54 protein-coding genes and 5 tRNA genes (2 of these 59 cut by a window edge) are annotated in these 54,697 nt (G+C 73.2%); 39 read left to right on the forward strand and 20 right to left on the reverse strand.

The window, feature by feature from the left end; translation table 11 throughout:
- From pheT to ACF08W_RS13475, 3 genes are all read left to right on the forward strand, one after another.
- Positions 1-2,234, forward strand: the 3' portion of a protein-coding gene (gene pheT, locus ACF08W_RS13465; protein ID WP_352277540.1) for a phenylalanine--tRNA ligase subunit beta. Its footprint begins 280 nt before the window's first position; only the last 2,234 of its 2,514 coding nucleotides appear in the window; the start codon falls outside the window, past its left edge; its stop codon occupies positions 2,232-2,234.
- A gap of 398 nt (positions 2,235-2,632) precedes the next feature.
- Positions 2,633-3,982: a transcriptional regulator gene (locus ACF08W_RS13470; protein ID WP_352277539.1), complete on the forward strand. Its 1,350-nt coding sequence runs from the start codon at positions 2,633-2,635 to the stop codon at positions 3,980-3,982.
- A gap of 87 nt (positions 3,983-4,069) precedes the next feature.
- Complete coding sequence (locus ACF08W_RS13475) at positions 4,070-4,600, forward strand: NUDIX hydrolase (RefSeq protein ID WP_385210711.1); 531 nt, start codon at positions 4,070-4,072, stop codon at positions 4,598-4,600.
- A gap of 85 nt (positions 4,601-4,685) precedes the next feature.
- Here ACF08W_RS13475 and ACF08W_RS13480 read toward each other — a convergent pair whose 3' ends face one another.
- Entirely contained in the window at positions 4,686-5,546 is an 861-nt protein-coding gene (locus ACF08W_RS13480) for a 3-hydroxybutyryl-CoA dehydrogenase (protein WP_352277535.1), read from the reverse strand.
- 224 nt (positions 5,547-5,770) lie between these two features.
- Here ACF08W_RS13480 and ACF08W_RS13485 point away from each other — a divergent pair, with 224 nt between their 5' ends.
- On the forward strand, positions 5,771-7,036 hold the full coding sequence (locus ACF08W_RS13485) for a glycoside hydrolase family 10 protein (RefSeq protein WP_392279315.1): 1,266 nt from the start codon (positions 5,771-5,773) through the stop codon (positions 7,034-7,036).
- Positions 7,037-7,097: 61 nt separating this feature from the next.
- Here ACF08W_RS13485 and ACF08W_RS13490 read toward each other — a convergent pair whose 3' ends face one another.
- Positions 7,098-7,307 carry a DUF1918 domain-containing protein gene (locus ACF08W_RS13490; RefSeq protein ID WP_352277532.1) on the reverse strand — a complete coding sequence of 70 codons (210 nt, stop codon included), beginning with the start codon at positions 7,305-7,307 and terminating at the stop codon, positions 7,098-7,100.
- A 254-nt stretch (positions 7,308-7,561) separates the two neighbouring features.
- On the opposite strand from ACF08W_RS13490, the gene ACF08W_RS13495 reads away from it, so the two are divergent.
- Positions 7,562-8,137, forward strand: a complete 576-nt coding sequence (locus ACF08W_RS13495; RefSeq protein WP_352277530.1) for a histidine phosphatase family protein — start codon at positions 7,562-7,564, stop codon at positions 8,135-8,137.
- A 150-nt stretch (positions 8,138-8,287) separates the two neighbouring features.
- Here ACF08W_RS13495 and ACF08W_RS13500 read toward each other — a convergent pair whose 3' ends face one another.
- The 3 genes from ACF08W_RS13500 to ACF08W_RS13510 all read right to left on the reverse strand — a co-directional run bounded on the left by ACF08W_RS13500 (position 8,288) and on the right by ACF08W_RS13510 (position 10,210).
- A complete protein-coding gene (locus ACF08W_RS13500; RefSeq protein WP_385210721.1) occupies positions 8,288-9,031 on the reverse strand; it encodes a Clp protease N-terminal domain-containing protein in 744 nt (247 codons plus the stop codon).
- A gap of 67 nt (positions 9,032-9,098) precedes the next feature.
- Positions 9,099-9,602, reverse strand: a complete 504-nt coding sequence (locus tag ACF08W_RS13505; RefSeq protein ID WP_392279316.1) for a hypothetical protein — start codon at positions 9,600-9,602, stop codon at positions 9,099-9,101.
- Between the two features lie 110 nt (positions 9,603-9,712).
- Positions 9,713-10,210 carry a peptidylprolyl isomerase gene (locus tag ACF08W_RS13510; protein ID WP_352277526.1) on the reverse strand — a complete coding sequence of 166 codons (498 nt, stop codon included), beginning with the start codon at positions 10,208-10,210 and terminating at the stop codon, positions 9,713-9,715.
- Between the two features lie 105 nt (positions 10,211-10,315).
- Here ACF08W_RS13510 and ACF08W_RS13515 point away from each other — a divergent pair, with 105 nt between their 5' ends.
- A complete protein-coding gene (locus ACF08W_RS13515; protein WP_352277525.1) occupies positions 10,316-11,272 on the forward strand; it encodes a helix-turn-helix domain-containing protein in 957 nt (318 codons plus the stop codon).
- A gap of 110 nt (positions 11,273-11,382) precedes the next feature.
- Entirely contained in the window at positions 11,383-12,378 is a 996-nt protein-coding gene (gene gap, locus ACF08W_RS13520) for a type I glyceraldehyde-3-phosphate dehydrogenase (protein WP_352277523.1), read from the forward strand.
- A gap of 124 nt (positions 12,379-12,502) precedes the next feature.
- Here the strand turns inward: gap and ACF08W_RS13525 are convergent, their stop codons facing one another.
- Entirely contained in the window at positions 12,503-13,108 is a 606-nt protein-coding gene (locus ACF08W_RS13525; protein ID WP_385210729.1) for a dihydrofolate reductase family protein, read from the reverse strand.
- A gap of 207 nt (positions 13,109-13,315) precedes the next feature.
- On the opposite strand from ACF08W_RS13525, the gene argC reads away from it, so the two are divergent.
- The 5 genes from argC to ACF08W_RS13550 all read left to right on the forward strand — a co-directional run bounded on the left by argC (position 13,316) and on the right by ACF08W_RS13550 (position 18,256).
- Complete coding sequence (argC, locus tag ACF08W_RS13530) at positions 13,316-14,344, forward strand: N-acetyl-gamma-glutamyl-phosphate reductase (protein ID WP_385210732.1); 1,029 nt, start codon at positions 13,316-13,318, stop codon at positions 14,342-14,344.
- An 88-nt stretch (positions 14,345-14,432) separates the two neighbouring features.
- On the forward strand, positions 14,433-15,587 hold the full coding sequence (gene argJ / locus ACF08W_RS13535) for a bifunctional glutamate N-acetyltransferase/amino-acid acetyltransferase ArgJ (RefSeq protein WP_385210735.1): 1,155 nt from the start codon (positions 14,433-14,435) through the stop codon (positions 15,585-15,587).
- Positions 15,584-16,486 (forward strand): acetylglutamate kinase, encoded by a 903-nt coding sequence (argB, locus tag ACF08W_RS13540; RefSeq protein ID WP_352277517.1) that lies wholly within the window; start codon positions 15,584-15,586, stop codon positions 16,484-16,486. The genes argJ and argB overlap by 4 nt, the downstream gene beginning before the upstream one ends.
- Positions 16,483-17,670 carry an acetylornithine transaminase gene (locus ACF08W_RS13545; protein ID WP_392279317.1) on the forward strand — a complete coding sequence of 396 codons (1,188 nt, stop codon included), beginning with the start codon at positions 16,483-16,485 and terminating at the stop codon, positions 17,668-17,670. Before argB ends, ACF08W_RS13545 begins: the two co-directional genes overlap by 4 nt.
- A 49-nt stretch (positions 17,671-17,719) precedes the next feature.
- On the forward strand, positions 17,720-18,256 hold the full coding sequence (locus ACF08W_RS13550; RefSeq protein WP_352277514.1) for an arginine repressor: 537 nt from the start codon (positions 17,720-17,722) through the stop codon (positions 18,254-18,256).
- 21 nt (positions 18,257-18,277) lie between these two features.
- Here ACF08W_RS13550 and ACF08W_RS13555 read toward each other — a convergent pair whose 3' ends face one another.
- Both ACF08W_RS13555 and ACF08W_RS13560 read right to left on the reverse strand, forming a co-directional pair.
- Entirely contained in the window at positions 18,278-18,979 is a 702-nt protein-coding gene (locus ACF08W_RS13555; RefSeq protein ID WP_392279318.1) for a L,D-transpeptidase, read from the reverse strand.
- A gap of 55 nt (positions 18,980-19,034) precedes the next feature.
- Positions 19,035-19,649, reverse strand: coding sequence for a pyridoxamine 5'-phosphate oxidase family protein (locus ACF08W_RS13560; RefSeq protein WP_385210744.1), 615 nt, complete (start codon positions 19,647-19,649; stop codon positions 19,035-19,037).
- Between the two features lie 255 nt (positions 19,650-19,904).
- Here ACF08W_RS13560 and argH point away from each other — a divergent pair, with 255 nt between their 5' ends.
- The 4 genes from argH to ACF08W_RS13580 all read left to right on the forward strand — a co-directional run bounded on the left by argH (position 19,905) and on the right by ACF08W_RS13580 (position 24,670).
- The gene (gene argH / locus ACF08W_RS13565; RefSeq protein ID WP_385210747.1) at positions 19,905-21,338 is read left to right on the forward strand and encodes an argininosuccinate lyase; all 1,434 of its coding nucleotides are present in this window, start codon (positions 19,905-19,907) and stop codon (positions 21,336-21,338) included.
- 127 nt (positions 21,339-21,465) lie between these two features.
- The gene (locus ACF08W_RS13570; RefSeq protein WP_392279319.1) at positions 21,466-22,437 is read left to right on the forward strand and encodes an aldo/keto reductase; all 972 of its coding nucleotides are present in this window, start codon (positions 21,466-21,468) and stop codon (positions 22,435-22,437) included.
- A gap of 143 nt (positions 22,438-22,580) precedes the next feature.
- Positions 22,581-23,132, forward strand: a complete 552-nt coding sequence (locus ACF08W_RS13575; protein ID WP_392279320.1) for a TetR/AcrR family transcriptional regulator — start codon at positions 22,581-22,583, stop codon at positions 23,130-23,132.
- Positions 23,129-24,670 (forward strand): MFS transporter, encoded by a 1,542-nt coding sequence (locus ACF08W_RS13580; RefSeq protein WP_385210755.1) that lies wholly within the window; start codon positions 23,129-23,131, stop codon positions 24,668-24,670. Before ACF08W_RS13575 ends, ACF08W_RS13580 begins: the two co-directional genes overlap by 4 nt.
- Positions 24,671-24,737: 67 nt before the next feature.
- Here the strand turns inward: ACF08W_RS13580 and ACF08W_RS13585 are convergent, their stop codons facing one another.
- Positions 24,738-25,409, reverse strand: a complete 672-nt coding sequence (locus tag ACF08W_RS13585) for a lysophospholipid acyltransferase family protein (protein ID WP_352277505.1) — start codon at positions 25,407-25,409, stop codon at positions 24,738-24,740.
- Positions 25,410-25,643: 234 nt separating this feature from the next.
- Here ACF08W_RS13585 and ACF08W_RS13590 point away from each other — a divergent pair, with 234 nt between their 5' ends.
- The 3 genes from ACF08W_RS13590 (at position 25,644) to ACF08W_RS13600 (ending at position 28,010) form a co-directional block, all read left to right on the forward strand.
- Positions 25,644-26,816: a glycerophosphodiester phosphodiesterase gene (locus tag ACF08W_RS13590; RefSeq protein WP_392279321.1), complete on the forward strand. Its 1,173-nt coding sequence runs from the start codon at positions 25,644-25,646 to the stop codon at positions 26,814-26,816.
- Positions 26,817-26,909: 93 nt separating this feature from the next.
- Positions 26,910-27,470 (forward strand): sigma-70 family RNA polymerase sigma factor, encoded by a 561-nt coding sequence (locus ACF08W_RS13595; protein WP_392279322.1) that lies wholly within the window; start codon positions 26,910-26,912, stop codon positions 27,468-27,470.
- A gap of 36 nt (positions 27,471-27,506) precedes the next feature.
- Positions 27,507-28,010 carry a GNAT family N-acetyltransferase gene (locus ACF08W_RS13600; RefSeq protein WP_352277501.1) on the forward strand — a complete coding sequence of 168 codons (504 nt, stop codon included), beginning with the start codon at positions 27,507-27,509 and terminating at the stop codon, positions 28,008-28,010.
- 159 nt (positions 28,011-28,169) lie between these two features.
- Here ACF08W_RS13600 and ACF08W_RS13605 read toward each other — a convergent pair whose 3' ends face one another.
- Together ACF08W_RS13605 and ACF08W_RS13610 are read right to left on the reverse strand one after the other, a co-directional pair.
- Positions 28,170-28,610: a hypothetical protein gene (locus ACF08W_RS13605; RefSeq protein ID WP_352277499.1), complete on the reverse strand. Its 441-nt coding sequence runs from the start codon at positions 28,608-28,610 to the stop codon at positions 28,170-28,172.
- 2 nt (positions 28,611-28,612) lie between these two features.
- On the reverse strand, positions 28,613-28,972 hold the full coding sequence (locus ACF08W_RS13610; RefSeq protein WP_352277498.1) for a hypothetical protein: 360 nt from the start codon (positions 28,970-28,972) through the stop codon (positions 28,613-28,615).
- Positions 28,973-29,575: 603 nt separating this feature from the next.
- On the opposite strand from ACF08W_RS13610, the gene ACF08W_RS13615 reads away from it, so the two are divergent.
- From ACF08W_RS13615 to ACF08W_RS13655, 9 genes are all read left to right on the forward strand, one after another.
- Positions 29,576-30,637 (forward strand): methionine ABC transporter ATP-binding protein, encoded by a 1,062-nt coding sequence (locus tag ACF08W_RS13615; RefSeq protein WP_385210768.1) that lies wholly within the window; start codon positions 29,576-29,578, stop codon positions 30,635-30,637.
- The gene (locus ACF08W_RS13620) at positions 30,634-31,305 is read left to right on the forward strand and encodes a methionine ABC transporter permease (RefSeq protein WP_385210771.1); all 672 of its coding nucleotides are present in this window, start codon (positions 30,634-30,636) and stop codon (positions 31,303-31,305) included. Before ACF08W_RS13615 ends, ACF08W_RS13620 begins: the two co-directional genes overlap by 4 nt.
- Before the next feature lie 67 nt (positions 31,306-31,372).
- The gene (locus ACF08W_RS13625; protein ID WP_392279323.1) at positions 31,373-32,236 is read left to right on the forward strand and encodes a MetQ/NlpA family ABC transporter substrate-binding protein; all 864 of its coding nucleotides are present in this window, start codon (positions 31,373-31,375) and stop codon (positions 32,234-32,236) included.
- Positions 32,237-32,376: 140 nt separating this feature from the next.
- Positions 32,377-33,024, forward strand: a complete 648-nt coding sequence (locus tag ACF08W_RS13630; protein WP_352277490.1) for a GNAT family N-acetyltransferase — start codon at positions 32,377-32,379, stop codon at positions 33,022-33,024.
- A gap of 106 nt (positions 33,025-33,130) precedes the next feature.
- Positions 33,131-34,360 (forward strand): precorrin-6y C5,15-methyltransferase (decarboxylating) subunit CbiE, encoded by a 1,230-nt coding sequence (gene cbiE / locus ACF08W_RS13635; RefSeq protein ID WP_392279324.1) that lies wholly within the window; start codon positions 33,131-33,133, stop codon positions 34,358-34,360.
- A 333-nt stretch (positions 34,361-34,693) separates the two neighbouring features.
- Complete coding sequence (gene cobT, locus ACF08W_RS13640) at positions 34,694-38,188, forward strand: nicotinate-nucleotide--dimethylbenzimidazole phosphoribosyltransferase (RefSeq protein ID WP_392279325.1); 3,495 nt, start codon at positions 34,694-34,696, stop codon at positions 38,186-38,188.
- A gap of 255 nt (positions 38,189-38,443) precedes the next feature.
- On the forward strand, positions 38,444-39,700 hold the full coding sequence (gene cobA, locus ACF08W_RS13645; protein WP_392279326.1) for a uroporphyrinogen-III C-methyltransferase: 1,257 nt from the start codon (positions 38,444-38,446) through the stop codon (positions 39,698-39,700).
- Positions 39,701-39,787: 87 nt separating this feature from the next.
- On the forward strand, positions 39,788-40,621 hold the full coding sequence (locus tag ACF08W_RS13650; RefSeq protein ID WP_385210786.1) for a TrmH family RNA methyltransferase: 834 nt from the start codon (positions 39,788-39,790) through the stop codon (positions 40,619-40,621).
- Between the two features lie 254 nt (positions 40,622-40,875).
- Complete coding sequence (locus ACF08W_RS13655) at positions 40,876-41,403, forward strand: heme-binding protein (protein ID WP_392279368.1); 528 nt, start codon at positions 40,876-40,878, stop codon at positions 41,401-41,403.
- Between the two features lie 35 nt (positions 41,404-41,438).
- Here the strand turns inward: ACF08W_RS13655 and ACF08W_RS13660 are convergent, their stop codons facing one another.
- A complete protein-coding gene (locus tag ACF08W_RS13660) occupies positions 41,439-42,746 on the reverse strand; it encodes a serine/threonine-protein kinase (RefSeq protein ID WP_392279327.1) in 1,308 nt (435 codons plus the stop codon).
- Between the two features lie 595 nt (positions 42,747-43,341).
- Between ACF08W_RS13660 and ACF08W_RS13665 the strand changes: the two genes are divergently transcribed.
- The 3 genes from ACF08W_RS13665 to ACF08W_RS13675 all read left to right on the forward strand — a co-directional run bounded on the left by ACF08W_RS13665 (position 43,342) and on the right by ACF08W_RS13675 (position 45,134).
- Positions 43,342-43,548, forward strand: coding sequence for a hypothetical protein (locus ACF08W_RS13665; RefSeq protein ID WP_352277480.1), 207 nt, complete (start codon positions 43,342-43,344; stop codon positions 43,546-43,548).
- Positions 43,549-43,807: 259 nt separating this feature from the next.
- A complete protein-coding gene (locus ACF08W_RS13670; protein ID WP_392279328.1) occupies positions 43,808-44,779 on the forward strand; it encodes a phosphotransferase family protein in 972 nt (323 codons plus the stop codon).
- 67 nt (positions 44,780-44,846) lie between these two features.
- The gene (locus tag ACF08W_RS13675; RefSeq protein ID WP_352277477.1) at positions 44,847-45,134 is read left to right on the forward strand and encodes a zf-TFIIB domain-containing protein; all 288 of its coding nucleotides are present in this window, start codon (positions 44,847-44,849) and stop codon (positions 45,132-45,134) included.
- 97 nt (positions 45,135-45,231) lie between these two features.
- On the opposite strand, the gene ACF08W_RS13680 is transcribed toward ACF08W_RS13675, so the two are convergent.
- From ACF08W_RS13680 to ACF08W_RS13695, 4 genes are all read right to left on the reverse strand, one after another.
- A tRNA-Val gene (locus tag ACF08W_RS13680) sits at positions 45,232-45,306 on the reverse strand.
- Between the two features lie 19 nt (positions 45,307-45,325).
- Positions 45,326-45,397, reverse strand: a tRNA-Val gene (locus ACF08W_RS13685).
- A 1-nt stretch (position 45,398) separates the two neighbouring features.
- Positions 45,399-45,472 (reverse strand) — tRNA-Cys (locus tag ACF08W_RS13690).
- Positions 45,473-45,509: 37 nt separating this feature from the next.
- Positions 45,510-45,582 (reverse strand) — tRNA-Gly (locus ACF08W_RS13695).
- A gap of 163 nt (positions 45,583-45,745) precedes the next feature.
- Between ACF08W_RS13695 and ACF08W_RS13700 the strand changes: the two genes are divergently transcribed.
- The 3 genes from ACF08W_RS13700 to ACF08W_RS13710 are packed head-to-tail and all read left to right on the forward strand — an operon-like array spanning position 45,746 to position 48,480.
- A complete protein-coding gene (locus tag ACF08W_RS13700) occupies positions 45,746-46,780 on the forward strand; it encodes a chorismate-binding protein (protein ID WP_352277603.1) in 1,035 nt (344 codons plus the stop codon).
- Entirely contained in the window at positions 46,780-47,601 is an 822-nt protein-coding gene (locus ACF08W_RS13705; RefSeq protein ID WP_385210799.1) for an aminotransferase class IV, read from the forward strand. Before ACF08W_RS13700 ends, ACF08W_RS13705 begins: the two co-directional genes overlap by 1 nt.
- A gap of 42 nt (positions 47,602-47,643) precedes the next feature.
- The gene (locus ACF08W_RS13710; RefSeq protein WP_392279329.1) at positions 47,644-48,480 is read left to right on the forward strand and encodes a GNAT family N-acetyltransferase; all 837 of its coding nucleotides are present in this window, start codon (positions 47,644-47,646) and stop codon (positions 48,478-48,480) included.
- A 3-nt stretch (positions 48,481-48,483) separates the two neighbouring features.
- Here the strand turns inward: ACF08W_RS13710 and ACF08W_RS13715 are convergent, their stop codons facing one another.
- The gene (locus tag ACF08W_RS13715) at positions 48,484-48,999 is read right to left on the reverse strand and encodes a DsbA family protein (RefSeq protein WP_392279330.1); all 516 of its coding nucleotides are present in this window, start codon (positions 48,997-48,999) and stop codon (positions 48,484-48,486) included.
- A 212-nt stretch (positions 49,000-49,211) separates the two neighbouring features.
- On the opposite strand from ACF08W_RS13715, the gene ACF08W_RS13720 reads away from it, so the two are divergent.
- The 3 genes from ACF08W_RS13720 (at position 49,212) to ACF08W_RS13730 (ending at position 51,145) form a co-directional block, all read left to right on the forward strand.
- Positions 49,212-49,658, forward strand: a complete 447-nt coding sequence (locus ACF08W_RS13720; protein WP_352277471.1) for a hypothetical protein — start codon at positions 49,212-49,214, stop codon at positions 49,656-49,658.
- Positions 49,659-49,762: 104 nt separating this feature from the next.
- Positions 49,763-50,782, forward strand: a complete 1,020-nt coding sequence (locus ACF08W_RS13725; protein ID WP_392279331.1) for a LacI family DNA-binding transcriptional regulator — start codon at positions 49,763-49,765, stop codon at positions 50,780-50,782.
- A gap of 207 nt (positions 50,783-50,989) precedes the next feature.
- On the forward strand, positions 50,990-51,145 hold the full coding sequence (locus tag ACF08W_RS13730; protein ID WP_352277468.1) for a hypothetical protein: 156 nt from the start codon (positions 50,990-50,992) through the stop codon (positions 51,143-51,145).
- Between the two features lie 24 nt (positions 51,146-51,169).
- Here ACF08W_RS13730 and ACF08W_RS13735 read toward each other — a convergent pair whose 3' ends face one another.
- Positions 51,170-51,757 carry a CGNR zinc finger domain-containing protein gene (locus ACF08W_RS13735; RefSeq protein ID WP_352277466.1) on the reverse strand — a complete coding sequence of 196 codons (588 nt, stop codon included), beginning with the start codon at positions 51,755-51,757 and terminating at the stop codon, positions 51,170-51,172.
- A 246-nt stretch (positions 51,758-52,003) separates the two neighbouring features.
- A complete protein-coding gene (locus tag ACF08W_RS13740) occupies positions 52,004-52,417 on the reverse strand; it encodes an SsgA family sporulation/cell division regulator (RefSeq protein ID WP_003959770.1) in 414 nt (137 codons plus the stop codon).
- A gap of 189 nt (positions 52,418-52,606) precedes the next feature.
- Between ACF08W_RS13740 and ACF08W_RS13745 the strand changes: the two genes are divergently transcribed.
- Both ACF08W_RS13745 and ACF08W_RS13750 read left to right on the forward strand, forming a co-directional pair.
- The gene (locus tag ACF08W_RS13745) at positions 52,607-53,107 is read left to right on the forward strand and encodes a TIGR02611 family protein (RefSeq protein ID WP_392279332.1); all 501 of its coding nucleotides are present in this window, start codon (positions 52,607-52,609) and stop codon (positions 53,105-53,107) included.
- A 54-nt stretch (positions 53,108-53,161) separates the two neighbouring features.
- Positions 53,162-53,233: transfer RNA gene (locus ACF08W_RS13750), tRNA-Val, on the forward strand.
- Positions 53,234-53,521: 288 nt separating this feature from the next.
- Here the strand turns inward: ACF08W_RS13750 and ACF08W_RS13755 are convergent.
- Positions 53,522-54,697 carry the end of an SCO7613 C-terminal domain-containing membrane protein gene (locus ACF08W_RS13755; RefSeq protein ID WP_392279333.1) on the reverse strand. The gene runs 1,305 nt beyond the window's last position, so the window shows 1,176 of its 2,481 coding nt (coding positions 1,306-2,481); its start codon lies off the right edge, out of view; it ends in the stop codon at positions 53,522-53,524.

A 54,697-nucleotide genomic window follows, 5' to 3' on the forward strand; every position in this document is an offset into this window, starting at 1 on the left:
TCGGCGACAAGGTCGTCGTGGTCCTCCCCGGCGCCGTGCTGCCCGGCGACTTCGCGATCGCCGCCCGCAAGACGTACGGCAAGACCTCGCACGGCATGATCTGCTCCACCGACGAGCTCGGCATGGGCGACGACGGCACGCACGGCATCATCGTGCTGCCGCCGGAGCACGAGGCGGGCACCGACGCGATCGAGCTGCTCCAGCTCGTCGACGAGGTCCTCGACATCGCCGTCACGCCCGACCGGGGCTACTGCCTCTCCCTGCGCGGCGTCGCCCGCGAGACCGCCATCGCGTACGGGCTGCCGCTGCGCGACCCGGCGCTGCTGGACGTGCCCGCGCCGAACGCGTACGGCTACCCGGTCAAGATCGCCGACCCGATCGGCTGCGACCGCTTCACCGCGCGCACCGTCGTCGGCCTCCAGCCCGAGGCCCGTTCCCCGATCTGGCTCCAGCGCCGGCTGCAGAAGGCCGGGATGCGCCCGATCTCGCTGGCCGTCGACGTCACCAACTACGTGATGCTGGAGCTCGGCCAGCCGCTGCACGCCTACGACCGCACCCGCGTGGACGGGCCGATCGGGGTCCGCCGCGCCCAGCAGGGCGAGAAGCTCACCACCCTCGACGGCGCGGTCCGCGTGCTGGACGCCGAGGACCTGGTCATCACCGACAACCGCGGGCCGATCGGCCTCGCGGGCGTCATGGGCGGCGCCAACACCGAGATCGCGGACGTCCAGGAGGGCGAGCACCGCACCACCGAGGTCGTCATCGAGGCCGCGCACTTCGACGCGATCTCGATCGCCCGGACGGCGCGCCGCCACAAGCTGTCCTCCGAGGCGTCCAAGCGCTTCGAGCGCGGCGTCGACCCGCAGGCCGCCGCTGCCGCCGCACAGCGCACCGTCGACCTGCTGGTCCTGCTCGCCGGCGGCACCGCCGAGGCCGGGGTCACCGAGATCAGCGCGCCCTCCGCGCCCCGCACCATCGCGATGCCCGCGGACCACCCCGACCGGGTGGCCGGTGTCGCGTACGGCCGCGAGACCGTCGTACGCCGCCTCCAGGAGGTCGGCTGCGACGTCTACGGGCAGGACGAGCTGATCGTCACCGTGCCGTCCTGGCGCCCCGACCTCTGCGAGCCGAACGACCTCGCCGAGGAGGTCATCCGGCTGGAGGGCTACGAGAACCTCCCGTCCACCCTCCCCACCCCGCCGTCCGGCCGGGGGCTCACCGACCACCAGCGGCTGCACCGCCGCATCGGCCGGGCGCTCGCCGGGGCCGGCTACGTGGAGGCGCTGAACTACCCGTTCATCGGCGAGGCCGTCCTCGACCAGCTCGGGCTCGACAGCGAGGACGACCGCCGCCGCACCGTCCGCCTCGTCAACCCGCTCTCCGACGAGGAGCCCGCGCTGCGCACCACGCTGCTGCCCGGACTGCTCGGCGCGCTGCGGCGCAACGACGGCCGCGGCAGCCACGACCTCGCGCTCTTCGAGACCGGCCTGGTCTTCCGGCCGACCGGCGGCGAGACCAAGGCCGTCCGGCTGCCCGTCGACCACCGTCCCGCCGACGAGCAGATCGCCGCGCTCGACGCCGCGCTGCCGCGTCAGCCGCGCCGGGCCGCGGTGGTCCTCGCGGGCGCCCGCGAGCAGGCCGGCTGGTGGGGCAGGGGCCGTCCGGCCGACTGGGCGGACGCCGTCGAGGCCGCCCGCACCATCGCCCGCGAGGCCGGTGTCGAACTGATCGTCCGCAGCGACCGCCACGCCCCGTGGCACCCGGGCCGCTGCGCCGCGCTGTACGTTCTGGTCGACGGCGAGGAGACCCTCTTCGGCCACGCGGGCGAGCTGCACCCGCGGGTCGTCAAGGACCTCCACCTCCCCGAGCGCAGCTGCGCCATGGAGGTCGAGCTCGACGTACTGGAGAAGGCCGTCGACGGCGCGCTCCAGGCGCCGCGGATCTCCACCTTCCCGGTGGCGACCCAGGACGTCGCACTGATCGTCGCGGAGAACGTCCCGGCCGCCGACGTGGAGCGGGCGCTGCGCGAGGGCGCGGGCGAACTCCTCGAATCGATCCGGCTGTTCGACGTCTTCACCGGCGAGCAGATCGGCGGGGGCCGCAAGTCCCTGGCGTACGCGCTGCGCTTCCGCGCGGCGGACCGCACGCTGACCGTCGACGAGGCGTCGGCGGCGCGCGACGCGGCGGTGGCGCTCGCCACCGAGCGGACGGGCGCGGTGCTGCGCGGCGCGTAGCACCCGCACCCCGCGCGGAACAGCAAGGAGGGGCGCACCCGGCCATCGGGTGCGCCCCTCCCGCGTGCTCGCCGGGCGGTGAGGACCGCGTCCGGGCGATGGCCCGGCTCCACCCTCCGATCGATGGGCAGTGGGTCGTGCGGTCCGGCACCGTCCGTACCGCCGCGGAGTGTCGGGCAGGTCGGCGGGACGGACGGTGCGGGAGCGGGCCGTCGTGCCGTACGAGGGGGAGCAGACGACCCGGCCGCCTCTTGCGAGACGACTGATTCAACCGATCTCCGGGCCGGTGCGACAGGGTGCGCGGCGGGACGGTTCGGGCATTGCGTTCACACCCCGTGTGAATCGTGCTCCACTGGGGTGACACGCCTCGGCGTGCCGAACCACCTAGAGGGGCACACATGGGGGCAACGGAGCCCAACGTTCTGCTGGCTGCCCTGATCGAGGAGGCGGGGGTCTCCCGGGCCGGTCTGGCCGCGCACATCAACCGGGCCGGGCGGGTCCGCGGTCTGCGGCTGCGGTACGAGCACACCGCGGTGGCCCGCTGGCTGAAGGGGCAGCGCCCGCGCGGCGAGGTGCCCGACCTGATCTGCGAGGTGCTCGGCCACCGGCTGAACAGGCCCGTCGCGCTCGACGACATCGGCATGGCGGCCCCGGGCACCGGCGCGGTGGTGCCCGCCTCCCCGCTGGGCGGCTTCGTCGAGCGGGCCACCGCGCTGTGGCGGTCCGACGACTCCCGGAGCCCGCAGGGCCTCGTCCCGGCGGCCGTCACCGGCACCGCGGCGGTGATGCCGGTCTGGGAGTGGGAGAACCCTCCGGAGGACCTCGACGTGTCCCGGGACGGGCCGGCCCGGGTCTCCATGGCCGACATAGTGACGTTGCGCGCGGCCCGTGCCCACTACGAACTGATGTACCGCCGGGCGGGCGGGATCGCGACCCGCTCCCGCGTCGTCGGCTTCCTCAACGCCGGGACCGCACCGCTGCTGCGCGGCGGCTACAGCGACGCGATGGGGCGGCGGCTGCACCGGGCGGCGGGCGGCCTGGTCGCGGTCGCCGGGATCTGCGCCTACGACTCCGACGCGCACGGCCTGGCCCAGCGCTACTTCCACCAGGCGCTCCGGCTGGCGAAGGCGAGCGGCGACCGGGGGTTCGGCGGCTATGTGATCGCCCTGCTGGTCAACCAGTCGCTGCTGCTCGCCGACTACCGGCAGTCGGTGGCCTTCGCCCAGGCGGCGCTGCGGGCGGCCAAGGGGCACATCAGCCCCGCACTCGCCGCCGACCTGTACGCGATGCAGGCCAAGGCGTACGCCCGGCTCGGCGACGCGGCCGGTGCGCGGGAGTGCATCCGGCGGGCCGAGGCGGAGGCCGCCCGGATCACCCCGGGCCTGGAGCCGGACGAGACCGGGTACGTCCAGCCGGGGCTGGTCGATGTGCAGGTGGCCGAGGCGCTGCTGGGGATCGGCGATCTGCCCGGTGCCCGGGAGCACGCCGCCAACGCCGTGCGCGCCCCCGCGCACGACCGGGGCCGGGTGCACCGGCTGGCGATGCTCACCCATGTCGAGCTCCGGCAGGGCGAGGCGGACCGGGCGGCGGCCACGGCGGTGGAGATGGCGGAGCGGGCCCGGGGCATGGAGTCGCGGCGGCTGCGCGACCGGCTGTGCGCCGTGCGCGAGGAGTTGATCGCGAGCGGCTGCGCGGACGCGGGCCGGGCCGCCGAACTGATCGACGGAGCGCTCCGCGTGCCGCTGTGAGCCGTCTTCCGCCTGGACCGGTGCGTTCCGTTCCGGTGCCGCTCCTGCTGCGATATGGCCACCTCTTCGTCGAAAGGCGGCAGAAACGTGCAGTGGGCGAATCTGAACGAACAGACCGTGTATGAGAATCGCTGGTTCCGGGTCAACCTCGCGGATGTGGTCGTCCCCGGGGGCCAGCACCTCGACCACTACCTCATCCGGCTGCGCCCGGTCGCGGCGGCCACCGTCGTCAACGAGGCCGACGAGGTGCTGCTGCTCTGGCGGCACCGGTTCATCACGGACAGCTGGGGCTGGGAGCTGGCCGCCGGGGTCGTGGAGGACGGCGAGGAGCTCGCGTCCGCCGCGGCCCGGGAGATGGAGGAGGAGACCGGCTGGCGCCCCGGCCCGCTCCGTCCGCTGCTGACCGTCGAGCCCTCCAACGGGCTCACCGACGCCCGGCACCACCTCTACTGGTCCGAGGAGGCGGCCTGGACCGGCGAGCCCCGGGACGCCTTCGAGTCCTCGCGCCGGGAGTGGGTGCCGCTCAAGCTGGTGCCGGAGCTGATCGCCCGGGGCGAGGTCCCGGCCGCGGGCATGGCCGCCGGGCTGATGATGCTCCACCACTTACGGCTGGGGTGAGCGCCCCGGGGGCGCCGGGGAACGCGTACGGGGCCGGCCCGGGGATCGCCCGGTCCGGCCCCGCTCGGGGTGACGACTGCGCGGGTCAGGCGTACGGGTAGAAGCCCGAACCGGTCTTGCGGCCGAGCCGGCCCGCGTCCACCATGCGCTGGAGCAGCGGCGGGGCGGCGTACAGCGGCTCCTTGAACTCCGCGTACATCGAGTCGGCGACCGAGGCGACCGTGTCGAGCCCGATCAGGTCGGAGAGCTTGAGCGGGCCCATCGGGTGGGCGCAGCCGAGCTCCATGCCGTTGTCGATGTCCTCGCGGCTGGCGATCCCCGACTCGAACATCCGGATGGCGGAGAGCAGGTACGGGATCAGCAGCGCGTTGACCACGAAACCGGACCGGTCCTGCGCCCGGATCGGGTGCTTGCCCAGCACGTCCTGGACCAGCGCCTCGGCGCGCCGCACCGTCTCGTCGGACGTGGTCAGCGCCGGGATCAGCTCGACGAGCTTCTGCACCGGGGCCGGGTTGAAGAAGTGGATGCCGATGACCTGGTCGGGGCGGGAGGTCGCCACGGCCAGCTTCACCAGCGGGATGGAGGAGGTGTTCGAGGCGAGGATCGCGTCCTGCCGGGTCACCACCTGGTCGAGCACCTGGAAGATCTCGGTCTTGACCTGCTCGTTCTCCACCACGGCCTCGATGACGAGGTCGCGGTCGGCGAACTCTCCCAGGTCGGTGGTGAAGGTCAGCCGGGCCAGCGTCTCGTCGCGCTCCTCGGTCGTGATCTTGCCGCGCGCGGCGGCCTTCGACAGGGAGGTGTGCAGCCGGGTGCGGCCGATCTCCAACGCCTCGCCGGTGGTCTCGGCCACCCGGACGTCGAGGCCGCTGCGGGCGCACACCTCGGCGATGCCCGCGCCCATCTGGCCACAACCCACCACTCCGACCCGTGCAATGTCGGCCATAGAGTCCGTCACCTCGTGCCTTTCGCTGTTCCGGGGGTCGCGGGTTCCCGTCCGATTCCGGTGCCCGCCCCGACCCCCCGACGTTACTCGCGTCCTGCGGGTCGGCGAGGGCCGGGGCGGGCATGCTCTGCGTTACGCCTGATAACTGGCGCGACAGATGTTGACGACGAGCACAGAGAGACGGCAGGTGCAGCGTGATGCGGCAGATGGCCCGAAGAGGCTTTGTGACGGGTGCGGCAGGTGTGGTCGCGGGGGTGATGGGCTCGGCCGTCGCGGCGGGTGACGCGGCGGCCGTCCCGGCCCGGCGGAACGACGTCCCGGGGACCGGCGCGGCGGGGCACCGGGGGCGCGGCCGCGCCGCCCGGCGCGAACTGCGCGGCATGTGGGTGGCGACCGTCGCCAATCTCGACTGGCCCTCGAAGACCGGGCTGTCGGCGTCGGCGCAGAAGGCCGAGCTGATCGCGTACCTGGACAAGGCGGTGGAGCTGCGGCTGAACACCGTCGTCCTCCAGGTCCGGCCGACCGCGGACGCGCTGTGGCCCTCGCCGTACGAGCCGTGGGCCCAGTACCTCACCGGCGTCCAGGGCAAGGACCCCGGCTGGGACCCGCTGGGCACCGCGGTGACCGAGGCCCACCGCCGGGGCCTGGAGCTGCACGCCTGGTTCAACCCGTACCGGGTCGCCAACCACACCGACCCGTCCCGGCTGGCCGCCACCCACCCGGCCAGGCTCCACCCCGACTGGGTCCTGCCGTACGGCGGGAAGCTCTACTACAACCCCGGCCTCCCCGAGGTCCGCCGCTTCGTCCAGGACGCGATGCTCGACGCGGTCCGCCGCTACGACATCGACGCCGTGCACTGGGACGACTACTTCTACCCGTACCCGGTCGCCGGGCAGGTCTTCGACGACGACGCCGCGTACGCCAAGTACGGGGCGGGCTTCCCGGACAAGGCGGCCTGGCGGCGCGACAACACCGACCGGCTGGTGCGGGAGACCGCCGAGCGGATCAAGGAGATCAGGAAGAGCGTCCAGTTCGGCATCAGCCCGTTCGGGGTGTGGCGCAACGCCTCGACCGACCCGCTCGGCTCCGACACCAAGGCGGGGGTGCAGACGTACGACGACCTGCACGCCGACACCCGCGGCTGGATCCGGAAGGGCTGGATCGACTACATCTGCCCGCAGATCTACTGGAACATCGGCTTCGCCGCCGCCGACTACGCCAAGCTGCTGACCTGGTGGAACGAGACCGTACGGGGGACGGGCGTCGACCTGTTCGTGGGGGAGGCGCTGTACAAGGCCGGCGACCCGGCCCAGCCCGCAGCCTGGCAGGACCCGGCCGAACTCTCCCGCCACCTCGACCTCGCCGCCGACCGGGACCAGGTCCGCGGCCATGTCTTCTTCTCCGGGAAGGACGTGGTCACCGACCGGATCGGGGCGATGGCCCGGGTGGTGGGCGACCACTACCGCAACCGGACCCGCCCGCCCCGCTGACGGGTGTCGCGGACGGGCCGGCCGGAGAACCGGACGGCCCGCCCGCGCCCCCGGGCACGGTCTACGCGGCCGGGGGCCGCTTCCGGGCGCCGGTGTGTTCCACGACGCTGTCGGGGCCGGGTGAAATCAGATGTTCGTGTCCGTCGTCGGAGCGGACGCGGTACGGGGGAGTGCCCCCGGCCCCGAGCACTTCGACGATCTCTGCGACCTTGTCGTGCTGGCCCACGGTCCGGCCGTGGGTGACCAGGCGGTCGCCGGTGCGTGCCTCCATCGGGACTGACCTCCTCCTGGGTGGCGGTCCATGTCGACAAGTCTATGTCTCGACCGGGACTTCGCCCGATGAACGGTCCCGGCGGGGGCGCTCGGCCCGCGACGCCGGTCGGAAGCGGCCGCGCCGCCCTTGGGAAGAGGGGAATCAGGCCAATCGGTCCCGGGATCCGTCGCGACAGGCCCGGCCGGGCGGCGGGACGGACGGACCGGTGAAGGCCCTTGACCGACAGGATGTTCGGATCCACGATCGCCGCCATGACTTCCAGAGTCTCGTTGGTCGCGGCGGCACGCAGCTCCGGCCTGCTCGCCGAGCGCTTCGACGACGACCGGCCGCTGGACCACACCGGTCTGTACGAGATACGGCTGGCCGCGCCCGCCCTCGCCCCGCTGGGCGCCGCCGAGCTGCGCTACTGCTCGCCCACCCCGCGCAGCCGTGCGACCGGTGACGCCCTCGGCTTCGCCCCGCTCGTCCAGCCCGCCCTGCGCGACTGCGACATGGGCAGATGGCGGGGGTGCACCCTCGCCGACGTCACGGCGTGCGAGCCGGCCGCGGTCGACGCCTGGCTCGCGGACCCGCGCGCCGCCCCGCACGGCGGTGAGCCGCTGCTCGCGTTCATCACCCGGATCGGCGGCTGGCTGGACACCCGCCCGGTCTGCGACGGCGCCATCGTCGCCGTCGCCGAACCGGCGGTCGTCAGGGCCGCGTTGGTCTACGCGCTCAAGGCCCCGCCCTCGACGTACTGGAACGTGGACGTCGGACCGCTCTCGACGGTCACGCTCACCGGCGGGCCGGGGCGGTGGAGCCTGCGGCTCGAAGCGGGCGCGCGCTGACCGGTGAACGGGCAGGTCGGCACCCGGTTGCCCGGCCGGATCCGCCGCCCCGTCGCTGCCCTGCCCGGTGGACCCCCGCTGGCCGAAACGCAACGCTGCGGGGACCGGCGCCGGTCGTCGTGCCCGGCACCGGTCCCCGCCGTGCGGTGCCTACTCGCTCTGCTCGGTTCCGGTGAGCAGGGCGAGGGCCTCGGCGACGGCCGTCTCGATGGTGGGCTTGTCGAGGCCGAGCCCGGTCAGCGGGCCCGAGCCGTCCTCCTGCTCCAGCAGGGCGAGCAGGATGTGCTCCGTCCCGACGTAGTTGTGGCCCATGCGCAGGGCCTCCCTGGCCGTCAGTTCGAGGGCCTTGCGGGCCCCGGTGTCGAACGGGGTGAGTGCGGGCAGTTCGTCGGCCGTGGCCGGGGGCAGCGCCTCGGTCGCGGCCCGGCGGACGTCCTCCAGGGTGATGCCCTGGGCCCTGATGAGGGCCGCCGCGAGTCCTTCCGGCTCGCTGAGCAGTCCGAGCACCAGGTGCGCGGGGCCGATCTCGTTGTTGTGCGCCGCGTGGGCCTCGTTCATCGAGGCCGTCACGACGTTGCGGGCCCGCGGGGTGAAGCGGCTGAACCCCTGACTGGGGTCGAGGTCGGAGGCCTCGCCGGGGTTCTTGGGCACGAAGCGCTTCTGGGCGGCCTGCCGGGTCACCCCCATGCTCTTGCCGATCTCGGTCCAGGAGGCGCCCGAGCGCCGGGCCTGGTCCACGAAGTGACCGATCAGGTGGTCGGCCACGTCGCCGAGGTGGTCCGCGGCGATCACCGCGTCGGAGAGCTGGTCGAGGGCGTCGGTGTGGGACTTCTTGATGGCCTCGATCAGGTCGTCGAGGCGCACGGGATGGGTCGGCTGGGTCGGATTCACCATGTGTCAACGGTAGGTTGACACCCTCCGACTGTCAACCTCTCGTTGACAGTCGGAGGGGTGGCGGCTTTCATCCGTTGCAGAAGACGCACGAGTCCCAGTACGCGGGTGCGCACAGCACCCGGTGCCGTACGCACGAGGCCATGACGGCCTCCCCCGGGCCGGGGAAGGAGAGGGGGCGCCGCGGCGAGGGCGTCGCGCGGGCGGTGGCGGGATCGAACGCCTCGACCATCTCCCGGTACTGCCGCAGGAACCCCTCCGCGTACGGCGGGTCGTAGTCCAGCTCGTCCCACCGGTGTCTGCGCAGCGCCAGGTCGAGCACCCGCAGGACGAAGTCCTTCGCCGCTCCCCGCTCGCCGGGGGAGTCGCCCCAGTCGATCTCCTCCAGGTCGAACCCGACCACCCCGCGCCCCACGGCGCCCTGGTCCTGGAAGGCCAGCAGGGCGGCGAAGCGGTATTCCCAGACGGTCTCGGCGAGTTCGGTCACCGCCAGCATCAGTACGTCGACGAAGACGTCCGTGCTCCCGTTGGACATGGACAGGGTGCGGCCCCCGCCGTGGAATGTGTTCCCCATCCCGGCACGGTAGCGAGTGGGGCCGGGGCCCTGCGACCGCCGCAACGACGGAGCGCGCCGCCCGGCGTGGAGGCCGGGCGGCGCGCTCGTTCCATGCGTGCGGGAACGGATCAGAGGGTGCCGCAGTCCGCGATGGTGATCTTGGCGGAGGGACGGCCGCTGCCCGAGCCGAGCGCCTCGATCTTCTTGACCAGCGCCATGCCGGCCTCGTCGTCGACCTCGCCGAACACCACGTGCTTGCCGTCCAGCCACGACGTCACGATCGTCGTGATGAAGAACTGCGAGCCGTTGGAGTTCGGGCCGGCGTTGGCCATGGAGAGCAGGCCCGGCTTGGTGTGCGCCAGCTTGAAGTTCTCGTCGGGGAACTTGGCACCGTAGATGCTCTTGCCGCCCGTGCCGTCGCCGCGGGTGAAGTCGCCGCCCTGGAGCATGAAGTCGGGGATGATCCGGTGGAAGGACGACCCCTTGTAACCGAAGCCCTCCTCGCCCGTCGCCAGCTTGCGGAAGTTCTCCGCCGTCTTCGGGACGACGTCGTCGAACAGCTTGAAGGTGATCCGCCCGGCGGGCTCGTCGTTGATGGTGATGTCGAAATAAACCTTGCTCGTCATGGACCCATCCTGACATCGAGGGGTCCGGGCTCGTCGGCCGGGCGGGGATATTCGGCTCCCACCTGCGAGGACCGGGGGCGGTGCGCCCCACGTAACCTCTCTTCCGTGTCCGTCTCCCGCCTGCACCGCGTCGCCGTCCTCGTACTCGAAGGGGCGAAGCCGCTCGACGTCGGCATCCCCGCGCAGGTCTTCTCGACCCGCGCGAGCATGCCGTACGAGGTACGGGTGTGCGGAGCCGCGCCGGGGCTGGTGACCGGCGGCGACGGCCTGTCCTACGGCGTCACCCACGGCCTCGACGCGCTCGGATGGGCCGACATCGTCTTCGTGCCCGGCTACCGATTTCCCGACCGGGAGGATCCTCCTCGGGCCGTCGTCGAGGCGCTGGTCGCCGCCCACGCCCGGGGCGCGCGGCTCGCCGCCATCTCGACGGGCGCCTTCGCGCTCGCCGCCACGGGCCTGCTCGACGGCAGGCGCGCCACGACCCACTGGCACTACACGCGGGCGCTGGCGGCCCGGCACCCGCTCGTCCGGGTCGACGAGAACGTGCTCTTCGTCGACGAGGGCAGCGTGCTGACGTCGGCCGGCGCCGCCTCGGGCATCGACCTCTGCCTGCACATCCTCCGCGGCGACCTCGGCGTGGCCGCGTCCAACCACGCGGCCCGGCGGCTCGTCGCGGCCCCCTACCGCAGCGGTGGCCAGGCGCAGTACGTGCCGCGCAGCGTGCCCGAACCGCTCGGCGAGCGGTTCGCCGCCACCCGCGAGTGGGCGCTCCACCGGCTCGGCCGGCCCCTCACCCTGGAGGCGCTCGCCCGGCACGCCGCGGTGTCGCCGCGCACGTTCTCGCGCCGCTTCGTCGAGGACACCGGGTACACGCCGATGCAGTGGATCATGCGCGCCCGCGTCGACCTGGCCCGTGAGCTGCTGGAACGTTCGGAGCGGAGCGTCGAGCAGATCGCCACCGACGTGGGCCTCGGCACCGGCGCCAACCTGCGGCTGCACTTCCAGCGGATCCTCGGCACCACGCCCAGCGAGTACCGGCGCACGTTCACCAAGGGGGAGTAGCCCGGGGAGGGACACGCGTGGCGAGATCCTTGTGAACCGTGGCGATCGTGCCGCTGTCGCGGGCGGGCGCGGCGCGCGAGATTGGGTGGCGAACCGAAGGGACACCATTCATGACTCGCATCGCCATCAACGGATTCGGCCGCATCGGACGCAACGTGCTCCGCGCCCTGTTGGAGCGCGAGACCGCCCTGGAGGTCGTCGCCGTCAACGACCTCACGGAGCCCACCGCCCTCGCCCGGCTGCTCGCCTACGACTCGACGTCCGGCCGGCTCGGCCGCCCGGTGAGCGTCGAGGGCGACGTCCTCGTCGTGGACGGCCGCCGCATCAAGGTGCTGGCCGAGCGCGAGCCGGCGCAGCTGCCCTGGGCCGAGCTCGGTGTCGACATCGTCCTGGAGGCGACCGGCCGCTTCACCTCGGCGAAGGCCGCCCGCGCCCACCTCGACGCCGGCGCGAAGAAGGTGCTGGTCAGCGCGCCGTCGGACGGCGCGGACGTCACGCTCGCGTACGGGGTCAACACCGACGCCTACGACCCGGACGTGCACACGGTCGTCTCGAACGCCTCCTGCACCACCAACGCGCTGGCGCCCCTGGCCTCGGTGCTCGACGAGCTCGCCGGCATCGAGCACGGCTTCATGACGACGGTGCACGCCTACACGCAGGAGCAGAACCTCCAGGACGGCCCGCACCGCGACCCGCGCCGGGCCCGCGCCGCCGGCGTCAACATCGTGCCGACCACGACCGGCGCCGCCAAGGCGATCGGCCTCGTGCTGCCGAACCTCGACGGCAAGCTGTCGGGCGACTCGATCCGTGTACCGGTCCCGGTCGGCTCCATCGTCGAGCTCAACACGACCGTCGCCCGCGACGTGACGCTCGACGAGGTGCTGGCGGCGTACCGCACCGCGGCGGAGGGCCCGCTCGCCGGGGTGCTGGAGTACTCCGAGGACCCGCTGGTCTCGTCGGACATCACGGGCAACCCGGCCTCGTCGATCTTCGACTCGGCCCTCACCCGCGTCGACGGCCGCCACGTCAAGGTGGTCGCCTGGTACGACAACGAGTGGGGCTTCTCGAACCGTGTGATCGACACGCTCCAGCTCCTCGCGGGCTGAACCGGCCGCCGGGGCGGGACACCGCCCCGGCAGCCGCCTCCCCGCACGCCCCGATCGGCCGCCCGCGCCGACCGGGGCGTGCTGCCGTCACGGCCAGGAAGAGCTCTCCGTGGACGGGGCGTCGTCACGCGGGGGCGCCGAGCGGCGGGTGCTCCAGGACGCGGGGCCGGTACTCGACCAGTTGGATGCGGCCGTCGAAGGTGCGGTGGTCGATCATGTCGAGGGCGACGTCCGGATATCCGTCGTAGACGCGTTCGTCACCCGTGGCCCCGGTGATCACCGGGAACATCACGACCCGGAAGCGGTCGACGAGTCCGGCCCGCAGGAGGGACCGGCAGAGGCCGAGGCTGCCGATCGTGCTGAGGAGCCCCGAGCCGCTCGCCTTCATGGCGCGGACCGCCTCGACGGCGTCGTCGCGGACGAGGGTGGCGTTGGCCCATGCCAGCGGCTCCTCGAGCGAGGAGGAGAAGACCACCTTGGACGCCCGCGTGAGCTCGTCGACGGACGCCTCCTCCTCGGGCCTGAACTTTTCCTGGCCGTCCGGGACCTCGCCCGCGGCGAAACCCGACATCAGGCGGTAAGTGTTCGCCCCCATCAGATGGGTGGCCCCGGGCTGCTCGCCGAGCCACGCGAGGTACTCCGGGCCCTCCAGACCCCAGAACCCGGGCCATCCCTCCCCTGACGCGTAGCCGTCGAGGGAGGTGATGAAATCGACGAGAAGCTCAGACATGGCGGTGTCCTTTCCTGGGGCGTCACGGGCTTGGACCGGTCGGGAGCCGCGAACTCATCGGTCGCCCCGGAGGAAGGGAAGCGGCCGTCGGGCCCGGCCGGGCCAGGGTGACATGCCCGGTCGCGGGACGGCCCGCCCCGAGGCCGGATAGCTTTGCATAAAAGTGCAGTGTTGCGTATAGTCATGCCATCGACGAGGAGGGTTCCGATGGTGGTACGCGCAGCGGTGGCAGGGGCGAGCGGATACGCCGGAGGGGAGCTGCTCCGTCTTCTGCTGGTCCATCCCGGGGTCGAGATCGGGGCGCTCACGGCCAACTCAAACGCGGGGCAGCGGCTCGGCGGGCTCCAGCCGCACCTGCGGCCCCTCGCGGACCGGGTGCTGCAACCGACCACCCCCGAGGTCCTCGCCGGGCACGACGTGGTCTTCCTCGCCCTTCCGCACGGCCAGTCCGCCGCCGTCGCCGAACAGCTGGGCGACGACGTACTGGTCGTGGACATGGGTGCCGACTTCCGGCTCAGGGACGCCGGGGACTGGGAGCGGTTCTACGGCTCCCCGCACGCCGGGACGTGGCCCTACGGCCTGCCCGAGCTGCCCGGCGGCCGCCCGGCGCTCACCGGCACCAGGCGGATCGCGGTGCCCGGCTGCTACCCGACCGCCGTCTCGCTCGCGCTCTTCCCCGCGTACGCGGCCGGGCTGGCCGAGCCCGAGGCCGTGATCGTCGCCGCCTCCGGCACCTCCGGGGCGGGCAAGGCGGCCAAGCCGCACCTGCTCGGCTCCGAGGTGATGGGCAACATGTCCCCGTACGGCGTCGGCGGCGCCCACCGGCACACGCCCGAGATGATCCAGAACCTCAGCGCCGCGGCCGGCGAGCGGGTCACCGTCTCCTTCACGCCGACCCTGGCGCCCATGCCCCGCGGCATCCTCGCCACCTGCAGCGCGAAGGCGAAGCCCGGGGTGAGCGCCGAAACGGTCCGCGAGGTGTACGCGAAGGCGTTCGCCGACGAACCCTTCGTGGACCTGCTCCCCGAGGGCCGGTGGCCCGCCACGGCGGCCGTCCACGGTTCCAACGCCGTACAGGTCCAGGTCGCCCTCGACGCGGCCGCGGGCCGGATCATCGTGGTCAGCGCCATCGACAACCTCACCAAGGGCACCGCCGGCGGCGCCCTGCAGAGCATGAACATCGCCCTCGGACTGCCCGAGGAGACAGGCCTCTCCACCATCGGAGTCGCTCCGTGAGCGACGGCGGCACGACCGCCGGCCTGGGTACGACCACGAATGCCGCGCCACCGCAGTGCGCGGTCGGAGAAGCGAACGAGGAGATGCAGTGAGCGTCACGGCAGCACAGGGGTTCTCCGCGGCGGGTGTCGCCGCGGGGATCAAGGAGAGCGGCAACCCGGACCTGGCCCTGGTGGTCAACCACGGTCCGCGTCGCGCCGCCGCGGGCGTCTTCACCTCCAACCGCGTCAAGGCCGCCCCGGTCCTCTGGTCGGAGCAGGTCCTCAAGGGCGGCGAGGTCACCGCCGTCGTCCTCAACTCCGGGGGCGCCAACGCCTGTACGGGCCCGAAGGGCTTCCAGGACACCCACGCCACCGCCGAGAAGGCCGCCGAGGTCCTCACCGGCCACAACGCCGGTGAGATCGCGGTCGCCTCGACCGGGCTGATCGGCATGCTGCTCCCGATGGACAAGCTGCTGCCCGGCATCGAGAAGGCCGCCGCCGCCCTCAGCGAGCACGGCGGCGAGAAGGCCGCCATCGCGATCAAGACCACCGACACGGTCCACAAGACCGCCGTCGCGGGCGGCGAGGGCTGGACCGTCGGCGGCATGGCCAAGGGCGCGGGCATGCTCGCCCCCGGCCTCGCCACCATGCTGGTCGTCCTCACCACCGACGCCGACGTGGACGCCGCCGGACTCGACTCCGCGCTGCGCGCCGCCACCCGTACCACCTTCGACCGGATCGACTCCGACGGCTGCATGTCGACCAACGACACCGTGCTGCTGCTGGCCTCCGGGGCGAGCGGCACCACCCCGGAGCAGGACGAGTTCGCCGAGGCCGTACGGGCGGTCTGCGCCGATCTCGCCCGGCAGCTCATCGGGGACGCCGAGGGCGCCTCCAAGGACATCCGGATCGAGGTCGTGAACGCCGCGACCGAGGACGACGCCGTCGAGGTGGGCCGCTCCATCGCCCGCAACAACCTCCTCAAGTGCGCCATCCACGGCGAGGACCCCAACTGGGGCCGGGTGCTCTCCGCGATCGGCACGACGAAGGCCGCGTTCGAGCCGGACGAGCTCAACGTCGCGATCAACGGCGTCTGGGTGTGCAGGAACGGCGGCGTCGGCGAGGACCGCGACCTGGTCGACATGCGCTACCGGGAGGTCACCATCACCGCCGACCTCGCCGCGGGCACCGAGTCCGCCGTCATCTGGGCCAACGACCTCACCGCGGACTACGTCCACGAGAACAGCGCGTACAGCTCATGAGCGCCGCGCGGAAGCACACCGCCCTCCCGAAGGCCGAGATCCTCATCGAGGCGCTGCCCTGGCTGACCCGGCACAACGGCAGGACCGTCGTCATCAAGTTCGGCGGCAACGCCATGGTCGACGACGAGCTGAAGGCCGCGTTCGCCCAGGACGTGGTCTTCCTGCGCCAGGCCGGGCTCAAGCCCGTCGTCGTGCACGGCGGCGGACCGCAGATCAGCGCCCAGCTCGACAAGCAGGGCCTGGTCAGCGAGTTCAAGGCCGGGCTGCGGGTCACCACCCCCGAGGCGATGGACGTCGTACGGATGGTGCTGGCCGGACAGGTGCAGCGCGAGCTCGTCGGGCTGCTCAACCGGCACGGACCGCTCGCCGTCGGCATCACCGGTGAGGACGCCCACACGATCACCGCCGTCCGGCACCGGCCGACCATCGACGGCGAAACCGTCGACATCGGCCGGGTCGGGGAGATCACCGCCATCGACACCGGGGCGATCCGCGCCCTGCTGGACGACGGCCGCATCCCGGTCGTCTCCTCCATCGCCCGCTCCGCCGACGACCACCACGTCTACAACGTCAACGCCGACACCGCGGCCGCGGCCCTCGCCGCCGCCCTCGGCGCCGAGACGCTGATGGTCCTCACCGACGTCGAGGGCCTCTACGAGGACTGGCCCAACAGCGACGACGTCATCAGCCGGCTCACCGCGTCCGAGCTGGAGAAGCTGCTGCCGGAGCTCTCCAGCGGCATGGTGCCGAAGATGCAGGGCTGCCTGCACGCCGTACGCAACGGCGTCGAGACCGCCCGGGTGATCGACGGCCGGGTCCAGCACTCGATCCTGCTGGAGATCTTCACCGACGAGGGAATCGGCACGATGGTCGTGCCCGACGCGCAGGGGGAGTCATGACCAACCAGGAACTCGCACAGCGGTGGAACCACGCGCTGATGGACAACTACGGGACGCCGCGGCTGCCCCTGGTCCGCGGCGAGGGCGCCCGGGTCTGGGACGCGGACGGCACCGAGTACCTCGACTTCGTCGGCGGTATCGCGGTCAACGCGCTGGGCCACGCCCACCCCGCCGTCGTCGCGGCGGTCTCCGCGCAGATCGCCTCCCTCGGCCATGTCTCCAACCTCTTCGTCGCCGAACCGCCCGTCGCGCTCGCCGAACGGCTGCTCCAGCTCTTCGGCCGCGAGGGCCGGGTCTACTTCGCCAACTCCGGCGCCGAGGCCAACGAGGCCGCCTTCAAGATCGGGCGGCTGACCGGGCGGACCCACATGGTCGCCACCGACGGCGGCTTCCACGGCCGGACCATGGGCGCGCTCGCCCTCACCGGCCAGCCCGCCAAGCGCGAGCCGTTCGTCCCGCTGCCCGGCGACGTCACGCACGTCCCGTACGGGGACGCCGACGCACTGCGCGCCGCCGTCACCACCGACACCGCGCTGGTGATCATCGAGCCCATCCAGGGCGAGAACGGCGTGGTCGTGCCGCCCGCCGGATACCTGGAGGCCGCCCGCGCGATCACCCGGGCCACCGGAACCCTGCTCGTCCTCGACGAGGTGCAGACCGGCATCGGCCGCTGCGGCCAGTGGTTCGAGCACCAGGCCCACCAGGGCGTCGAGCCCGATGTCGTCACCCTCGCCAAGGGGCTGGGCGGCGGGCTGCCGATCGGCGCGGCGGTGGCCTTCGGCCCGGCGGCCGAGCTGCTGAAGCCGGGCCAGCACGGCACGACCTTCGGCGGCAACCCGGTGGCCTGCGCGGCCGGACTCGCCGTCCTGGACACCCTGGCCGCCGACGGCGCACTGGACCGGGTCAAGCGGATCGGCGAGAAGATCCGCGCCGGTGTGGAGGCCCTCGGGCACCCGCTGGTCTCCCACGTCCGCGGTGCCGGACTGCTGCTGGGTATCGTGCTCACCGAACCGCTCGCGCCCCAGGCGCAGCAGGCTGCCCAGGCGGCCGGGATCCTGGTCAACGCACCCGCCCCCGACGTCCTGCGGCTGATGCCGCCGCTGATTATCGGTGAGGCGGAGGCGGACGCGCTGCTCCGGGCGCTGCCCGGCGTCCTCGACGCGGCGAGCGCGGCGCGGGCGTAAGAGAAGACGGCACGAGGGGACGGACGATCCGGACAATGAGGCGACGACGATGACCGAGGCGCAGGACACCGAGCACGGCGGACCGTCCGTGCCGCAGACCCGCACCGCACGCCACCGCCGGATCGTGGACATCCTGAACCGGCAGCCGGTGCGCTCGCAGAGCCAGCTGGCCAAGCTCCTCGCCGACGACGGGCTGAGCGTCACCCAGGCGACGCTCTCCCGGGACCTGGACGAGCTGGGCGCGGTGAAGATCCGCAACACCGGCGGCGAGCTGATCTACGCGGTGCCCAGCGAGGGCGGATTCCGCACCCCGCAGGCACCGCTGGGCGGCTCGGCGAAGGAGGAGCGGATGAGGCGCCTCTCCGCCGAGCTGCTCATCTCCGCGGAGGCCTCGGCCAACCTGGTGGTGCTGCGCACGCCCCCGGGCGCCGCCCAGTTCCTCGCCTCGGCCATCGACCAGGCCGAACTGCATGACATCCTCGGCACCATCGCGGGCGACGACACCCTGATGCTGATCAGCCGGGACCCGGCAGGCGGCCAGGCGCTCGCCGACCACCTGCTGCGGCTGGCCCAGAACGACCGCTGAGCCGACCGCCGCCCGCACCGGTCAGTAGCGCGTGATCGCCGTCGGGCCGGACCGGGTGCCGATCGCGATGTGCGGGCGGCGGGCCGGATCCGCCCAGCGCAGGATCCGGTCCATCGCCCCCGCCGGCACCGAGACACAGCCGGCGGTCGCCCCGCGCCCGTTCACATGGAGGAAGATCCCGGCGCCCCGCCCCCGTACCGGGCGCCGGTAGTTGAAGCCGACGACGAGCGCCCGGGCGTACTGCGTCCGGTACTCGATCAGGTGCTCCGCCTCGCTCGCCCGGCAGTCCGCGGGCCGGGGCTCCACCCAGCGGTTGTAGGCCCGCGCCGCGTTGTCCTGGCACCACCACGAGTCGTCGCCGATCCGGCGGTACGGGTAGGCGGTGCCGGCCGGTGCGGGGCCGGTGCCGAAGGCGTACGGCAGGTCGTACAGGCCGGTGGGGGTGGTGTCGGTGCTCTGCTTCCGGGTCGCCCCCTCGGCGAGGCCCTTCGCGCCGAAGCGGGCCGGGGCCGAGCCCTCGCGCACCCAGGTGCCCCGGCGCAGGCTCCACCAGGCGACGGTGCCGGTGGTGGAGCCCTCGGCCGGGGCCTCGGCCGTGATCAGCTGACCGCCGCCGCCGGTGTCGGCCAGCCGGGCCGGGAGCGGCGGCCCGGCGGCGGGCCGGGCCGCGACCGTGCCCGCCAGCGCGAGCAGTACCGAGAGGACGACCATGGGTCTGCGCATGCCCGGACGGTAGGCCCGGTGGCCGCGCGGCGCACCCCGGTCTGCTCCGTACGGCTCAGTGCTGCCGCGCCGCGTCCCGGTCCGCCGGGGGCAGCGGGGGCAGCGGGAGCGGCAGTCCCGGCAGCCCGTCGATGCTGGTGGCGATGTGCTCCTTCTTCTCGAAGTACGCGCCGAGCGAGGCGTCGTCCTCGCGGGCGAACCGCCGCTCGTGCAGCGACCGGTCCTCGTCGTACGACATGAACGGCACCCCGTAGCCGCAGGTGTCCCGGATCAGCTCGGCGTGCACCACGATGACGGCGCGCAGGCCGTGCAGGGTCGGGTCCACGTCCGGGAAGTGGGCGAGCAGCGGGACGAACCGGGGGTCGTCCCGGAAGACCGGCTCGCCCCGGCCGTGCACCCGCACGATGTTCGGCGGCCCCTGGAAGGCGCACCACATCAGCGTGATCCGGCCGTTCTCGCGCAGGTGGGCGACGGTCTCCGCGTTGCTCCCGGCGAAGTCCAGGTAGGCCACGGTCCGTTCGTCGACGACGGCGAACGAGCCGCTGACGCCCTTGGGCGAGAGGTTGACGGTGCCGTCGCCGTCCAGCGGCGCCGTCGCGGTGAAGAAGATGTGCTGTTCCTCGATGAAGGTCCTGAGCCGTCCGTCTATGCGTTCGTAGGTTTTCCCCATGGTGGCCATTGTCCGTGGCGGAGGAGGCGGTGGCAGGGGTTTCCGCCTGGTGGGACCGCGGTGTTCGCGACGGGCCCGGCACACGACGGCTTTGACAAAAAATACAGACCTCTGCATAGTTATGCCTATCGGTGACCGTCGAAGGGCGCGACGGAGCGTGACCTCGCCCGATCCCCGGCAGTTACGTCACCGCCTCCCGGCCCTCGCGCGGGCGGCGGTCGCACACCCACCACCTGTTCTTCCGAGGAGCACGCAGTGAGCAACGGCAACGGCACCAGCGACGTACGCCTCTGGGGCGCCCGCTTCGCCGACGGTCCGGCCGAGGCGCTGGCCAGGCTGTCCGCCTCCGTCCACTTCGACTGGCGGCTCGCGCCGTACGACATCGCCGGCTCCCGCGCCCACGCGCGCGTCCTGAACAAGGCGGGCCTGCTCACCGAGGACGAGCTGATCCGCATGCTCGACGGCCTCGACCGGCTCGAAGCCGATGTCGCCGACGGCTCCTTCACCGGCACCATCGCCGACGAGGACGTGCACACCGCCCTGGAGCGCGGGCTGCTGGAGCGCCTCGGCCCGGACCTCGGCGGCAAGCTGCGGGCCGGCCGTTCCCGCAACGACCAGATCGCCACGCTCTTCCGGATGTACCTGCGCGACCACGCCCGAATCATCGGCGGCCTGCTCGCCGACCTCCAGGGCGCCCTGGTCGGCCTGGCGGAGGCGCACCCGGACGTCGCGATGCCCGGCCGCACGCACCTCCAGCACGCCCAGCCGGTGCTCTTCGCCCACCACGTCCTGGCCCATGTCCAAGCGCTGTCCCGGGACGCCGAGCGGCTGCGCGAGTGGGACCGGCGGACCGCCGTCTCCCCGTACGGCTCCGGCGCCCTGGCCGGTTCGTCGCTCGGGCTGGACCCGGAGGCGGTCGCCGCCGACCTCGGATTCGGGCGCGGTTCGGTCGGCAACTCCATCGACGGGACGGCCTCCCGCGACTTCGTCGCCGAGTTCGCCTTCATCACCGCGATGATCGGCGTCAACCTCTCCCGGATCGCCGAGGAGGTCATCATCTGGAACACGAAGGAGTTCTCCTTCGTCACCCTGGACGACGCCTTCTCCACCGGCTCCTCGATCATGCCGCAGAAGAAGAACCCGGACATCGCCGAGCTGGCCCGCGGCAAGTCCGGCCGGCTCATCGGCAACCTGACAGGCCTGATGGCCACGTTGAAGGCGCTGCCGCTCGCGTACAACCGCGACCTCCAGGAGGACAAGGAGCCGGTCTTCGACTCCTGCGACCAGCTGGAGATCCTGCTGCCCGCCTTCACCGGCATGATGGCCACCCTCACCGTCAACCGCGCCCGCATGGAGGAACTGGCCCCGGCCGGTTTCTCGCTCGCCACCGACGTCGCCGAGTGGCTGGTCAAGCAGGGGGTGCCGTTCCGGGTCGCCCACGAGGTGGCCGGTGAGTGCGTCAAGGAGTGCGAGCGCCACGGGATCGAGCTCGACGAGCTGACCGACGAGCAGTTCGCCAAGATCTCCGAGCACCTCACCCCCGAGGTCCGCACGGTGCTCAACGTCTCCGGCGCGCTCGCCTCCCGCGACGGCCGCGGCGGCACGGCCCCCTCGGCGGTGGCCGTGCAGCTCGACGAGGTCCGCGCCGACCTCGCCGTCCAGCAGGCCTGGGCCGTCGAGAAGCGGTAGGCATCCGTCGGGGGACCGGATCGGAGGGCGGGGAGCGGCCGGTACGCTCCCCGCCCTCCGACCCGGTCCCCGCGCACTGGGTTACGTTGACGGGGGAGCGCACCCGACCCGACGAGGAGCCCTGACGATGCCTTTCGCCCGGCTGGCCACAGCGACGACCCCGACCGCCCGCATCGGGCTCGGCCTGGCCGCGGTCGGCAGGCCCGGCTACATCAACCTCCACCGGGACCGGGACCTGCCTGCCGACCGGAGCGTCGAGGCACTGCGCGCCCGCACCCACGAGCTGCTCGACGCCGCCTACGCGCAGGGCGTCCGCTACATCGACGCGGCCCGCTCCTACGGCCGTTCGGAGGAGTTCCTGGCCGACTGGCTGCGGGCCCACCCCGAGGCGGACGACCTCGTCATCGGCAGCAAGTGGGGCTACACGTACACCGCGGGCTGGAGCGTGGAGGCCGAGGATCACGAGGTGAAGGACCACGGCCCGACCACCTTCCTGCGCCAGCGGGCCGAGACCGACGCCCTGCTCGGCGACCGGCTCGACCTGTACCAGATCCACTCGGTCACCCCCGACAGCCCGGCCCTCACCGACAAGGAGCTGCACGCGCGGCTGGCCGCGCTCGCCGCGGAGGGGGTCAGCGTGGGGCTGTCGACCAGCGGGCCCGGCCAGGCCGAGGCGATCCGGACCGCCCTCACCGTCACCGTCGACGGCGAACCGCTCTTCCGTACCGTGCAGGCCACCTACAACGCCCTGGAGACCTCCGCCGGGGCGGCGCTCGCCGAGGCGCGGGCCGCCGGACTCACCGTGATCGTCAAGGAAGCCATGGCCAACGGACGCCTCGCCGGTACCCAGGCCCCCGCCGTCGTCCAGGAGATCGCCGCCGAAGCGGGCCTCGGCGGCGACGCGGTGGCCCTGGCCTTCGTGCTGCACCAGCCCTGGGCCGGGGTGGTGCTCTCCGGCGCGGCCACCGTCGAGCAGCTCGCCGGGAACCTGCACGCGCCCCTCGTCGACCTCGGCCCCGAGCGGCGCGCCCGGCTGGACGCGCTGGTGGAGGAGCCCGAGGCGTACTGGCGCCACCGCGCGGGACTCCGCTGGAACTGACCGCGGACCGTCCGCGACCGGGAGCCGGCCGTCGCCTCGACGCTCTTCTGCGACCGGACCGTTTTCGCCTCATTCTGCTGGGCGTGCGAGATCCGACCGACCCGAATGAGACGTCTATGTCTCACTCGGGTTATGGTTGTCTCATGAGTCTCGATCGTGAGCAGGTGCTGCGCAGCGCCGCCGCCCTGCTGACCCGCAAGTCGACCGCCACCATGGACGAGGTCGCCCGCGCCGCCGGCATCGGCCGCGCCACCCTGCACCGGCACTTCGCCGGGCGGGACGCGCTGGTCAGGGCGCTGGAGGAGCTGGGCATCCGGGAGGTCGAAGCGGCCCTGGACACCGCCGCGCTCGACGAGGGCCCGGCACCGGACGCGCTGCGCCGTCTCGTCGAGGCCATCGAGCCCAGCGCAGGGCTCCTCTCCTTCCTGGTCACCGAGAACCAGCTCTTCGAGGGTGACGCGGTGAACGAGGGCTGGAGCCGCCTGGACGCCCGGGTGGCCGCCTTCTTCCGGAGCGGTCAGGAGCGCGGCGAATTCCGGATCGACCTCACCCCCGCCTGGCTGACCGAGGCGTTCTACGGACTCGTCTCGTCCGGTGCCTGGGCCGTTCAGGCGGGCAGCGTCGCGAGCCAGGACTTCCAGTACATGATCACCGAGCTGATGCTCGGTGGAGCACGCCGGAGCGTGGAGAAATGAGCCTGACCGAACAGCGCGCCCAGGAAACGGAGGAGCTGCGCCCCGGACGGTGGATCGCACTTGCCGTGCTCGTCCTGGCCGTGCTGCTCGTGGCGATCGACGCCACCGTCCTCGGACTGGCGACCCCCTTCCTCACCGAGGATCTCGAACCGACCGGCACCCAACTGCTGTGGATCGGCGACATCTACTCCTTCGTCATCGCCGGACTGCTGGTCTCGATGGGCAGCCTCGGTGACCGGATCGGTCGCAAGAAGCTGCTGCTCAGCGGCGCGATCGCGTTCGGCGCGGTCTCCGTGCTCAACGCCTACGCGCACACCCCCGGGACGATGATCCTGGCGCGGGCGCTGCTCGGCGTGGCGGGTGCCACGCTGATGCCGTCCACGCTCGCCCTGATCCGCAACCTCTTCCACGATCCGCGCGAACGCAGCCTGGCCATCGGGATCTGGGGTGCGATGGCCTCGGCGGGCGCGGCCGTCGGACCCGTGGTCGGCGGGCTTCTGCTGGAGCACTTCTGGTGGGGCTCGGTCTTCCTGATCAACCTGCCCGTCATGGCGGTGCTCGTGGTCGTCGGCGCGAAGATGATCCCCGAGTCGAAGAACCCGGTCCCGGGCCCCTGGGACCTGATCAGCGTCGCGCTCTCCGTCATCGGCATGATCGGTGTCGTCTACACCGTCAAGGAGCTGGCGGCGCACGGCCCGGACCCGGTGACGATCCTCGCCGGTGTCGTCGGCGCGGCCGCGCTCTGCTGGTTCGTCCGCAGGCAGCTCACGCTCCCCGCGCCCCTGCTGGACATGCGGCTCTTCCGCCACCGGGGCTTCTCGGGCGCGGTGGTGGCCGATCTGCTGACCATCCTCGGCCTGTCCGGGCTCGTCTTCTTCCTGTCCCAGTTCTTCCAGCTGGTGCAGGGACGCGGTCCGCTGGAGGCCGGGCTCGCCGAGCTGCCCGCGGCCGTCGGGGCGGTCGTCGCCGGTCTGATCGCCGGGCGGGCGGCCCGCCGCTTCTCGGTCCGCTCGGTGGTGAGCGGCGGCCTCGCGGCGATCGGCCTGGCGCTCGCCGCCGTCACCGTGCTCGACCAGCAGACCGCCTATCCGCTGATGGGGACCGTGCTGCTCGTCGTCGGCGCGGGCGCGGGCTTCGCCTTCACCGTCACCTCCGACGTGATCCTCTCCAGCGTCCCGAAGGAGCAGGCGGGCGCCGCGGGAGCCGTCTCGGAGACGGCGTACGAGCTCGGCGCGGCCCTCGGCATCGCCCTGCTCGGCTCCATCGTCACCGGCGTCTACCAGACGTTCGACACCCCGGACGGCGTTCCGGCCGGACCCGCCGCCGCGGCCCACGAATCGCTCGGCGGCGCGGTCGAGGCGTCCCACGGCCTGCCGGCCGGGCAGGCGGCGGAACTGGTCGCCGCGGCACAGGAGTCGTTCCTCTCCGGGCTGCAACTGGCCGCGGGCGTCGGCGCGGCGGTCCTCCTCGCGACGGCGGTGGCCGCCTGGTTCCTGCTGCGCGGTCAGAAGCTGGAGGACGGCGCCGCGCACCACTGACGCGACACGGCGAAGGGCCCGTACCACCGTTCGGGTGGTACGGGCCCTTCGCCAGGTGCGCGCCGCCTCAGGCGGCCTTCGCCTTCGTGGCGTACATGTCGACGTACTCCTGACCGGACAGCCGCATCACCTCGGCCATCACGGAGTCGGTCACCGCCCGCAGCACATAGCGGTCGCGGTCCATCCCCTCGTACCGGGAGAACTCCATCGGCTCACCGAACCGGACCGTCACCTTCCCGGGGCGCGGCAGGCCCGACCCGCCGGGCTGGAGCTTGTCCGTGCCGATCATCGCGAAGGGCACCACGGGCGCCCCCGTCATCAGGGTCAGCCGGGCGATGCCCGTACGGCCCCGGTACAGCCGGCCGTCGGGGGAGCGGGTGCCCTCGGGGTAGATCGCGAACGCCTTGCCCTCCTCCAGCACCCGACGGCCCGTCATCAGCGCCGCGACCCCGCCGCGTCCGCCGTCCCGGTCCACCGGGATCATGCCGCAGCCGGTGAAGAACCAGGCCATCGCCCGGCCCTTGAGCCCCTTGCCGGTCACGTACTCGTCCTTGCCGATGTAGAACACCGGCCGGTCGCAGCAGATCGGCATGATCATCGAGTCGATGAACGTCAGATGGTTGCCCGCCAGGATCACCGGACCGTCCCCGGGGATGTTCTCCACGCCCTCCACCTGCGGGCGGAACATCAGGCGCAAGATCGGTCCGAGCACTGCCTTGATGAGTGCGTGACGGGACAACGGTTCCTCCGGTGTAGCGGCCGGGCCGGCCGGGGCTCGGGATCGTGACGGTCCATGCAGGTGAGGACGATACTCGCGGGAACTCACTCTCCGCACATCGGGTTCACGGAGCGGATACCCGGCGGTGACACGAGTTTGCGCCATGTTCGCCCAGGTGCCGTCCCCGCGACGGAGAGGCTGCCTACGCTCGGGCCCCGCCCGACAGGTGCCACACATCACACGCGAGGAGCATCCATGACTGAGCGCGCACAGACCGGTCCCGGCCGCAGGACCATGCTGGGAGCGGGAGCCGCCGTACTGGGCACGGCCGCCCTCGGGCTGTCCGCCACTCCGGCCGCCGCCGACCCCGCGGCGAAGCCCGCCGGGCGGCCCGGCGGGCACGGCTTCCGCCTCGACCTGCCGGTCCCCACGGTCATCGGACACCGCGGCACCAGCGGCTACCGCCCCGAGCACACCCTGGGCTCCTACCAGCTGGCCCTCGACATGGGCGCGCACATCGTCGAGCAGGACCTGGTGCCGACCAAGGACGGCCACCTTGTCTGCCGCCACGAGAACGACATCACCGCCACCACCGACGTCGCCGACCACCCCGAGTTCGCGAACCGCCGGACCACGAAGAAGGTCGACGGCACCTCCCTCACCGGCTGGTTCACCGAGGACTTCACCCTCGCCGAGCTGAAGACGCTCCGGGCCAAGGAGCGCATCCCGGGCACCCGCCAGAAGAACACGCTCTACGACGGCCGCTGGGACGTCCCCACCTTCGAGGAGGTCCTGCGCTGGGCCGACCGCGAGGGCCGCAGGCGCGGCAGGCCCGTCTGGCTGTACGTCGAGACCAAGCACCCCACCTACTTCCGGAGCCTCGGCCTCGGCCTCGAAGAGCCGCTCGCCAAGCTGCTGCGCCGCTACCACCTGCACCGCAAGCAGTCCCCGGTCATCCTCCAGTCCTTCGAGCCCGGCAGCATCCAGCGGCTCGCCCGGCTCGTCGAGACCCCGCGCGTCGTGCTGCTCTCCGGCGCGGGCGAGCGCCCCTGGGACTTCGTCACCTCCGGCGACCCGCGCACCGTGGCGGACCTGGTGAAGCCCGAGGGGCTGAAGTGGATGGCCTCCTACGCCCAGGGCATCGGCCCCACCCTCGACCTGGTCATCCCCAAGGACTCCACCGGCCGGCTCACCACGCCGACCACCCTGGTCCGGGACGCGCACGCCCAGGGGCTCGTCCTGCACCCCTACACCATGCGCAACGAGAACACCTTCCTGCCCGCCGACTTCCGGCGCGGCACCGACCCCAACGCCTACGGCGACGCGTTCGGCGCGTTCCAGGCGTACTTCGCCACCGGAATCGACGGGATCTTCTCCGACAACCCGGACACGGCCCTGCTCGCCGCGGCGGACTTCACCGCCGAGTGACACCGGCGTCACCGTCCGGCCGGGGCGTACCCCGGTCGGGTGGTGCTCGCCCGGCCCGGCAACCGGGCGCGCGCCCGGGCGCGTTGGCCGGGCATGACCATTACCGATGATGTCCCCACGGGCCCGGTGCCCGCGTCCGTCGTCCGGGCCCTGCGCCCGCTGGTGAGCGCCGAGGCCGTCGCCGAGGCGGCCGCCTCCGCGACGGGTGCGGCGATCGAACCGGCCGACCTCGAACAGGCCGTCTGGCTCCGACTGCTGGAGCGGTTCGCCGGGGAGGGGCCGCCGGTGGACCCGGCCCGCTGGGTGCGGACCGCCGTACGGGGCGAGGCCCGCCGGGCCCGCCGCACCGTACGGCGCGAACGGCCCTTCCGGGACGACACGGCCCCCGACCCCGGCGGCTGCCCCGAACGGCTCGCCCTCGGCGCCGACGAACGCAGGGCGCTGCGTGCGGCGGTGGAACGGCTGCCCGGCCGGTGCGCCCGGCTCTTAGCGGCCCTGCTGGCGCCCGGTGACCCGACCTACCGGGAAATCGCAGGGAAGTTGGGTATGTCACAGGGGAGTTTGGGTCCGATCCGTTCCCGTTGCCTTGGATGTCTGCGCAGAATGCTCGCGGCGGAGGTTGCGGCTCCTGAACTGCGGGGAAAGGAGCGTTAGACAACCGATGGATCAGGTGGGCGGAGGCATGCGCAGATGGGCATGAGCGTGATCATCTCGACGGCGACGGCACAGGACGCCGAAGAGATCCTGAAACTCCAGTACCTCTGTTTCCAGAGCGAGGCGGAGCTGTACGGGAACTACCGGATCGACCCGCTCGTCGAGAGTCTCGACGCGCTGCGCGCCGAGATCGCCACCGGCCTGGTGTGCGTGGCGCGGCTCGGTGACGAGGTCGTCGGAACGGTCCGCGGGGCCGTCGGCGAGGACGGCACGGGTGAGATCGGCCGGCTCTGCGTCCACCCCCGGCTCCAGGGGCACGGCCTCGGTGCCCGGTTGCTGCGCGCGGCGGAGAAGGGTCTCGCCGACGAGCGGGCGACCACCCGCTTCCGGCTGCACACCGGCCACCGCAGCGAGGGCAACCTGCGGCTCTACCGCCGGGCCGGCTACGCCCCGGTGGGCAACGAGACCGGCCGGGACGGCGTCCTGATGATCCTCCTGGAGAAGGACGCCGGCCGACCCGCGTACGTGGCCAGCGCCTGAGCCCGATCCCGTCGGGCGCCCTCCGACCGGGCGGTCACGTCCTGCCGCGCACGCTTCCGGCGTTGCCGGCGGGACCGGGCAGTTCCGCCGCCGCTGGAAGCGCAGGCACCGTGCCGCGCCCGCCGTCCGGGCGGAGGCCGCCCGACAGGCTCCGGGTCGTCACGCCCGACGGGCGCGGCGCAGCCAGATCATCCCGGTGACCGGCAGGATCACCGGGATGAACAGGTAGCCCATGCCGAACTCGGACCAGACGGTGGCGTCCGCGAACGCCGAGGGCTCCACCATCGTCCACACCCCGACGACCAGCACACCGACCAGCTCCGCCGCGCAGCACACCAGCGCGCTCCGGCGGGCCCTCTCGCCCCCGCGCACCAGCGAGTACGTGATGAACCCGTACACGAGCGCGGCGACGGCCGACAGCACGTAGGCCAGCGGCGCCTTCCCGAAGTCCAGGATCATCTGGACGATCGAACGGGAGGCGGCCGCGACGGTGAACACCCCGTAGAACCACACCAGCACCCGGCCGGGGCCGGTGCCGAGGTCGAAGGACTGCTTCCCGGCGGCGTCGGTGGGCGCGGCGGTGCGATCGGTGTCGGTCACGGTCAGTTTCCCCAGATGTCGTAGAGCCGTACTTCGAGGACGGCCAGCACGACCGCGCCCGCCGCCACCGTCACCGAGCCCCAGCGGGTCCGCTCGGTCAGCGACAGGAAACCGGCAGCGGGCACCGCGAGGAAGGACCCGATCAGATACGCGATGAAGATCGTCATGCCCTGCTCCGGCCGCTCGCCCCGGGAGAGCTGCACGATGCCCACCACCAGCTGGGCCAGCGCCAGCAGCGAGACCACGGCCATCCCGATGAAGTGCCAGTCCTTGGTGGGCTGGTCCCGGTAGGCGGCGAATCCGCACCAGGCGGCGAGGGCGAGCGCGGTCACGGCGACCGCGACCGTCAGGGCGACAAGCATGGAGCGAGGGTATTACGGACCAAACGGCCTCCCGCGTGCGCCCCCGCCCGGCGGAGACCGCCCCGGCCCGCGACGGCGGCGCGCGTCGTGGCCTTGACCACAGAACGGACGCCTCCCGAGCCGCCCGAAGCCCCGGCCGTCGCCCCCTCGTGCAGGACATCACCGCAGGTCACAGCCTTGCGGAGGGCGAGTTCCGGCCACGGCGCGACCGGACCGTCCACGCGTCCACGATTGTCCGCTATTCGGACAGCCCGGTTCGACGGAGCGGGGCGTCTGTTTTACTTGGGCCCATGACCACGACGAGCGAACGCATCCTTGCGACCGAGGCGGACACGACGCCCGGTGCTCGTTGTATGTGTCGAATGCGCACCTTCTGAGGGTCCACGCCTGAGCCTCGCGCCCCGAAGCGAGACCGAGCCCCAGCCGTCCGCACCCAGCGGAACGAGCCTGCCCCGGCGCCGCCGCCCGGCCCCGTGCCGAGATCCCGGCCGCGCCGGAGACCGGATCCGGACGACCCGGTCCCACACCCCAGCAGTCTCATCGGACGAATGCCCCGTGCCCGGCGGACACCGCGTCGCGCACTCGACAGTGACGGAAACCCCTGTGATCACCACTTCGGGCCTCACGAAGGTCTACCAGTCGCGCGGCCGCGAGGTCACCGCCCTGGACGGCGTCGACCTGCACGTCCGCGAGGGCGAGGTGTTCGGCGTCATCGGCCAGAGCGGCGCCGGCAAGTCCTCCCTCATCCGCTGCGTCAACCTCCTGGAACGCCCCACCTCCGGCACCGTGACTGTGGACGGCCAGGACCTCACCGCCCTCGCCGGCCGGGGCCGCCGCGCCGGCCGGGAGCTGCGCGAGGCGCGCAGCCGCATCGGCATGGTCTTCCAGCACTTCAACCTGCTGGCCTCCCGCACCGTCCAGGGCAACGTCGAACTCCCGCTGGAGATCCTCGGCGTCCCCGGCCGCGACCGCTCCCGCAAGGCCCTCGAACTCCTCGGCCTGGTCGGCCTCGCCGACAAGGCCAAGTCCTACCCCGGCCAGCTCTCCGGCGGCCAGAAGCAGCGCGTCGGCATCGCCCGCGCCCTGGCCGGCGACCCCAAGGTGCTGCTCTCCGACGAGGCGACCTCGGCCCTCGACCCCGAGACCACCCGCTCCATCCTGCAGCTCCTGCGCGACCTCGGGCAGCAGCTCGGCCTCACCGTCCTGCTCATCACGCACGAGATGGACGTCGTCAAGACCGTCTGCGACTCCGCCGCGCTGATGAGCAAGGGCCGTGTCGTCGAGTCCGGAACCGTCCGCGACCTGCTCGCCACCCCCGGCTCCGCACTGGCCCAGGAACTGTTCCCGGTCGGCGGCGCGGGCTCCGGCCCCGACCACACCGTCGTCGACGTCACCTTCCACGGCGACGCCGCCGGACGGCCGGTGATCTCCCAGCTCTCCCGCACGTACAACATCGACATCTCGATCCTCGGCGCCGCGATGGACACCGTCGGCGGCCGTCAGATCGGCCGGATGCGCATCGAGCTGCCCGGCCGCTTCGAGGAGAACGTCGTACCGATCGGCTTCCTGCGCGAGCAGGGCCTCCAGGCGGACGTCGTCGAGAACCCCGCCGAATCCGTCCCCGCGCAGAACGCCGTACCGCTCACCAAGGAGGTGGCGAAGTGACCTGGTCCGAGATGCAGCCGCTGCTCGTCCAGGGGACCGTCGACACCCTCTACATGGTGCTCTGGGCCACCGTCGTCACGGTGGCCGTCGGACTGCCGCTCGGTGTCCTGCTGGTCCTCACCGACAAGGGCGGCCTCCTCCGGAACGCCCCGGTGAACAAGATCGTCGGCGCCGTCGTGAACATCGGCCGTTCGCTGCCGTTCCTCATCCTGCTGATCGCGCTGATCCCCTTCACCACCTGGGTCGTCGGCACCTTCATCGGCCCCACCGCGATGATCGTCCCGCTCTCCGTCGGCGCCATCCCGTTCTTCGCCCGGCTCGTCGAGACCGCCGTCCGCGAGGTCGACCACGGGCTCGTCGAAGCCGTCCAGTCGATGGGCGGCTCCATCCCGACGATCGTCCGCAAGGTGCTGCTGCCGCAGGCGCTGCCCTCGCTGGTCTCCGCCGTCACCACCACCGTCATCGTGCTCATCGGCTACTCCGCGATGGCCGGAGCGGTCGGCGGCGAGGGGCTCGGCTCCAAGGCCGTCACCTACGGATACCAGCGCTTCGAGAACAGCTTCATGCTCGTCACCGTCGCCCTGCTCATCGTCATCGTGACCGCGATCCAGCTGATCGGCGACACCGCCGTGCGCCTGCTGGCCCGCCGGGGCCGCAGCACCACCTGAGACTTCCCTCCACAAGCCCGCACTCCTTGTCCGGGCGCACCACCACCACTGGAAAGAGGCACTTTTCGTGCGTAAGAACATCAAGATCACCGTGACCGCCGCCGCCCTCGGCGCCCTCGCCCTCGGCCTCACCGCCTGCGGCACCTCCTCCGACCCGGGCGCCAAGAGCGACGACGCCAAGGCCGACACCTCCAAGCCGCTCGTCGTCGCCGCGTCCCCGACGCCGCACGCCGACATCCTGGGCTTCGTCCAGAAGAACCTGGCGAAGAAGGCCGGCCTCGAGCTGGAGGTCAAGGAGTTCACGGACTACGTCCTGCCGAACACCGCCACCGAGACCGGCCAGGTCGACGCCAACTTCTTCCAGCACCAGCCGTACCTCGACGACTTCAACGCGAAGAAGAACACCCACCTCGTCTCCGTCGGCACCGTCCACCTGGAGCCCCTCGGCCTGTACTCCAAGAAGGTCAAGGACCTCAAGGACATCAAGGCCGGACAGACCGTCGCCGTCCCCAACGACACCACCAACGAGGGCCGCGCCCTCCAGCTCCTCGCCGAGAACGGCCTCATCACCCTCAAGGACGGTGTCGGCTCCAGCGCCAAGCTGAGCGACATCACCGACAAGAAGGGGCTGGAGTTCAAGGAGCTGGAGGCCGCCACCGTGCCCCGCGCGCTGAACGACGTGGACGCCGCCGTCATCAACGGCAACTACGCCATCGAGGCCGACCTCAAGCCCGCCAAGGACGCCCTGGTGCTGGAGAAGGCCGACGGCAACCCGTACGCGAACATCATCGCCGTGAAGAAGGGCAACGAGAAGGACGCCCGTGTCCAGAAGCTCCTGGAGCTCCTGCACTCCGACGAGGTCAAGAAGTTCATCGAGGACACCTACCAGGGCTCGGTCGTCCCGGCCTTCGGGACCGCCGCCAAGTCCTGACCACCGCACCGCACTTGCCCGACGAGCCCCGCGCACCCCACCAGGGAGGCGCGGGGCTCCGGCGTTCCGACCCGACCATGCGCGACACCGGGCCGATGCTGCATGCTGTGCCTTTAACGGTCTTCGGCATGGAGCTGCGCATGACTTCCACCTTTCCGGACATCTCCATCAGCACGGACCGGTTGGTGCTGCGCCCCTTCGACATGGTGGACCTCCCCGCGTACATCGAGATGATGAACGACGAGATGGTCACCGCCTGGACCGACGCCCCCCACCCCTACACCCGGATCGACGCCGAACGGTGGGTCCGCAGGATCGCCCCCGCCCGGCGCACCGCGGGCGACGGCATCGTGCTCGCCGTCACCGAGTTCCTCACCCAGCGGCTCGTCGGCTCGGTCCGGCTCCACCGCACCGACTGGCGCACCCTCGCCACCGAGGGCTCCTACATCACCGCCCCCTGGGCCCGGGGCGAGGGATACGCCACCGAGGCCATGCTGGCGGTGGCCCAGTGGCTCTTCCGCGACCAGGGCTTCGAACGCCTCGAACTGCGCACCGCGGCCGACAACACCGCCGCCCAGCAGGTCGCCCAGAAGCTCGGCTGCATCAGCGAGGGCGTCCTGCGCAACGCACGCATAGCGCGGAGCCGGACCGACAACGGCACCGACGGCGGCTGGACCGACATCAGGACCGACCTCATCGTCTGGGGACTGCTTCCCGAGGACCTCGAAGGCGTGGCCGAGCAGCTCGCCGACGCAAGCGGCTACGGCAGCTACAACGACTGGAACTGACCCTCCGAAGGGCCCGGGGCGCCAAGCCGGTACGGACCGGGTAATGTCACCCTGCCCACCCCTCACCACCACCCCGCCTGCGACGACTCCAGGAGACTGACGACACATGGCCGATCGGGTCACCGTGATCGGCTGGGACGGCTCGCCCCTGACGGAAGCGGCCGCGGCAGCCCTCTCGGCCGCCACGCTCGTCGCCGGAGCCGCCCACCACCTCGAACTCCCCGAGGTCCCGGCGAACGCCGAACGCATCCGCCTGGGCTCCATCGACCTCGCCGCCCGCCGGATCGCCGGCCACCGGGGCAGCGCCGTGGTGCTCGCCGACGGCGACCCCGGCTACTTCGGCGTCGTCCGCACCCTCCGCGCCCCCGAGCACGGGCTGGAGGTCGAGGTCGTCCCGGCCGTGTCCTCCGTCGCCGCCGCGTTCGCCCGCGCCGGCATGCCGTGGGAGGACGCCCGCACGGTCGTCGCCCACCCCCGCACCCTGCGCCGCGCCGTCAACGTCTGCCGCGCCCACCACAAGGTCGCCGTCCTCACCTCGCCCGGCGCCGGCCCCGCCGAACTGGCCCTGCTCCTCGAAGGCGTCCACCGCACCTTCGTCATCTGCGAGGAACTCGGCACCGCCCGCGAGCAGGTCACCGTCGTCGCCTCCGACAAGGCCGCCGACCACGTCTGGCGCGACCCCAACGTCGTGATCGTCCTCGGCGGCGGCTCCGAACCCCCGGCCACCGGTGCCTGGATCTCCGGCCGCCACCCCGGCCACCCGCACGGTGTACGCGGCTGGGCGCTGCCCGCCGAGGCGTACCCGGACGGCGCGGGGGACGGCGAGGGCGGGGCCCCCGGGCTGCGCGCCGCCCAGTTGGCCCGCCTCGGCCCCCGCACCGGCGACCTCCTCTGGGACATCGGCTCCGGCGGCGGCGCCCTGGCCGTGGAGGCGGCGCGCTTCGGCGCGGCGGTCCTGGCGGTCGACAGCGACCCCGCGGCCTGCGCCCGCACCGCGGCCGCCGCCCGGGCCCACGGCGTACAGCTCCAGGTCGTCGAGGGCCGGGCACCCCATGTGCTGGAGCGGCTGCCGGAACCGGACATCGTACGGATCGGGGGCGGCGGGGTGCCCGTCGTCACCGCCGTCACCGACCGGCGCCCGGAACGCGTCGTGACCCACGCCTCGACGCGGGACGAGGCCGAGGCGCTCGGCGCCGCCCTCGCCGCGAACGGCTACACCGTCCGCTGCTCACTGCTCCAGTCCGTCGAACTCGACACGACCGCCTGGTCGGAACGGGAACGCGCGGTCGTGTTCCTCCTCTCGGGCCTGCGCTCGGACCTGCGCCCGGACCTCTGAGCCGGGCGGTGCGCGGCGCGAGGTAGGCTGGCGGATTGTTGTACCGCGCCCGGACGTTCGTCGCTTCGTTCGTCAATGTCCGGAAAAGGGGACTGTTTTGGTTCCGGCTGTGGTACGGCGGAACCGGGGGACGCGCGACGTGGCGCAGTCCACAGCGGGCCGTGGCGAAATGGGCTGCCGCGGCGGCGAATGGCCGCGAGAATGCAGTATGTCCGCGACCGTTTCGTGCCGCGCGGCGAGCCCGCTCGTTCTTGTTGACGAGCACCGGCCCGCCGTGTTCGGGCGTCCCGGGCGAAGGGCCGAAGAAGACTGACGAATGGGCGAGGGGTACGCATGAGTGACACCGGCCAGATCCCGGGTGAGGGACTGCCGGAGAACGCAGGCACGGTGGAGCAGCCGGGCGTCGCCGCCCCGGAGGCGTACGCCTACCTCGCTCCCTCCGAGCATGTCGTCGAGGACGACGACGTTCTCCTGATGCCGAGCCCCCAGGGCGGATGGAGCGACCCGCAGCCCGTCCCGGCCCCGGTGTACCCCGAGGGCGTCGCCGCCCAGGCCCCGCCCGTGGCACAGCCCTACGCGCAGCCGGCCGGCGAGCCCCTCGCCCAGGAGCCCGTTCCCGCGCCGGAGCAGGCCGCGGCGCAGGCCGCGGAAGCGCAGCCGGTCGCGGAGCCGCTGCCGGTGCCGGGCCAGGGCACCCACGAGTCCGGCGGCCGTGACTCCGGCTCGGTCGACCTGAGCGGCGTACGCATGCCGGAGCCCGCCCCCGCCCCGGCCCCCGCTCCGGCGGCCCAGGTCCCGCCGCAGGCACCGGCGCGCCGGCCGCTGCACCGCGGCCCGGTCGCGGCGGACGGATCGCCGACGTACGGCGGTACGCCGACCGGTGGTGTGGTGCGCTCGCTCGCCGACCGGGGGCCCGCGGGCGCCCCGAGGGCGCGTACCCGTGTCCGTGCCCAGGCCCCGGTCGCCCAGGCCCCGGCCGCCCCGGCGCCGGTCGCCCCGGGCCCGGAGTACTTCGAGGCACCGGTCGAGGATGCCTCGCAGCTGCCGCAGCCGGGGGAGTTCGTGCCGCAGGGCGGCACCCCGTGGGCGGCCCAGGCGCCTGCCGTGGCCGAGACCCCGGCACCGCAGCCGGAGGCCGTACCGACCGTGGCGGAGCCGGTCGCCCCGGAGCCGGCCGCCGAGACGGTGGAGGCCGTGGCACAGCCCGTGGCCGAACCGGTCGTGGAGGCGGTGGCCGAAGCGGTGGCCGAACCGGCCCCGGCGGAGGTCGAGCCCGCTCCGGTGGCGGAGCCGCAGGCCGAGGCCCCGGTCGTCGAGCCCGTGGTGACCGAGCCGATGGCCGCCGAGGCCGTACCGGTTGCTCCCGTCGCTCCGGTCGCTCAGGCGGTGGAGCCGGAGCCGGTGGTGGACGAGGCGGTCGCCGAGGCGCCTGCCGAGGCCGTGGTGGCCCAGGACATCGCCGAGCCCGTTCCCGCGGAGCAGGCCGTGCCCGTGGACGGTCCGGTGGCCATGGATCCGCACCCCGCCCCCGAGGCCGTGGAGGAGCTCGTCGAGGAACCGGCCGTCGAGGTGGAGGCCGAGGCCGTGCCCGCTCCCGTGGCTCCGGAGACCCCCTCGGTTCCCGAGACCCCCGAGGCTTCCGAGACCCCCGAGGTTTCCGTGGCTTCGGAGACCGCTGAGCCCGAGCCCGAGCCCGAGCGTGTTCCGTTCGTCATGGAGCCCGTGCGGCCCGCCCAGCCGGAGGCCGTCGAGCCCGTCACGGTCGCCGAGCCCGTCGAGCCCGTTGCGGAGGCCGCCCCCGCCGGAGCCCCGGAACCGGCCCCCGTACCCGCTCCCGCGCCCGAGGCACCGGTCGCGGCCGGGCCGGAACCGGTGGCCGTCGAGATCCCGGACGCCCCGGAAGCCGCCGCCGCGCCCGGCACGGGCGACGCGGAAGCGGCCGGTCCCGCCGAGGAGCCGGAACCGGCCCCCGCCGAGCAGCCCGAGCCCGAGGCCGCGCCCGCCGCGCCCGCCGCCTCCGTACAGCCGGAAGCCCGGCCCGAGGAGCCCGCGGTCGCGGAGCCCGAGGAGTCCGCGGAGCCCGAGGCCCCCGCCGGTCCGCCCGCCCCCGGCTACGACGACGCCGAGCGCGAGGCGGTGCTCCGGGTCATGCGCGAGCGCCGTGACATCCGTAACGGCTTCCGCAGCGACCCCATCCCGCACGAGGTCCTGCTCCGCGTCCTCGAAGCCGCGCACACCGCGCCCAGCGTCGGCCACTCCCAGCCCTGGGACTTCGTCGTCATCCGTTCCGCGGAGACCCGCCGCTCCATGCACGAACTGGCCCAGCGCCAGCGCGACGCCTACGCCAAGTCGCTGCCCAAGGGCCGGGCCAAGCAGTTCAAGGAACTGAAGATCGAGGCCATCCTCGACACCCCGGTGAACATCGTCGTCACCGCCGACCCCACCCGGGGCGGCCGCCACACCCTCGGCCGGCACACCCAGCCGCAGATGGCCCCGTACTCCTCCGCGCTCGCCGTCGAGAACCTCTGGCTCGCCGCCCGCGCCGAGGGGCTCGGCGTCGGCTGGGTCAGCTTCTTCGACGAGCGGGAGATGGTCCGCGCCCTGGGCCTGCCCGAACACCTCGAGGTCGTCGCGTATCTCTGCGTCGGTTACGTCGACGAGTTCCCCGAGGAGCCCGAGCTGATGCAGGCGGGCTGGTCCAAGCGGCGCCCGCTGTCCTGGGTCGTCCACGAGGAGACGTACGGCCGCCGCGCCCTGCCCGGCGAGGAGCCGCACGACCTGCTCCAGGAGACCATCGCCAACATCCGCCCGCTGGACGCCAAGGCGCTCGGCGAGGCGTGGGAGCGCCAGAAGCGGATGACCAAGCCGGCCGGGGCGCTCGGCATGCTGGAGATCATCTCCGCGCAGCTTTCCGGGCTCTCCCGCGTCTGCCCGCCGCCGATCCCCGAGCCCGCGGCCGTCGCGATCTTCGCGGGCGACCACGGGGTGCACGCCCAGGGCGTCACGGCCTGGCCGCAGGAGGTCACCGGCCAGATGGTCGCCAACTTCCTGGGCGGCGGCGCGGTCTGCAACGCCTTCGCCTCCCAGGTCGGCGCCGAGGTCTGCGTGGTCGACGTCGGCGTGGCGATGGAGTTGCCCGCGACGCCCGGCCTGCTGCCTCGCAAGGTCCGTGCCGGAACGGCCGACTTCACGACCGGCCCCGCGCTCACCCGCGAAGAGGTCCTCGCCGCGATCGAGGTCGGTATCGAGACCGCGCGCGACCTGGTCGCGGCCGGCAACAAGGGCCTGCTCACCGGTGAGATGGGCATCGCCAACACCACCGCGTCGGCCGCGCTGATCAGCGTCTACACCGGCATGGACCCGGCCGAGGTGACCGGGCGAGGCACCGGCATCAACGACGAGATGCACGCCCGCAAGGTCGACGTGGTCCGCCGCGCCCTCGACCTCCACCAGCCCGACCCGGCCGACCCGATCGGGGTGCTGGCCGCGGTCGGCGGCCTGGAGCACGCCGCGATGGCCGGGTTCCTGCTCGGTGGCGCGTCGCTCCGTACGCCGGTGATCCTCGACGGCGTCAGCGCGGGCGCGGCGGCCCTGGTCGCGCGGGCGATCGCCCCCGAGGCCCTGTCCGCCTGCATCGCGGGCCACCGCAGCGCCGAGCCCGGCCATGTCGCCGCGCTCAACAAGCTGGGCCTGCGTCCGCTGGTCGACCTCGACCTCCGCCTCGGCGAGGGCACCGGCGCGCTGCTGGCCCTGCCGATCGTGCAGAGCGCCGCACGGGCGATGCACGAGGTGGCGACCTTCGATTCGGCCGGCGTCACCGAGAAGTAACGAACCGCCAACCGGAAGTAACGAACCGCCAACCGGAAGCGACGCACCGCGACCGGGACCGCCGCACCCGGCCCGGACCGTACGCCCCACGGCGTCCGGTCCGGGCCGGACGGCCGTCGGGGGCCGCCCGGCCCTCCCGTCCCGTGGACCGGCGCACCCCGTATCGTGGCCTCACGCTCCACAAAACCGCACGTCACCGCCGCTCCACCGTCGCAGCGGCCCGCATCCCGCATCGCACGAGGAGTCCGCACCGTCATGGCCGAGCACGCCGATCACCCCGCGTACCCCGTCGGTCTCCGCCTGAGCGGGCGCCGCGTCGTCGTCATCGGCGGCGGCCAGGTCGCGCAGCGCCGCCTCCCGGCACTCATCGCGGCGGGCGCCGACATCACCCTCGTATCGCCGTCCGCGACCCCGTCCGTCGAGGCGATGGCCGACGCCGGGGAGATCCGCTGGGAGCGCCGCCGCTACCGGGACGGCGACCTCGCCGACACCTGGTACGCGCTCGTCGCCTCCGACGACGACACGGCCAACGAGGCCGCCTCCGTCGAGGCCGAGCGCACCCGCACCTGGTGCGTACGGAGCGACGACGCCGACGTCGCCACCGCCTGGACGCCGGCCACCGGCCGCAGCGAGGGCGTCACCGTCGCCGTCCTCTCCACCGACGCCCGGGGCCGCGACCCGCGCCACTCCGCCGCCGTCCGCGACGCCATCGTCGAGGGGCTCCGCGACGGCAGGATCGCCGCCCCCCACCACCGCGCCCGGTCCGTCCCCGGCGTCTCCCTGGTCGGCGGCGGCCCCGGCGACCCCGACCTGATCACCGTGCGCGGCCGCCGGCTGCTCGCCGAGGCCGACGTCGTCATCGCCGACCGGCTCGGCCCGCGCGACCTCCTCGACGAACTGCCGCCGCACGTCGAGGTGATCGACGCGGCGAAGATCCCGTACGGCCGCTTCATGGCCCAGGAGGCGATCAACCAGGCGCTCATCGAGCACGCCAGGGCCGGCAAGGCCGTCGTACGGCTCAAGGGCGGCGACCCGTTCGTCTTCGGCCGGGGCATGGAGGAGGCGCAGGCGCTCGCCGCCGAGGGCATCGCCTGCACCGTCGTCCCCGGCATCTCCAGCTCGATCTCCGTGCCCGGCGCCGCCGGAATCCCCGTCACCCACCGCGGCGTCGCCCACGAGTTCACCGTCGTCAGCGGCCATGTCGCCCCCGACGACCCGCGCTCACTGGTCGACTGGGCGGCGCTCGCCCGGCTCCGCGGCACCCTGGTCCTGCTGATGGCCGTCGACAAGATCGGCCCCATCGCGAAGGCCCTGATAGAGCACGGAAAGTCCCCGCGGACACCGGTCGCCCTCGTCCAGGAAGGCACCACGGCCGCCCAGCGCCGCGTCGACGCCACCCTCGCGACCGCGGCCGAACGGGCCGCCGCCGAGGACGTACGCCCCCCGGCCGTCATCGTCATCGGCGACGTCGTCGCGGTCGGCGCCGACACCGCCCCGCTCCCTGCCGAGTGACCACCCGCGCCCCTCAGAGTAACCAGCGGTAACAGAACTTCTCCCGAGCCGTTGGCACCGCACACCGGACAAGGCAGTATCGAACCCGTGGCTGATCTCATCACCGTCGACGACCCCGACGACCCCCGCCTGAGCGACTACACCGGACTCACCGACGTCGAACTCCGCCGCAGGCGGGAACCCGCGGAGGGCCTCTTCATCGCCGAGGGCGAGAAGGTGATCAGACGGGCCAGGCACGCCGGGTACGAGATGCGCTCGATGCTGCTCTCGGCGAAGTGGGTCGACCTGATGCGGGACGTCATCGACGAGGTCCCGGCCCCGGTCTACGCGGTCAGCCCCGAGCTCGCCGAGCGCGTCACCGGCTACCACGTCCACCGCGGCGCCCTCGCCTCGATGCAGCGCAAGCCCCTGCCGACCGTCGACGCGCTGCTGACCGGGACGGACGGCGACGACCGCACGGTCCGGCGCGTCGCCGTCTTCGAGGACATCGTCGACCACGCCAACCTGGGCGCCGCCTTCCGCAACGCGGCGGCCCTCGGCATCGACGCGGTGCTCCTCACCCCGCGCTGCGCCGACCCCCTCTACCGGCGATCCGTGAAGGTCTCGATGGGCGGTGTCTTCCAGGTGCCGTGGACCCGCCTGGACTCCTGGCCCAGGGACGTCGAGGTGCTGCGCGCCGCGGACTTCACGCTCGCCGCCCTCTGCCTGAGCGAACGGGCGATCACCCTCGACGAGCTCGCCGCCCGCGACCACGAGCGGCTCGCGCTGGTCTTCGGCACGGAAGGCGCGGGCCTCGCCCCCGGAACCCTCGCCGCGGTCGACGAGCACGTCCGCATCCCGATGGACGCGGGCGTCGACTCCCTCAACGTGGCCGCCGCCTCCGCCGTCGCCTTCTACGCCACCCGGCCGTCCGCCGCCTGACCCCGGAACGCACCTTTCCCGCCCCGGGGTCAACCGATCGGCCGACCCCGGGGTCGGCCGGTCCGCCCGCCACGAGGAGCCGGTACGTCGACGGGGCGGGGGACCCCCCGGCCGCACTCTTGATCAGAACGGGACGGCAGGAGCCGGCGGGTTCGGACGCCGGATCGCCGGGCGGACGGAGCCGCACCCCGCACCCAGAAGCAGGAGTGAGGCCAGTGACCGCAGTGAAGCACGCCAGGAAGACCTCGACGCGGATGCGCGTCGTCATCGGCGGCACGGTGGCCGGCGCCGTCGCCCTCGGCACATTCGCCGTGGTCAACGCCAACGCCGGGTCCGCCGAGACCGCCGCCGTCGTCGCCGACGCGGTGGACGGCAACCTCCAGCAGAGCACGCATCTGACGCTGGAGGCGGCGTCGAGGGCCGCGCAGGCGACGCTGGACGCGGCGAAGAAGGAGAACCAGCGGGTCTCGGTCGCCGTCGTGGACCGGAACGGGAACACGATCCTGACCCTGCGCGGCGACGGTGCGGGCCCGCAGGCGTACGAGTCGGCGGTGAAGAAGGCGTACACCGCCGTCTCCTGGAACGCCCCGACCTCCGAGCTGGCCAAGCGCCTGGCCAACGCCCCCACCCTGAAGGACATCCCGGGCACCCTCTTCCTCGCCGGTGGTGCCCCGGTCACCACCGAGGGCGCCCCGATCGCCGCCATCGGCGTCGCCGGAGCCCCGTCCGGCGACCTCGACGAGAAGTTCGCCCAGGCCGGCGTCGCCGCGCTGGGCGAGTAGTGGGCGGAGGAAGCGACCCCGGGGCCGCGGGGCCTCTACTGACGCAGGCTGTGCGTCGTCCCGTTGCCGGACGGGGCGACGCCCATGCCCCGGGCCGGTCCCTGGCAGCCCTGGGCCACCGCGATACCGAGCGCCACCAGCAGCGTCACCACGACGAAGACGAAGAGCCGCTGGCGCAGCAGCCGCGGATTGGCCGGGCGCAGCCCCGACGACGTGGGACGGTTCCCGGTCCGCGGCCCCGGGCGGCCGTTCGCCCCGGCCGTGCCCTGCGGACGCCGCCCCGACCGGGTGGTGTCGCGCGGGCGGGGCGGGCGCGAACCGCCGGTCCGGGGAGCACCGGCCCGCGACGACGGGCCGGGCCGGCCCCCCTGCGACAGCGGCTGCTTCTGCTTCTGCGGGCGGGAGGCGGGCGGCGCCGACCGGCGCGTCTGCTGTTCGGTGTACGGGCCGTCCATCCGGCCGGTCGGCCGGTCCAGCTCCCGCGCCGAACGCTGCGCCGGGGGCCGGCTCTCGTGCAGCCCCTGGGCCTCGCGCGCCGCGATCTCCTTGAGCCGCATGGAGAGTTGCAGCGTGCTCGGCCGCTCCTCGGGGTCCTTCGCCAGACAGGCCCGCACCAGCGGCGCGAGCGCGTCGTGCACCTCGTGCAGATGGGGCTCCTCGTGCACGACGCGGTACAGCATCACCTCGGAACTGCCGTGCCCGAACGGCGAGTCCGCCGTGGCCGCGTACGCCAGCGTGGCCCCCAGCGCGAACACGTCGGTCGCCGGGGTCACGGCAGCGCCCCGCACCTGCTCGGGCGCGAGGAACCCCGGCGAACCCACCGCCGTACCGACATGGGTCAGGGTGGAGGCCCCGGTGGCCCAGGCGATCCCGAAGTCGATGATCCGCGGGCCCTTGGGGGAGAGGAGGATGTTCGACGGCTTCAGGTCGCGGTGGACCACCCCCGCCTCGTGCACCGCCACCAGGCCCTCCGAGAGAGCGGCCCCGATCGCGGCCACCTCGGCCGCCGACAGCGGACCCTCCTCGGCCACCTTGTCGTGCAACGAGGGCCCCGGAACGTACTGCGTGGCGAACCACGGCCGGTCCGCCTCCAGGTCCGCCGCCACCAGCCGCGCCGTGCAGCCGCCCCGGATCCGCCGGGCGGCGGACACCTCGCGCGCGAAGCGGGAGCGGAACTCCTGGTCCTCCGCCAGGTCCGGGCGGATCACCTTCAGCGCCACCCGCTGGCCCCGCCGGTCCGAACCCAGGTAGACGACACCCATGCCGCCCGCCCCGAGCCGCCGGTGCAGCCTGAACGAACCGACGACACGCGGGTCCTCGCGCCGGAGCCGCATCATCGCCATGTCTGCCCATCCCCGCTGCCTGGTCCGCCTGACGAGGCACAGCTTACGTACCCGGCGCCCGGGGCGCTCAGAGGCCGCGCCCTCGCCCGCCGATCGATTGTCGGTACCCGGCCCGGCCGCTGACAGGGCGTACGACGGCCACCGCGCCGGGGCCCCGGCACGGTGCGGGCCCAAGGAGGCGGCGGCACACGGTGGTTGGCGCCCCGACACCCCACCCCGCACGCGCCGCCGGAATCCCCGCCCCACCGTCCGGCGCCTCCGCGTGCACCGCACCGGGGCGGGCCGGCGCCGTACGGGCGGCGGAAGGGTGAGTGACATCACGGCCACCGCACCCGTCCCACCGGCCAACGGTTCGGGCACCCCGCCGAGTTCGCCGTACCCCTCCGGGATCTCCCCCGGCCCGGCCGTACCGGTCTCCACCCAGGGGAGTACGCCGACGGGCCGGGGCTCATCCTCTCGTAGGCCCGGCAATCGGTACGCGGGCATGACGCCCCCGCCGCCGCGCTTCCCTAGTGTGGGACGCGAGCGGTGGGTACAGAAACTCGTTCCCCGAGGTCACACGCCCGCCGCTCCCCAACGAGTCAGGAGAGGAACCATGGCGGACACGGCGGCACGGACCACCATCCGCGCGGCACGCGGGGCGCGCGCCCCGCTCGCCGTCCGGCCCGCGGCCGGCACGCGTCACCCGCTGGTGGCGACGGCGATGGTTCTTCCCCTGGCGGCCCTGCTCGTGGTCGTCTTCGGCGGCTGGGACGCAGTGGTCACACAGGCGTCGTCCGTGGGCGTGATGCTGGGGCGCTGAGCGGCGCCCCGGGTCCGGAAGAGCGGTCCGGACCGGGACATCCGGCCAACAGCCCCGTGGGGACGGGGGTGCGTCGGGCGGCAGCGTTTGTCCGGTCAGCTGGGGAGCTGACCGGACATCGCGCTGTCCGGGCCCGTCCGCGCCCCGCACGCGAGCGACGGCGGGTCCACCGGGAACGCCCTGCCGCTCCACGCCCCGCGTACGCTCGTCGGCGGACCCGGCACGGACCGGGCCGCACCGTCCGCCATCGGGGGAGACCGTGACCACCGCAGTCGTACGCGCGCTCGGCGCCGTCGCCCACCGGGCCGCGCACGCGCACCCCGAGGAGCCCTGCGCCTGCCCGCCCCCGCTGGTGCTCGCCGACCGCGCGGACGGCACGGTGGTCCGCAGCGGCCCCGTCGTCGCCAAGGCCCACGCCCCCGGCACGGACGGCCCCGGGCTGACCGGCCGGATGGCCCTCGCCTCCGACCCCCGTCTGTCCGGGGTCCTCCTCGCCCCTCTGGAACCCCGGCCCGCGGCCCTGCCCGCCCCGCTTCACGACCGCCCCGTCACCCTGTGGCCGCACGGCGACCCGGTCGACCCGGACGATCCCGACGCCGCCCCCTGGGCGGAGGCCGCCGCGCTGCTGGCTGTCCTGCACCGGACCCCCGCCCCGCCCGGCCTCGCCCTTCCTCCGATGCGCGGCCCCGCCAAGGTGGCGCGGGCGGTGGCCCGGATGCGCGCCGCCCGCCCGGCCGATCCGGCGGCCGCCCCGGTCCTCGCCGCCTGGCACCGGCTGCCGCCCTGGGCCCGGGGCGAAGCCGCCTCGCCCGCGCACCGCGGCCGCTTCCTGTGCCACGGCGACCTCCACCTCGGCCAGCTCGTCCGCCACCCGGCCCCGCACGGCCCCTGGCGGCTCATCGACATCGACGACGCCGGTCTCGGTGACCCCGCCTGGGACCTCGCCCGGCCCGCCGCCTGGTACGCGGCCGGAATCCTGCCGCCCGACGTCTGGCACCGCTTCCTCGACGGCTACCGGGCGGCGGGCGGCCCCGCGGTGCGCCCCGGGGGAGACCCGTGGCCGGAGCTGGACGTACCGGCCCGGGCACTGAGCGTGCAGACCGCCGCACTGGCCCTGGCCAAGTCCGCCGCGGAGGGCCGGACTCCGGACGAGGTCGAACAGGCGATGGTCGACGCCTGCGCCCGAATCGCTTCCCTCCCGCCCGAGTTGGGCACCGACCACCCGTCGTAGGCTGGTCCGACCGCCGACGGGCACGCTGCCCGCCGGTGGAGACCCGACGCGAGGAGTGAACCCGGTCATGCAGTGTCCCAAGTGCCACGCGCAGATGCACACGTACAACCGCAACGGCATACAGATCGAGCAGTGCAGCGGCTGCCGGGGGATCTTCCTCGACTACGGCGAGCTGGAGACCCTCACCCGGATCGAGGCGCAGTGGACGCAGCAGGCCCCGCCCGCACCGCCCGCCCCGCAGGCCTACCCGGCGCCCCAGCAGCCCGCCTGGGGCGCCCCTCCGCAGTACCACGGCGGCCACCACGGTGGTCACTACCGCCACAAGAGCTTCGGTCGCATGCTCTTCTCGTCCTGACCGGACCGGTCCGCGGTGGCCGACTCACCGCGGACCGGCAGAAGGCGTGTCCCGAACACGAAAGAGCCCCGGTCGTCGGAACGACCGGGGCTCTCACTGGTGCGCGATACTGGGATTGAACCAGTGACCTCTTCCGTGTCAGGGAAGCGCTCTCCCGCTGAGCTAATCGCGCGGGGATCCTTGCGGACCAGTGGACGATACTGGGATTGAACCAGTGACCTCTTCCGTGTCAGGGAAGCGCTCTCCCGCTGAGCTAATCGTCCTTGGAGGTGGAGACGGGATTTGAACCCGTGTAGACGGCTTTGCAGGCCGTTGCCTCGCCTCTCGGCCACTCCACCAGGAGCGGGGGTTCGGGAAGATCCCCCACCTTATGCGAGCGGACGACCAGGTTCGAACTGGCGACCTCAACCTTGGCAAGGTTGCGCTCTACCAACTGAGCTACGTCCGCTTGTCTTTCCCGGTCCGCTTGCGCGTCCCGGCGACGTGTTGAACTCTAGCGGATTCCTGGGCCAGTACAAAAACGCGTTTGCGCAGCGTGCTGAGGTGCGTCCACGCCGGGGCGGGTCGTCGGGGGCCGTCCTAGACTCGACGACGTGCACGACCTTGCTCCGATGGCCCGCTTCGACGGCCTCCACGCCTCCGATCTGCGGGACGTGACCAGTGACCCCGCAGCCCTCGACTCGACCGGCTTCTGGGCCGTGTCCGCCGACTTCGAGGGCCGTCTCGTCTGCGCCCGCTTCGGCTCCGTGCGCCGGGCGGAGGTGCCCGCCCCGGTGCCCGGCGCCTGGCGGGGCCCGGCCGCCGGTGACTGGAGCTCGTCCCTGGACCGCGCCGGGTACGTCGAGGGCGTACGGCGGATCCGCGCGTACATCGCGACGGGCGAGGTCTACCAGGCCAACCTCTGCCGGGTGCTGAGCGCGCCGCTGCCCGACCCGGCCGCCGCCGACGTGGACGCGCTGACCGCGCTGCTCGCCCGCGGCAACCCCGCCCCCTATGCGGGAACGATTCGGCTCCCCGGGCACGGCGTGGAGATCGCCACCGCCTCGCCCGAGCTCTTCCTGCGCCGCGACGGCCGGACCGTCGAGTCGGGGCCGATCAAGGGGACCGGCCGTACCGAGGCCGATCTGCTGGAGAAGGACCACGCGGAGAACGTGATGATCGTCGACCTGGTCCGCAACGACCTGGGCCGGGTCTGCGCCACCGGGTCGGTCACCGTCCCCGACCTCTGCGTGGTCGAGAAGCACCCCGGACTGGTCCACCTCGTCTCCACCGTGCGCGGTGAGCTGGCCGCCGGTACGGGCTGGCCCGAGCTGCTCGCCGCCGCGTTCCCGCCCGGATCGGTCACCGGGGCGCCCAAGTCCAGTGCCCTGCGGATCATCGAGGAGCTGGAGACCGCCCCGCGCGGTCCCTACTGCGGGGGGATCGGCTGGGTCGACGCCGACCGCCGCACCGCGTCCCTCGCGGTCGGCATACGCACCTTCTGGATCGACCGGACCGGTCCCGCGCCGCTCCTCCGCTTCGGCACCGGGGCCGGGATCACCTGGGGCTCCGACCCGGAACGCGAATGGGACGAGACCGAACTCAAGGCGTCCCGGCTCCTCGCGGTAGCGTCGGGTGCCGAGGAATCGACCGGAAGGACCGCGTGATGAGGACATGGGTCAACGGCGCGCTGCGTGACGCCGAGGACGCCCGGGTGTCGGTGCTGGACCACGGGCTCACCGTGGGCGACGGGATCTTCGAGACGGTCAAGACCGTCGACGGCAGGCCCTTCGCCCTCACCCGCCACCTCGACCGGCTGGTCCGCTCGGCCCGTGGCCTCGGCCTGCCCGAGCCCGACCTCGACACGGTCCGCCGCGCCTGCGCCGAGGTGGTCGAGGCCAACCCGATGCCGCTCGGCAGGCTGCGCATCACCTGCACCGGGGGGCTCTCCCCGCTCGGCTCCGACCGGGGAGCCTTCGGCCCCACCCTCGTCGTCGCGCTCGGCGAGGCGTCCCGTCGGCCGGACACCACCGCCGCGATCACCGTCCCCTGGACCCGCAACGAGCGCGGCGCCCTCGCCGGACTGAAGAGCACCTCCTACGCCGAGAACGTCGTCGCCCTCGCCCGGGCCCGTGAGCACGGCGCCTCGGAGGCGCTCTTCGCCAACACGGCCGGCCGGCTCTGCGAAGGCACCGGCTCCAACGTCTTCGTCGTGCTCGACGGGCAGCTGCACACCCCGCCGCTCGCCTCCGGCTGCCTCGCCGGGATCACCCGCGAGCTGGTCGTCGAGTGGACGGGCGCCCAGGAGACAGATCTGCCCCTCGACGTCCTGGAGCGGGCCGAGGAGATCTTCCTGACCTCCTCGCTGCGCGACGTACAGGCCGTCCACCGGGTCGACGGCCGTGAGCTGCCCGGCACACCCGGCCCGGTGACCGCCAAGGCCATGCGGGTCTTCGCCGAGCGGGCCGCCGACGACCTCGACCCGTAAAAGGGGATGACGGGCCGGGGGCCGGCGGATAGAACATCCCTGATGACCACCACCCTCCGGCCGACCGGGCCGATCCAGCAAGGCACCGACGGTGCGAAGAGCCGCGACTACGAGGTGTGCGACAACGGGCGGGCCATCGGCTCCGTCCGCGTCGGCACCGACGCGGGATTCGGCGCCGCCGCCGGTGTACTGAGTTCCCTGACCATCGACGAGGCGAGTCGGCGGCGGGGTCGCGGGACCATCGCCGCCCTCGCCGCCGAGGAGGTGCTGCGTGGCTGGGGCTGCGGCCGGGTCCGCATGGAAGCACCGGAGGGCAACGAGGGCGTCCGGCGCCTGGCCGCCTCCCTCGGCTACACGGAACGCAGCCGCAACATGGCCAAGGAACTCGGCGCCACCGCACCCGCACTCCCCGAGGGACTCGTGGCCCGGCCCATGACCCCCGCGGAGTTCGAGGCATGGCGGGCCGTCGCCGTCGACGCGTACGCGCAGTCCTGGATCGACCGGGGCGTCCCGGCCGACCAGGCCATGAAGAAGTCCCTGGCCGACCACGCCCGCAACCTCCCGGACGGCCTCGACACCGAGGGCGCCCACCTGCACGTCCTGGTCGACGGCTCCACGGTCGTCGGCCATGTGTGGGTGACGCTGCTCGGGAACGACGACGGCGGGGTGGACGGGTTCGTCTACGGCGTCGAGGTGGAGGAGCAGCACCGGGGCCGCGGCCACGGGCGCGCCCTGATGCTCCAGGCGGAGCGCATCGCGCTGGCCGGGGGCGCCCGCGGGATCGCCCTGCACGTCTTCGCCGCCAACACCCCGGCCCTGCGGCTGTACGAGTCGCTCGGTTACCGGACGACCCAGTACAACCTGGTCAAGGAGCTCTGAGGCTCAGCCCCGCCCGGCGAGCAGCCGGTCGGCGATCTCCTCGATCCGGCCGCGCAGCCCGTCCTGGCTCTTGCCGCCGTCCAGTCGCTCGCCGCCGATCACATAGGTCGGGGTGCCGGTGACACCGATCGCCTTGCCCTCGGCCTGGTCGGCGTCGACGATCAGCATGTGGCGCCCGTCGATCAGCGCGGTGTCCATCTCCTCGGCGTCCAGGCCGAGTTCCCGCGCCACCTCGACCAGCAGCGGCTCACCGGTGCGGTCGAGGTCGGCGGTGCGGGCGAGGACGGCGTCGACGTACGCCCAGTCCCGGCCCTGGGCGGCGGCCTCCTCGGCGGCCTGGGCGGCGGCGTGAGCGTGCCGGTGCTTCTCCAGCGGGAAGTGCCGCAACCGTACGTCCAGCCGGTCGCCGTACCGGGCCCGCAGGGCGTGCACATCGGTGAGGGCGCGGTGGCAGTCGGGGCACTGGAGATCGCACCAGACGTCGAGGACGATCGGGGTCGCGGGGGTGGAATCGTTCATACGGCCAGTCTCCCAGGGCCCGCGCGAGCCACCCAACCGGCACCCGGTCCACCGCCTCCTCCCCGGCGCTCCGCGTGGCCGGCACCGCCGGAATCGGGACCTGGGGAGGATCCCGGCCCTGAGATGTCCCTGATGCGCCCGTCGATCGTGGCCGCCGTACCGGTCGCCGGTGCAGGATGGAAGGGACGTTTCCCCAGCGCCTGGAGGCACCGATGCTTGCCGAGACCATCTGCTCCGCGGTGTCAGCGGCGGGTTTGGGCGTGGCCGCCGTCACCGCCTGGCGGAAGCGTTTCCTCACCGCGACGAGGATCGCCGCCTACTCCCTCGTCCCGATCGGGCTGGTGCTGACCGGGGTCGTGAGCTGGGTCGCCGGGATCGCCTTCAAGCCGGCCGTCTGGCTCGGCTTCGGGCTGCTGGGGCTGGCCTGGCTGCTGTTCATGACCACCCGGGCGATCGAGCGCCGGGCCGGCGGCACCGGCAAGGAACGCCGGGCGGCCGCGCGGGCGGAGCGGGGCCGGGCCGTGGCCCCGGAGTCCTCGGCGCCGTCCCTGGGAGCGGGTGCCTCGCGGGCCCGGCCCGAGGCGGCCCGACAGCGCTCCGCCGATCCGGGCGACGACTTCAGCGACATCGAGGCCATCCTCAAGAAGCACGGCATCTGAGCCCGGCCCCCGCGGGGCTCCCGGCATCCGCCGCCCGGACACCGTCCGTACGATGAGGACACGCCGCGGACCGGGCGCGGCCGAGGCGGCAGTGGGGCGGACGAGTGGCGCGCGTGGCAGGGATCAAGGACGTGGCGCGGCGGGCCGGAGTCTCCGTCGGCACCGTCTCCAACGTGATCAACCGGCCCGAGTCGGTCCTGCCGCGGACCCGGGACAAGGTGCTCGCCGCCATCGAGGAACTGGGCTACGTGCGCAGCGAGTCGGCGCGCCAGCTCCGCGCGGGCCGCAGCCGGATCATGGCCCTGCTCGTCCTCGACATGGGCAATCCGTTCTTCGTGGACGTGGCCCGGGGCGCCGAGCGCGCGGCCCGGCGGGCCGGTCTCGGCGTCATGGTCTGCAACAGCGACCAGAGCCCGGCGGAGGAGGCCGAGTACCTCGGGCTCTTCGCCGAACAGCGGGTGTGCGGGGTCCTGATCACCCCGGCCGACGCCACCGGCCGCAATCTGGAGTCCTTCGGCCGCCACCGGATCCCCTTCGTGCTCGTGGACCGGGTGGCGGGGGCGCCCGGGATCTGCGCGGTCTCCGTGGACGACGTCCGGGGCGGTGCCCTGGCCGTCGGCCATCTGCTCGCGGCCGGCCACCGCTCGGTGGCGTACGTCAGCGGGCCGGACGTCCTCTCGCAGGTCAGGGACCGGCGCCGGGGCGCCCTGGCGGCGCTCGCCGACGCCGGACTGCCGCCCGGGGCGCTCACCGAGATCCCGTCCGACCGGCTGGACGTGGCGGCGGGCCGGGACGCGGGGGCCCGGCTGCTGGGACTGGTGCCCCGGCCGACCGCGGTGTTCTGCGCCAACGACCTGCTCGCCCTGGGGGTGCTCCAGACCCTCTACGCGGCGGGGGTCGACGTGCCGGGGGAGATCGCCCTCGTCGGCTATGACGACATCGAGTTCGCCGCCGCCGCGGCCGTACCGCTCACCTCGGTCCGCCGGCCCGCGGCGGTGATGGGGCGGACGGCCGCCGAGCTGCTGCTGGAGGAGGCGTACGGCGAGGGCGGCGGCCATGAGCACCGCGAGGTGGTGCTCCAGCCGGAGCTGGTGGTGCGGTCCTCCAGTACGGCACCGCGCTGAGGCGGTACGGAGAGGGCCGGGGCGGGCGCCCGCAGCGCCACGCAACGAGAACCGGGTCATTCCGGGCATGGCGTCGAACGACCGCCGAACACCCGTGGACGACTCGGACGCCGGAGCGAATCCGGGGCGCCTGGTAAGGGTGAACTCCCTTGGGCAGCGGGCTTATTGGCCGTCTATAGGGGTGGAGTGGGTCATGATCTTTCCGAGATGGTCGACACCACCCGGGGAGATGTCCCCACACGCCCCGCCGAAGAGCCTCGTGGTTGCCTCTTCGCGCTGTCCCAGCCCCCTTTGATGATCTTCCTCGCGGTCGTCGGCAGCCTGCTGCTGATGGCCGCGGTGCACGATCTCTTCATGCTGTGAGGGGCCGGTCCGTGCGATGAGGGGTCAGCCGGCCGCCTCCTTGCGGCGCGCCCGGTACGCGGCCACGTGCAGACGGTTGCCGCAGGTGCGGCTGGAGCAGTAGCGGCGCGAACGGTTCCGTGACAGATCGACGAAGGCGTACCGGCAGTCCGGTGCCTCGCACCGGCGCAGCCGCTCCAGCTCGCCCGTCACGACGATGAAGGCGAGTGCCATGCCGCAGTCGGCGGCGAAGTGGTCGGCGATGGAGGCGTCGGGCGCGAAGTAGTGCACATGCCAGTCGTACCCGTCGTGATTGCTGAGCTGCGGCGTCGTGCCGGCGGCGGCGACGAGCGCGTTGACGAGCTCGGCGGCGGTCTTCGTGTCGTCGGTCGCGAAGATCTCGGCGAAGCGGGTCCGTACCTCCCGGACGGCCCGCAGATCCCGCTCGTCCAGCTCGCCCACGCCGCTGATGCGGTGGCGCCCGGCGAAGTCGTACAGCGCCTCGACGTCGGCGAGGCCCTCGCCGTGACCGGTCCGCGGCTGCCCGCCCTCCGGTGGTTCGCTCTCCGGCGCGGTGTTCAGCAGCTCGACCACCGTGTCGAGGGCGATCCTGGTGTCGTGGGGGATCAGCACGCTTACGCTCCCTGCCTCCGGCGGCCGGGTGTCCGCCGATGCGGGCAGACTCTACTGGCTCGGCCGGGACGCGCCCCGGTCCGAGCGGGCCGGTGCGCGGTGCGGGGGCGGATACCGGCCACGGAGACGCGCCGGCGCCGTCACCACGGTGGATTCCGTGAGGACGGCGCCGGTGTCAGCCGTATGCGGTTTTCCGGGCGGCGCCGTCTCCCCGAGTCGGACGGCGCCGTGCGGCTCTCGGCCTGGTCAGCTCTCGGCCAGGATGTGTGAGAGCTCCGTATCGAGATCGAAGTGACGATGTTCGGTGCCCGGTGGTACCGCGGCGTCGGTCCGCTTCAGGAACGACTCCAGGGCCCTTGCCGGGGCTTCGAGCAGTGCTTCGCCCTCCGGGGAGCTCAGCGCGATGCAGACGACGCCCTGGCCGTGGCTACGGGATGGCCAGACGCGGACGTCTCCGGTGCCGGTGGGCCGGTGCAGCCCCTCGGCAAGGAGGTCGCGGGCGAATACCCATTCGACCGTTTCCTCCGCTCCGGTATGGAAGGTGGCGTGCACGGCATACGGATCGGCCGTGTCATACCGCAGGCCCGCGGGTACAGGCAGTGATGACTCGCTCGACACAACGAGGCGCAGGTGCAGCTCGCAGCTGACCGTGGTGTTCATAAGCGCCAGGGCCTTTCGCTCAGTGTGCGCTCGGGGATTCGCACGTCGGCGAAATCGACATGCCACCTACGGTGGCGTTGTAAACCCCTCTGGGCTTTTTGTGTCTCTTCGGGTAGCTCGTACAGCGGTGTGTAACTTTTGGTTATGCGGCCATTCCGGTGAAGAAGGCCGTTCCGGTAGATTGGGTCCATGAATGCGGAGCGTGACGTGCGGGACGGCGGTGCCGTTCCCGCGGCGCCCGTTCCGGGCACGGGGAACGGTGCGGAGAGCGGCGTGGCCGGAGAGGCTGGAGAGGCCGAGGGGGGTGCTCCCGAGGGGCGGGGGCTCGGTTCGCGGGCGCCGGGGTTCATCCGGGCCTCCAGGCCGCTGCACCTGAGCTGGCAGGTCGGCGTCTTCGTGATCGGCCTCGCCGTGGTGGTGGCGGGGATCATCATGTTGCCGCTGCCCGGTCCGGGCTGGCTGGTGATCTTCGGGGGCATGGCGATCTGGGCGACGGAGTTCGTCTGGGCGCAGCTCGTGCTCCGCTGGACCAGGCGGAAGGTCACCGAGGCCGCCCAGCGGGCGCTCGACCCCAAGGTCAGGCGCCGCAACATCATCCTGACCGTGGTCGGTCTGGTGATCGTCGCGGTGCTGGTGGGGATCTACGTCTGGAAGTTCGGCATCACGATGCCGTGGAAGATCCACGAGTGATCCGGGGGTGGTCATGGGGCGCCGCTGACATGGGGTAATGTTTGCTCCGCACCCGGGCGATTAGCTCAGTGGGAGAGCGCTTCGTTCACACCGAAGAGGTCACTGGTTCGAACCCAGTATCGCCCACCCGGACAGAGGGCCCGTGAGACCGCAGAGTCTCACGGGCCCTCTGCGTTTTCCGGTTCCGGCGGGTCCTCGGATTTCCCGCCGGCGGGGCCGCGGGAGCGCGGGGTCCGGTGGGTCTCCGGAGTTTTCCGGGATACGGGAATTCCCGGAAGGTTTCCTTCCGGGTTCCCGGGCGGGCAATGACTCCGGTTCGTGGAGAATTCCGTATCGGCCGGGGCCTCCGTGAACTGCTGCATTTCCCGGGCGAGTTCGCCGTGGTGTTTCTTTCCCGCCCGGGACGACGCCCCGTCAGCGCATGCGGCCCACACTCTCCTTCAGGCGCCGCGCGTCGCGCAGCCGCTGCTCGTACGTGGCCCCGACCACCAGCAGCAGCGCCCCGGCCAGGGCGGGCGGCAGCCAGCGGGGGAGTGCGCCGACGACCTGGACGACGTACGGCGCCAACTCGTGCACGGCGTCCAGGGCCAGCACCGTGCCGCCGAGCAGCAGCAGGGCCTGGAGCCGCAGCCGGGCGCCCGCGAGGGTGATCACCAGCGCCGCCGTGCCGAGCAGCAGCGGACGCTGCCAGTCCGGGTCGAACCAGGCCGCGAAGAGGCTCGGGACCAGCGTCGCGGCGAGACCCGCCCCGTACGCCGTCCACGACGAGGCCGACGGGTCGCGGCGCCGGCGCAGCACCCCGACCGCCAGGGCGGGCACCGTCACCGGCAGCGTGTACGCCTCCGGGGCCGTCACGCCCGAGGCCGTCAGCCGCACCCAGGTGGCCAGGACGAACAGCGCCACCGCCAGGTGGCCGGTCGCCGGCCGTCGCTCGGCCCGTACCGCCGTTCCCGCCGCCAGTACCCCGCACAGCGCCAGCACCAGCGCCAGGAACGGCCGGTCCGGTGCGGCCATCAGGACCGCCAGGACGGCCGGCACCGCACCGGCGATCTCGATCACCGGGGCCACCGGGCGGTTCCGCAGCCGGGCCCCGAGCAGCACCGTCACCGCGGTCACCGCCAGCAGCAGGGGCGCCGCCCGGTGGCCGGCCAGGTCCCACGACGCCCCGGCCGCGCGGACCAGCACCGTCGCGCACACCACGGCCCCGCCCGCCGCCACCGCCTGCGCGGCCCGCGACGCCCCGTCCACCGGCCCGTCGAGCAGCACCGCGACCGCTCCGAGCGCCACCAGCGCCATCGCGAACACCGGGTACGTCGCGGACTCCTCGGCGAGCGACAGGAAGCCCACGCCGACCGCTCCGGCCAGCCCGCTCACCAGCGCCGTCCACCCCACCGCCTCCGGACCCCGGCGCAGCCGGGTCACCGCCACGGCGAGCGTTCCGCACACCAGCACCGACTGCGCGGCCACGGCGGCCGGGTACGAGAACCCCAGCACCGCGGGAAGCGTGACGAGCCCCGCCCAGCAGACGGCCGAGGCGACGGCTCCCACCGCCGCCCGCACCCCGGGCCCCGGCCGCGGCACCGGCCCGGC

Source organism: Streptomyces sp. NPDC015144, from assembly GCF_043079735.1.
In the GTDB taxonomy this organism is placed as follows: domain Bacteria; phylum Actinomycetota; class Actinomycetes; order Streptomycetales; family Streptomycetaceae; genus Streptomyces.

What these genes read in the sequence shown, in the direction of transcription:
- ACF08W_RS13470 (WP_352277539.1), top strand. Translation starts at nt 2,633, where the DNA reads ATGGGGGCAACGGAGCCCAACGTTCTGCTGGCTGCCCTGATCGAGGAG.
- ACF08W_RS13480 (WP_352277535.1), bottom strand. Translation starts at nt 5,546, where the DNA reads ATGGCCGACATTGCACGGGTCGGAGTGGTGGGTTGTGGCCAGATGGGC.
- ACF08W_RS13490 (WP_352277532.1), bottom strand. Translation starts at nt 7,307, where the DNA reads ATGGAGGCACGCACCGGCGACCGCCTGGTCACCCACGGCCGGACCGTG.
- ACF08W_RS13495 (WP_352277530.1), top strand. Translation starts at nt 7,562, where the DNA reads ATGACTTCCAGAGTCTCGTTGGTCGCGGCGGCACGCAGCTCCGGCCTG.
- ACF08W_RS13500 (WP_385210721.1), bottom strand. Translation starts at nt 9,031, where the DNA reads ATGGTGAATCCGACCCAGCCGACCCATCCCGTGCGCCTCGACGACCTG.
- ACF08W_RS13505 (WP_392279316.1), bottom strand. Translation starts at nt 9,602, where the DNA reads ATGGGGAACACATTCCACGGCGGGGGCCGCACCCTGTCCATGTCCAAC.
- ACF08W_RS13510 (WP_352277526.1), bottom strand. Translation starts at nt 10,210, where the DNA reads ATGACGAGCAAGGTTTATTTCGACATCACCATCAACGACGAGCCCGCC.
- gap (WP_352277523.1), top strand. Translation starts at nt 11,383, where the DNA reads ATGACTCGCATCGCCATCAACGGATTCGGCCGCATCGGACGCAACGTG.
- ACF08W_RS13525 (WP_385210729.1), bottom strand. Translation starts at nt 13,108, where the DNA reads ATGTCTGAGCTTCTCGTCGATTTCATCACCTCCCTCGACGGCTACGCG.
- argC (WP_385210732.1), top strand. Translation starts at nt 13,316, where the DNA reads ATGGTGGTACGCGCAGCGGTGGCAGGGGCGAGCGGATACGCCGGAGGG.
- argB (WP_352277517.1), top strand. Translation starts at nt 15,584, where the DNA reads ATGAGCGCCGCGCGGAAGCACACCGCCCTCCCGAAGGCCGAGATCCTC.
- ACF08W_RS13545 (WP_392279317.1), top strand. Translation starts at nt 16,483, where the DNA reads ATGACCAACCAGGAACTCGCACAGCGGTGGAACCACGCGCTGATGGAC.
- ACF08W_RS13550 (WP_352277514.1), top strand. Translation starts at nt 17,720, where the DNA reads ATGACCGAGGCGCAGGACACCGAGCACGGCGGACCGTCCGTGCCGCAG.
- ACF08W_RS13555 (WP_392279318.1), bottom strand. Translation starts at nt 18,979, where the DNA reads ATGCGCAGACCCATGGTCGTCCTCTCGGTACTGCTCGCGCTGGCGGGC.
- ACF08W_RS13560 (WP_385210744.1), bottom strand. Translation starts at nt 19,649, where the DNA reads ATGGGGAAAACCTACGAACGCATAGACGGACGGCTCAGGACCTTCATC.
- ACF08W_RS13570 (WP_392279319.1), top strand. Translation starts at nt 21,466, where the DNA reads ATGCCTTTCGCCCGGCTGGCCACAGCGACGACCCCGACCGCCCGCATC.
- ACF08W_RS13575 (WP_392279320.1), top strand. Translation starts at nt 22,581, where the DNA reads ATGAGTCTCGATCGTGAGCAGGTGCTGCGCAGCGCCGCCGCCCTGCTG.
- ACF08W_RS13580 (WP_385210755.1), top strand. Translation starts at nt 23,129, where the DNA reads ATGAGCCTGACCGAACAGCGCGCCCAGGAAACGGAGGAGCTGCGCCCC.
- ACF08W_RS13590 (WP_392279321.1), top strand. Translation starts at nt 25,644, where the DNA reads ATGACTGAGCGCGCACAGACCGGTCCCGGCCGCAGGACCATGCTGGGA.
- ACF08W_RS13595 (WP_392279322.1), top strand. Translation starts at nt 26,910, where the DNA reads ATGACCATTACCGATGATGTCCCCACGGGCCCGGTGCCCGCGTCCGTC.
- ACF08W_RS13600 (WP_352277501.1), top strand. Translation starts at nt 27,507, where the DNA reads ATGGGCATGAGCGTGATCATCTCGACGGCGACGGCACAGGACGCCGAA.
- ACF08W_RS13610 (WP_352277498.1), bottom strand. Translation starts at nt 28,972, where the DNA reads ATGCTTGTCGCCCTGACGGTCGCGGTCGCCGTGACCGCGCTCGCCCTC.
- ACF08W_RS13630 (WP_352277490.1), top strand. Translation starts at nt 32,377, where the DNA reads ATGACTTCCACCTTTCCGGACATCTCCATCAGCACGGACCGGTTGGTG.
- cbiE (WP_392279324.1), top strand. Translation starts at nt 33,131, where the DNA reads ATGGCCGATCGGGTCACCGTGATCGGCTGGGACGGCTCGCCCCTGACG.
- cobT (WP_392279325.1), top strand. Translation starts at nt 34,694, where the DNA reads ATGAGTGACACCGGCCAGATCCCGGGTGAGGGACTGCCGGAGAACGCA.
- cobA (WP_392279326.1), top strand. Translation starts at nt 38,444, where the DNA reads ATGGCCGAGCACGCCGATCACCCCGCGTACCCCGTCGGTCTCCGCCTG.
- ACF08W_RS13655 (WP_392279368.1), top strand. Translation starts at nt 40,876, where the DNA reads ATGCGCGTCGTCATCGGCGGCACGGTGGCCGGCGCCGTCGCCCTCGGC.
- ACF08W_RS13660 (WP_392279327.1), bottom strand. Translation starts at nt 42,746, where the DNA reads ATGGCGATGATGCGGCTCCGGCGCGAGGACCCGCGTGTCGTCGGTTCG.
- ACF08W_RS13665 (WP_352277480.1), top strand. Translation starts at nt 43,342, where the DNA reads ATGGCGGACACGGCGGCACGGACCACCATCCGCGCGGCACGCGGGGCG.
- ACF08W_RS13675 (WP_352277477.1), top strand. Translation starts at nt 44,847, where the DNA reads ATGCAGTGTCCCAAGTGCCACGCGCAGATGCACACGTACAACCGCAAC.
- ACF08W_RS13700 (WP_352277603.1), top strand. Translation starts at nt 45,746, where the DNA reads ATGGCCCGCTTCGACGGCCTCCACGCCTCCGATCTGCGGGACGTGACC.
- ACF08W_RS13705 (WP_385210799.1), top strand. Translation starts at nt 46,780, where the DNA reads ATGAGGACATGGGTCAACGGCGCGCTGCGTGACGCCGAGGACGCCCGG.
- ACF08W_RS13710 (WP_392279329.1), top strand. Translation starts at nt 47,644, where the DNA reads ATGACCACCACCCTCCGGCCGACCGGGCCGATCCAGCAAGGCACCGAC.
- ACF08W_RS13715 (WP_392279330.1), bottom strand. Translation starts at nt 48,999, where the DNA reads ATGAACGATTCCACCCCCGCGACCCCGATCGTCCTCGACGTCTGGTGC.
- ACF08W_RS13720 (WP_352277471.1), top strand. Translation starts at nt 49,212, where the DNA reads ATGCTTGCCGAGACCATCTGCTCCGCGGTGTCAGCGGCGGGTTTGGGC.
- ACF08W_RS13730 (WP_352277468.1), top strand. Translation starts at nt 50,990, where the DNA reads ATGGTCGACACCACCCGGGGAGATGTCCCCACACGCCCCGCCGAAGAG.
- ACF08W_RS13740 (WP_003959770.1), bottom strand. Translation starts at nt 52,417, where the DNA reads ATGAACACCACGGTCAGCTGCGAGCTGCACCTGCGCCTCGTTGTGTCG.
- ACF08W_RS13745 (WP_392279332.1), top strand. Translation starts at nt 52,607, where the DNA reads ATGAATGCGGAGCGTGACGTGCGGGACGGCGGTGCCGTTCCCGCGGCG.